Here is a 54,592-nt window from a genome sequence, read left to right on the forward strand (position 1 = left end):
TGGCGAGCACCAGTGCCGATTCCTGGAAGGTGAAGGATTCCGGGCTGATGAAACCCTGGCGCGTCGCGAAGAACGCACCGGCAAAACCGCCGAACATCGCGCCGGTCGCGAACGCCGTGAGCTTGGTGGTCGTGGTGTTGATGCCGAGCGCACGGCAGGCGACTTCGTCCTCACGCAGCGCCTCCCAGGCGCGGCCGATCGGCAGGCGGCGCAGGCGGATCGTGACCCAGTTGGTCAGCAGCGCCAGCGCCAGGATCAGATAGAACAGGAAGACGATGCGCTGCGTCGGGGAATATTCGATGCCGAGTTTTGCCGCGAGCCCGTCGTCGCTGTTGTCGAGCGGGATACCGAAGAAGGAGGGGCGCGGAATGCCCGAGACGCCGTTGGGTCCGCCGGTTAGATCCTGCCAGTTGATGATGACGAGGCGGATGATCTCGCCGAAGGCGAGCGTCACGATGGCGAGATAATCGCCGCGCAGGCGCAGCACGGGGAAGCCCAGCAGCACGCCCCAGAACGCGGCAAGGATGCCGGCCAGCGGCAGGCAGATCCAGAACGACCAGCCGAAATTGGTGGCGAGCAGCCCGTACGAATAGGCGCCGACCGCGTAGAAGGCGACGTAGCCGAGATCGAGCAGGCCGGCGAGGCCAACCACCACGTTGAGGCCCCAGCCCAGCATCACATAGGTGAGCACGAGGATCGCAAGGTCGAGGATGTAGCGCTGGTTATAGAAGATGACGGGCACCAGCAGCGTGAAGAGCAGGAGCGCCGGTGCTAGGTAGCGGCCGATGAACGACATGCCGCTCTGCACCGAAGCCGGCACCAGCTTTTCAGCGCCGGTCGAGCCGATCCATTGCCTGATCAGTTCGATCACGATCGAGCCGCCGAATACTGCGGCGACGAGCGAAGCGAGATCGCCGAAGCGCGTCCAGTAGGTGAGCTGGCCGTCGGACCCCGCCTCGGTGCGAATGCCGACCATCAGCGAGAACAGCACCAGCGCAATCAGCGCGTTGACGAAAGCGGTCTTGAGGAGGAAGGGGATGCCTGTCGCAGGCTTGGTTGTCATTGTCGGGGGAGCTGTCACGCGGCCGGTCCCTCAGACTTTTTCGACTTCGGGACGGCCGAGCAGGCCGGTCGGCATGAAGATCAATACGACGATCAGAATAGAGAAGGCGGCGACGTCCTTGTATTCCACCGAAAAATAGGCCGACCAGAACGTCTCGATCAGGCCGATCGCGAGACCTCCGAGCATGGCGCCCGGAAGCGAGCCGATGCCGCCGAGAACGGCGGCGGTGAACGCCTTGATGCCGGCGACGAAGCCCATGAAGAAATCGACCAAGCCATAATAGAGCAGGTACATCAGGCCGGCGACGGCAGCGAGCGCCGCACCGATGACGAAGGTCATGGAGATGGTGCGGTCGACGTTGACGCCGAGCAGCGCCGCCATAGTCTGGTCCTGCTCGCAGGCGCGCATGTCGCGTCCGAGCCTTGTGCGCGAGACCAGCCAGGTGAAGATCGCCAGCAGCACGATCGTGGTGACGACCACCATGATCTGGATGTTGGAGAGCTGGATGACGAATCCGTCGGGACTCTCGTGCAGCGTGTAGCCGCCGGTGATGAAGGGCGGGATCGGCTTGACGCGAGCGCCTTGCGCCACCTGCGAGTAATTGGTCAGCACGAAGGACATGCCGATAGCCGACAGCATCGGGGCGAGGCGGAAGGAATGGCGCAGCGGCCGGTAGGCGATGCGCTCGATGGTCCAGCCATAGAGCGCGGTGATCGCCATCGAGACCAGCAGCACCACGAGCAGAATCACCGGGATTGCCGTCAGGCCGAGCGAGATCAGGATCAGGAAGGTGATGAGGGCGATGAAGCCGCCGATCATGAAGATGTCGCCATGGGCGAAATTGATCATGCCGACGATGCCGTAGACCATCGTATAGCCGATCGCGATCAGACCGTAGATGGAACCGAGCACGAGGCCGTTGATGAGCTGCTGGGCGAAATAATCCATAGGCTGCCGTTACCCAAACCTGACGCGATTTGATGGGAGTCTTCGAGAGAGAGTGAGTGCTTGCGTTTCTTCTCGGGCCCCGGCAGCCCCTCAGCGTTCTTCGTTTTGTAACAGGAGGGAACTGGCGGCTGCAACTGGGCTGGCCTCGGCATAAAGGATTGTACAGAGGTCATTTTGTGACGGGTGTCATCTTCCGGTTCCGCGCCTGCGAGGAACAGGGTTCCGCAGGGCAACTAAATCCCCGGCCGTTTGTTCTTCTTCGACTGACGTCCAACAAGGGAGTTCCCCCCGATGACGAAGCAGCAGAACCAGAATCCGGGCCAGCAGAGTCAGAGCCCCGGTCAGCAGCGCCCAAGCCAGCAGCCGGGGCAGCAGCAGCAGGGCGGCGGCCAGAAACCCGGACAGCAGCAGCAGCATGATCCGATGCGCCAGGGCGACAAGCCCGGCCAGCAGCGGGGCGGTCAGCAGGACAACAGATTGGACTGAACGTCCAGGAAGTAGCGTGGAGGGCCCCGGCGGAAGGCGGGGCCCTTTTTTCCGTTGTGGAGAACGGTCGGCGGGCAGTTAAGGTAAACAAAGGGTTTAAATTGCCGCCACAGTCTGATGCGAGTTAGCTCCCGCGGAGCCTTCCATCGAAGGCGATGAGACGAAGCGGGAAGCGGCATGTTCAGGAATTGGCGGATCGGCTCGGTCAACGGCGCGCTGCTGGCGGCCTATTTCATTCCGGCCTGGACGCTGGTTGCCTTCAACATCTTCGTGGCGCCGGTGCACGGTCTTTATGAGCGGCCGAGCGTCGCCGTGGCACTCTTTCTCAGCGACCAGCTTCAGATGTCCGGAATGAGCACGGTGCGCGCGGCCTGGCTGCTCGCGCTCGGACGTCTGACGGTGGTGGCGTTCTTTGCAATATATCTGGCGATGCTGGCCATTCCGCGCACCCGCAAGAGCGGAGCGAGCGACGAGGCGCTCGGAATTGCGCTCGCGATCGGCAGCGTGATCTCGTTCGCGAGCATGGTGATGGCCTCGAAGGTCGGCGAGATGGCCGCGCTTCGGCTCCACGCCACCGAGCTGCTGCTGCTGCTCGGTGCCGCAATCGTGCTGGTGATCGAGCGGCCGGCGGCAGCGCCGAAGACCGTCGACGTCGAAGATACCGGGCCGCTAGCCTTTGATGAGGCCGAGCTCCTGCACAATCGCTGAGGCTTCCTTGACGGCGTGGTTCGCGGCCGGAACGCCGCAATAGATCGCCTGCTGCAGCAAGATCTCCTTGATGTCGTCGGGAGTGAAGCCGCCCTCGGCCAGCGCCGCGCGGACGTGCAGGCGGAATTCGTCCCATTGTCCGAGCGCGACCATCGTGCCGATCACCAGCACGCGCCGCGTGCGTTCGTCGAAATGCGGCCGCGTCCAGATCTCGCCCCAGGCGTAGCGGGTGATCATGTCCTGAAAGTCGGTGTTGAACGCGTTGCGATTCGCGATCGATTTGTCGACCCAGGCATTGCCCAGCACTTTTCGGCGCACGGTCATGCCGGCATCGCGGCGCTTCTGGTCGTCCATGCCTGTATCCTTCCGGTGTTTATGAGATCAGCGTTGCGTCAAGAATCCCACCACCGCATCGGTGAATGCGTGCGGCTGCTCGACATTGGAAATATGGGCGGCGTCGATGATGGTCATGCTGGCGCCGGGAATGTTCGAGCGGATCAACTCGCCGGCCGCGATCGGCGTCGCCACGTCGTGGCGGCCGGCAATCACCAGGGTCGGGCTCTTGATCTTGGGCAGCAGCGCCCGCTGATCGAGCGTCGACAGCGCCTCGCAGCAGGCGAGATAGCCCTCGACCGGGGTCGCGAGCAGCATCGATTTCATCTTCGCCGTGATCTCGGGTGCGCGCTCACGGAAATCCTGGGTCAGCCAGCCGGCGATCACGCCGTCGGCAACCGCTGCGATGCCGCCCTTCTTCACCGCGTCGATGCGCTCCAGCCATTTGGTCGGCTCGGCGTAGTAGCAGGAGGTGTTGGCGAGGATGAGCTTGCCGAACCGCTCAGGCGCATTGGCGCCCAGCCATTGACCGACCATGCCGCCCATCGACAGGCCGCACCAATGCACCTTCTCGATGTTCAGATCGTCGAGGATCGCCAGCACGTCGCGGCCGAAACGCTCCATCGTGTAGGGGCCGGGCGGGACGTTGGACTTGCCGTGGCCGCGGCGGTCGTAGCGGATGACGCGGAACACCTGCGTCAGCGCCTTCATCTGCGGCTCCCACATTTGCAAGGTGCAGCCGAGCGAATTGGAGAGCATCAAGGTCGGCCCGCCGTCGCGGCCCTCGACGGAGACGTTGAGCAGGCAACCGTCGGCATCGATCATGGGCATGCGGCGTCTCCGTTATTCTCGCTCAAGGCTGCTCTATTCGCGATCGAGGCTGTCGAGCAGCCGGTCGATCAAGGCTTGGGAAGCGCCTTGATAGGCCATCGGCTCGAACAATGCCGCAATTTTCTCGGGCGTCAGATGCGCGGTCACTAGTGAATCGACCGACAGCACCTCGCGCAGATGCTTCTTCTCCGCGACCGCGCGCTTGCTCGCGGCCTCGATGAGATGATGCGCATCGCTCTTGCCGATCCTGTCGGCGAGCGCAAAGGTGACCGCCTCCGCCATGATCAGCCCATGCGTCGCATCGAGATTGCTGCGCATGCGCGCGGCATCGACGTTCAGCCCTTCGGCGATGTCGACGATGGCGGCAAGCGCGCCTGACGTGACCAGCATCAGTTGCGGCAATGTCGGCCATTCCGCGTGCCACGGCCCGGCGCTGCGCTCATGGTCCTGCACTTGGGCCGCAAAAATCGTCGCCGCGAGCTGCGGGGCCATCGTCGCGCAGCCGAGCGCGCTTGCGGCGGCGACCGGGTTGCGCTTGTGCGGCATGGTCGAGGAGCCGCCGCGGCCTTCGCCGGCGGGTTCGAACGCCTCGCCGACATCGGTCTGCATCATCAGCGAGACGTCGCGCGCGATCTTGCCGCAGCTTCCGGCGAGAATCGCGAGGGCTGACGCAGCTTCCGCGATGCGGTCGCGATGGGTGTGCCAGGGTGCTTCCGGCAACGGCAAATTCAACTCCTGCGCCAGCCGTTCGGCTACGACGAGACCTTTGTCGCCGAGGGCTGCAAGTGTGCCGGCGGCACCGCCGAATTGCAGCGCGAGCCCTTCGCGGCGGAGCCGCCGCAGGCGGCAGCGCGCGCGGGCGAGGCTCGAGGCGTATTCCGCGGCCTTCAGGCCGAACGGCATCGGCAGCGCGTGCTGAAGCCACGTCCGCGCGACCATTGCGGTGTTGCGATGGGCGCGGGCCAGCGCGGCAAAGCCCTTGATGGCCCGGCCGAGATCGACGTCGAGCGCGTCGATCGCGGCGCGCAAGCCCAGCATGGTCGCGGTGTCGATGACGTCCTGGCTGGTCGCGCCCCAATGCACGTAGCGCGCGGCCTCGGCATCGGCCTTGGCCACATTCGCGGTCAGAGCTTTGACCAGGGGAATCGCGAGATTGCCCGATCGGGTCGCGGCCTCCGCCAGAGCAGCCATGTCGAAGATGTCGGCCTTGCAGGCCGCTTCGATCGGGCCCACCGCGGAGGTGGGAATCACGCCCGTCGCGGCTTCGGCCCTTGCCAGGGCTGCCTCGAAATCGAGCATGTTCTGGAGCATGGACCGGTCGTCGCAGACGGAGCGCATGGCTGCGCTCGACAGCATCGGCGCAAGCAGGGGGGAGAGGGCTGTGCTCATGTTGCGCGGGACCTAATCACCATGATCAGGCTCTGCCAATCCCCGACGGGGTCGCGCAAGACTTTTTGCAAGTGCGAATATGCATTGCACGTGACCCGAAGGTACCCTTTCCTTTGCGGCCTTCGTGCGTTACTTGAGCAATATTGTTCTGATGTGATCCCGGGAGGCGCCCCATGGCCATGACGATGAACGGCGAGGTCCAGCTCGCAGCGCCGCGCGAGGCCGTGTGGGAAAAGCTCAACGATCCCGCAGTGCTGAAGGCCTGTATCCCCGGCTGCGAGGAGCTGGAGAAGACCGACGACGGCGGCTTTCGCGCCACGGCCAAGATGAAGGTCGGCCCGGTCTCTGCGCGCTTCAAGGGCAAGGTGACACTGAGCGATCTCGACCCACCGAACGGCTACAAGATCTCGGGCGAGGGCGAGGGCGGCGTCGCCGGTTTTGCCAAGGGTGGCGCGGCCGTGAAGCTCGCCGAGAAGGACGGCGGCACGCTGCTCTCTTACGATGTGGAGGCCCAGATCGGCGGCAAGTTGGCGCAGCTGGGCCAGCGCCTCATCAACGGCGCCGCCAAGAAGCTGGCCGACGAGTTTTTCGCGAACTTCGCCAAGGCGGTACAGGGCTGAAACCTATCGTCTTTCGGCATAGCGGCTTGCGTCCGGGGTGATGTTGCCCCAGTGGACAATGGCCCATATGATGGGTTGGAATAATTATAAAAAAGAACCGCTTCGACGGGACCCGTCGGGGCGCTGACAGAGAGTGCTTATGGCAAAAATCTCCCTCATCGTGAACGGCAATCCTGTTACGGCCAATGTCGATCCGCGTACGCTTCTGGTGCAATTCCTGCGCGAGAATCTGCGCCTGACCGGCACCCATGTCGGCTGCGACACCTCGCAGTGCGGCGCTTGCGTCGTGCACCTCGACGGCAAGGCCGTGAAGTCCTGCACCACACTGGCGGTGATGGCCGACGGCCACGAGGTCAAGACCATCGAGGGCTTGGCGGCCGACGGCGCGCCGCTGCATCCGATGCAGGAAGCCTTTCGTGAGCACCATGGCCTGCAGTGCGGCTTCTGCACGCCCGGCATGATCATGACCGCGATCGACATCGTCCATCGCAAGGGCCACGAGCTCGACGACCATACGATCCGGGAAGAACTGGAAGGCAATCTCTGCCGCTGCACCGGCTACCAGAACATCGTTGCCTCGATCGCCGCCGGCGCCAAGGCGATGGCGAAATCGGATCTCGCGTAACCGCCGCCCTCCCGCGATCAGGACACCCTCATGTACGAATTCAAATACCACCGCCCCGGGACCGTCCGGCAGGCCGCCAATCTCCTGGTGAAGAACGAAGACGCCAAGCTGATCGCCGGCGGTCACACGCTGATTCCGGTCATGAAGCAGCGGCTGGCCAGCCCGCCGCATCTGGTCGACCTCTCCCATATCGAGGGGCTGAACACGATCGAGATGAAGGGCCGCTCGCTGGTGATCGGCGCCACCGCCAAACATGCCGAGGTCGCGACCTCGGCCATCGTCGGCGAGGCGATTCCCGCGCTGGCCGATCTTGCCGGCCAGATCGGCGATCCCGCCGTGCGCCACAAGGGCACGATCGGCGGTTCGCTCGCCAACAACGATCCCACCGCGGACTATCCTGCCGCCGTGCTGGCGCTGGGCGCGACCATCGTCACCAACAAGCGTCGCCTCAAGGCGGAAGAGTATTTCCAGGGCCTGTTCTCGACCGCGCTGGACGCCGACGAGATCATCACCAAGGTGATGTTCCCGCTGCCCAAGAAGGCCGCCTACATCAAGTTCCGCAACCAGGCCTCGCGCTACGCGCTGGTCGGCGTCTTCGTGGCGCGGCGTCCCTCGGACGTGCGCGTCGCCGTCACCGGAGCCGGTTCGAACGGCGTGTTCCGCGTCGAGGCCTTCGAGGAGGCGTTGAAGAAGCGGTTCTCATCCAAGGTGCTCGACGGCATCGAGGTGCCGGCGGAAGGGCTGAACAGCGACATCCATGGCAGCGCCGAGTACCGTGCCCATCTGATTGGCGTGCTGACGCGCCGCGCCCTCGATGCCGCCAACGCCAAGGAGTGAGTGAACCTCACGCCTCGGCCAAACTTGTCCCGTGAGGGCGTAAGCGAGACTGGCTTTCATGACTTCAGCGACCCTGCCGGCATCGGTCGATGCGATGCTCGAACTCTTGACCTCGCGCGGCTATCTCGCCGAGCGGTCGCTGGCGACGGTGACGTATCTCTCGTTGCGCATGGGCCGCCCGCTGTTCCTGGAAGGCGAGGCCGGCGTCGGCAAGACCGAGATTGCAAAGGTGCTCTCGGCAGCGCTCGGGCGGAAGCTGATCCGCCTGCAATGCTACGAAGGTCTCGACGTCTCCTCCGCCGTCTATGAGTGGAACAGCGCCGCGCAGATGATTGCGATCCGGATGGCGGAAGCCGCCGGCGACACCGATCGCGAACAGCTGTCGAGCGACATCTTCGCGGACCGATACATGATCAAGCGGCCGCTGCTCCAGGCGCTGGAGCCGGACGTTGCCGGCCCGCCGGTGCTGCTGATCGACGAACTCGACCGCGCCGACGAGGCCTTCGAAGCTTATCTTCTGGAGATCCTCAGCGACTTCCAGGTGACGATCCCGGAATTCGGGACCGTGAAAGCGCCGCATCCGCCGATCGTCATCATCACCTCCAACCGCACCCGCGAGATTCACGACGCGCTGAAGCGGCGCTGTCTCTATCACTGGGTCGATTATCCCGCCGCCGAGCGCGAGCTTGCGATCGTCAAGTCGCGCGTGCCCGGCATCTCCGCCAAGCTGTCGCAGCAGGTCGTCCGTTTCGTGCAGGCGCTACGCGATCAGGACTTTTACAAATCGCCAGGGGTCGCCGAGACCATCGACTGGGCCACAGCGCTCTCAGAGCTCGATGCCCGCTCGCTGACCCCGCAAGTGGTCGGCGACACGCTGGGCGCGCTGCTCAAGTACCAGGACGACATCACCCGCATGCAGGGCGACACCTTGCAGAAGGTGGTGAAGGAAGCGACGAGCGAGAATTGACGCGCGGGCGTCATAACGAACTCGTCATTCCGGTGCGCGCGTAGCGCGGGCCCGGAATCCATCGGGCCGCAGGGACAGTGGATGAATGGATTCTCAGATGCGCAATTGCGCATCATAGCTCGCGCCCAAGCGGGCGCGCCCCGGAATGACGGCTGAGAGTGTGGACGCATGGCCATCAACCATCTCGCGCCTGAAAAGACCGAGCAATTCGCCGACAACATCGTCGGCTTCGCCCGTGCGTTGCGCTCTGCGGGCATGCCGGTCGGGCCAGGTGCGGTGATCGATGCCATGAGCGCGCTGCAAGTGATCGACATCGGCAACCGCGCCGACGTCTTCACCACGCTGGAGGCGATCTTCGTCAAGCGCCACGAGCACGCACTGATCTTCAAGCAGGCCTTCAATCTGTTCTTCCGCGCCTCGCAGGAATGGAAGCACATGCTGGATTCGGTGCCACTGCCGGAGGAAGCCAGGAAGAAGCCGCAGGCCGGCGCCCGCCGCGTGCAGGAGGCGATGTCGCAGCCGCGGATGACGGAGACGCCGCAGCATCAGGAGCAGGATCTGCGCCTGTCGGTCTCCGACAAGGAAATCCTTCAGAAGAAGGATTTTGCGCAGATGAGCGCCGCCGAAATCACCGAAGCGCTCCGCGCTATCGAGATGATGCACCTGCCTCAGGCGGAGCTTCTCACCCGCCGGCATCAACCCGATCCGCGCGGCCTGCGGCTCGACCTCCGCCGCACCTTGCGTGCCTCCTTGCGCACCGGCGGCGACATCATCGACATTCATCGTCGCGGGCCGATCGAGAAGCCGGCCCCGATCGTGGCGCTGCTCGACATCTCCGGCTCGATGAGCGAGTACACCCGCCTGTTCCTGCATTTCCTGCACGCCATCGGCGACGCACGCAAGCGCGTCTCGGTATTCCTGTTCGGCACGCGCCTCACCAATGTGACACGCGCGCTGCGCCAGCGCGATCCGGACGAGGCGCTGGCGAGTTGCTCGGCCTCGGTCGAGGACTGGGCCGGGGGAACGCGGATCTCGGCCTCGCTGCACAACTTCAACAAATTGTGGGCGCGGCGCGTGCTGAGCCAGGGCGCCATCGTGCTCTTGATTTCGGACGGGCTGGAACGCGAGGCCGATTCCAAGCTGGCCTTCGAGATGGACCGGCTGCACCGCTCCTGCCGGCGGCTGATCTGGCTCAACCCGCTGCTCAGGTTTGGCGGCTTCGAGGCCAAGGCCCAGGGGATCAAAATGATGCTCCCGCACGTTGACGAATTCCGGCCCGTGCATAATTTGAGTTCGATCCAGGAGCTGATCGCCACGCTCTCCCGGCCGCTGCCGCCGCATCACCGCAGCCTGATCCGCTCCGCAGCTTGAGAGGTCCACCATGCTCGATCGCGACGAGGATATTCTGAAGGCGGCGGAAGACTGGCAGAAGGCCGGCCGGGGCGTCGCGCTGGCGACGGTCGTGGAAACCTGGGGCTCGGCGCCGCGCCCGGCGGGCTCGAGCCTCGTCATCAACGACGAGGGCACGTTTCTGGGCTCGGTCTCCGGCGGCTGCGTCGAGGGCGCCGTCGTCACCGAGGCCATGGATGTGATCGCGAGCGGCAAGCCCAGGATGCTGGAGTTCGGCGTCGCCGACGAGACCGCCTGGAATGTCGGCTTGTCCTGCGGCGGCACCATCCGCGTCTTCGTCGAGAAGGTCGGCTAGCCGTGAAGCTCGCAATCCTGCACGAACTGAATGCCGAGCGCGCCGCGCGCCGGCCGGTGATCTTGGTGACCGATACCGAGAGCGGCGAGCAGCGCCTGGTGAAGGCGGCCGATTTCGCCAAGGATCCGCTGCGCGCCGAGCTGGATAAGCAGCTTCGCATGGGCAAGAGCGCCAATGTCGAGGTCGGCGGCAAGAAGCTATTCCTCAACGTCTACGCGCCGACCGCAAAGCTCGTCATCGTCGGCGCGGTACATATCAGCCAGGCGCTGGCGCCGCTGGCGCGCTCGCTCGGCTACGACGTCACGGTGGTCGATCCGCGCACGGCCTTTGCGAGCCCCGAACGGTTCCCCGACATTCCGCTGGTCGCCGAATGGCCCGACACCGCGCTGCCGCCGCTGAACGTCGATGTCTACACCGCCTTCGTCGCGGTGACCCATGATCCGAAGATCGATGATCCCGCGCTGCTGCACGCCTTCGAGCGCAACTGCTTCTATATCGGCGCGCTCGGCTCGCGGAAAACGCATGCCAAACGCGGCGACCGGCTGCGGGCGCAGGGCGCGAAGGAAAGCGACATCGCGCGCATTCACGCGCCGATCGGCCTTGCGATCGGTGCGGTTTCGCCGGCCGAGATCGCGGTGGCGATCATGGCGGAGATCACGGCGGTGCTCCGGCTGCCTCCCAAGGAAAAAGAAGAAGCGGCATGAAGTTCGGACCGGCGAGCCCCAGGGATGCGATCGGCGGGGTGACCGTCCACACCCTGCGCCAGGGTCCGCTGGTGCTGAAGAAGGGCACGACGATCGGTCCCGCCGAGGTCGAGCAGCTCGAGCGTGCCGGCATCAAGGACATCGTCGTGGTGCGGATGGAGGCGGGCGACGTGTCCGAGGACGTCGCGGCCGCCAGCATCGCGCTTGCGATCGGCGGCGAGGGCATTCATGTCGAGCGCGCCTTCACCGGCCGCGCCAATCTGTTCGCCGCGCGTCCGGGCGTGCTGGTGATCGACCGCGCCGCGGTCGACCGCATCAACAATATCGACGAAGCCATCACCTTCGCCACGCTCTCGGCGTTCAAGCCGGTGGTCGAAGGCGAGATGGTCGGTACCGTCAAGATCATTCCGTTCGGCGTCGGAGGAGATTTGCGCGACGCGGCGGTGAAAGCTGCCGGCAAGGACGTGCTGACGGTCGCGCCCTACGTCATCAAGCGCGTCGGCGTGGTCTCGACGCTGCTGCCGGGCCTGTCGTCCAAGGTGATCGACAAGACGCTGCGCGTCACCGCCGAGCGGCTGGCGCCGGCCGGCGCCAGCATCATCGCGGAGCGGCGGGTCCAGCATGACGAGCATGCGCTGTCGGCTGCGATCAAGGAATTGCTCGGCCTTGGCGCCGAGCTGGTGATCGTGTTCGGCGCGTCGGCGATCGCCGACCGCCGCGACGTGATCCCCGCGGCCGTCACCGGTATCGGCGGCGAGATCGAGCATTTCGGCATGCCGGTCGATCCCGGCAATCTGCTGCTGATCGCGCGCGCCGGTGGCGTGCCGGTGCTGGGCGCGCCGGGCTGCGCGCGCTCGCCGGTCGAGAACGGCTTCGACTGGGTCCTGATGCGGCTGCTCGCCGGCATCAAGGTGACACGGTCCGAGCTGATGGGTATGGGTGTCGGCGGCCTGTTGATGGAAATCGTGACGCGCCCGCAGCCGCGCGCAAAACCCGAGCCCGAGGGCAACAGCCAGGTCGCCGCCATCGTGCTTGCAGCAGGCCGTTCGACCCGCATGGGCGGGCCGAACAAGCTGCTCGCCGAGTTCGACGGCAAGAAGCTGGTGCGGATCGCGACCGAGCAGGCGCTGGCTTCCAGGGCCTCGGAGGTGATCGTCGTCACCGGCCACCAGAGCGAGCTGGTCGAGCAGGCGCTGCAGGGCCTGAAGGTGCGCTTCGTCAGGAATCCGGATTTTGCTGGCGGCATCGCGAGCTCGGTCAAATCGGGCATCGCGGCCGTGTCCGAGGCTTGCGACGGCGCGGTGGTCTGCCTTGGCGATATGCCGCTGATCGATGCCGGCCTGATCGACCGCCTCATCGACAGTTTCGCGCCGGACCGAGGCAATCTGATCGTCGTGCCCGTCAGCGAAGGCCGCCGCGGCAATCCCGTGCTGTGGTCGCGCCGTTTCTTCAAGGAGCTCATGACGCTCGATGGCGACGTCGGCGCGCGACACCTGATCGCCAAGCACACCGAAGCGGTCGCCGAAGTGCCCGTGGATGGCGAAGGTGCCTTTCTCGACATCGACACGCCGCAGGCGCTGGAAGCGGCGCGACGCGGATGACGCTGCCGTAACTTCGTAGGGCGGGTTGGATCGCGGCTGCGCGAAGCGCAGTCCGCCGGCGTAACCACCACGTCTGTTTCCGCGGTGACACAGTTCGTGGATTACGCTTCGCTAATCCACCCTACGAATCCTCGTTTTCAACCACCCGTTCACCATCTGGAAACGACCGCCGCTTAGAATCCCGGCCACCTGCCTTGGGGGGAGGGTTTTCCATGACTTCGAACGTCGTCGCGCGCCGTTGCGCGATGTTTTTCTTTGCGCTGTCGGTTTGTGTTTCCGGGGCTCGTTACATCACCGAAGCCCATGCGGCCGGTGCATTCGCCGTCGGCAAGTGCGGCGCTTACGGCCAGGCCTATGATTACAACGCCGAGCACGAGGCGCGTGCCGCCGCGCAGAAGCAGTGCAAGGGCGAATGCACGACCGTGACGATGAAGCGCGCTTGCGCTGCGATGTCGGTCGACATGACCAATCCCTGCGGCGCCTATGGCTACGCCGTGAAGCCGAAGATCTCGGCCACGCTCAATGCGGCGACGCGCGAATGCTACAAATATGGTGGCAAGGAATGCGTCATCCGCGCCTGGGCCTGCGACGCCAAAGGTTGATCACCGGCTGATGCGCTCGATCAGGCTTCGGCTCCGACCGACCAGGGTACTTTCGTCTTGACGAATTCCGACCACGCCTTGTTCAGGCGCGGTTCGACGCCGATCATGGCGTGGGCCTGCCAGCCGGCAATTGCGGCCGCGGCGGTGCCGCTACCTGCCTCCGTCCCGATGTCCGCGAGCAGCGAAGCGGTCGTCGCCATGTCGTTGTAGATGCCGAGCTGCTGTTGCAGTTCGGCGAGCTTGCCGGAAAAGCGTTTGGCCGATTTTCGTTCGCCGTACAGCGGCAGCAGGAAATCGGCGACGTAGCGCAGTTTCTTCGCGGCAAGCCGGACCCGGTGCCGCTCTTCCGTGCTGCGTGACTTGAAGCGGCGGCCGCGCTTGAGCACCTTGGCATGCTGCGCCGACAGGATGCGCTGCGCGAAATTGGTGGCGGGCTCGGCGAGTTGCGCCAGATGCTCCGGCGCGATGTCGCTGCGCCAGCCGCGTGCCTCGATCCAGCCGCCAAGACCGATCAGGAAAAGCGACGTGCGGCGATCCGCCAGCACCTGGCGCACCGTGTCATAGCTGGCGGTCCGACGCTGCGCGACGGCGGCTTGAAGGGCGTCGAAGCCAGCGATCGAAGGGCAGCCATTCGCGACGACGCGCAAGGTGTCTTGCTGAAACACGTCCCAATCGCGCGCAGGCGAGAGATTCTGTGCCAGCCATTTCGCCTCCGACCGCAGCAGGTCGAGCTTGCTGAGCGACACCACCGATCGCATCAGGTCCAGCGCGGATCGCAGGCGACGCAGCGCGACGCGAAGCTGGTGAATGCCCTCGGGATCGCGTCCGTCCTCGGCGGCCGGGATCGACTGGAGCAGATGCAGCAGACAGGCGCGCAGGATCGCGGCGAATGTCTCGTCGAGCGACGAGGACGGGTCGAGCCGAAGCTTGCGCGGCTTCTTGACGACCGGCGAGGTGCCGGCCGCGAGCTCGAACCCGCGCGTCGACTTGCCGCGAATGGAGGGCCTGACCGGCCCATGCTCGGCGAGCCGCAGCGCAAGCTCCCAGATGGCGGACGGGCTGCCTGCCTTGAGCTCGAGCTCGATCTCGCTGACTTGAAGCGACCGATCGCCGGCGGTCAGATGGCCCTGGTCGAAGGCGACCTCGATCGTGCCCGACGGCAGGTCGATGACGCGTTGATGCCTGTGAATGTCGGTGCTGAAGATCGCTTCGAGCGGACGGCGCGCGAGATCCGCACACAGCTTCTCCGGAAGGAAAGGCAGCGCCAGCGCGAGATCGGGCTCAAAAGAAGGCACGCTCGCCTCCCATTCGCCGCGCCGCAGCGGATCGTTGCCGGATTCGGTCTTCACCGTTTGGGTGAAACGCGAACCGCTCTGACGGACCCGAAAGCTCAGTCCGTTCCGTTGAATCACACGCTTGGACGTATCGTAGTAGACGGCCCGGAGGTGCTTGCGTGAGCCCTTGTTGCGCGCGTTGGCGACGATGACAGGCGCGTTGCCGAAATCGGCGAGGCGACCGGCGTCGACAAGCAGCTTGAGCTCGATTTCGGTGGCGTGCGGCGTGGCATGGTGGGAAGGCGTGGTTTCCGGCGCAATCGTCTCCGCGCGAGCTTCGTCGGCGATCCGAGAAGATTCGTTGCGAGAAGATTCGTTGTCAGCGCGTGCGGAACCGGACGTCTCGGCGGGAACTGGAACGCCGAAGCCAGTGAATTTCTTCGTGTCGTCCGGGATCGAATGGCCGTTGGCCTTCGCAAGCCGCTGCAACGGATCGAGGGCTCGTTTGATCGCGCCAGTTTCGGACATCGAAGGTTTATGACAGTTCAGTGACAGAGTGCCGACATATACCCGACTTGGTCAGCGAGGAGAAGCGCGGCCGGTCAAATCACCATTGAAATTTCCGAGCTGTGATCGATAGGGCAACCCGGGTTACGTTCGCATCCGCCGTCGGCATGAGAGAAATCTTCGTTTCTTTCCCGGCGGTTGGAAGTGTTGGGAGAATTCATGCAGTTCGACACCAAGATTGCCGTTGTCATTCGCAACGATCTCGAAGCCTGGCAGAAGCTCAATGTCGCATCGTTCCTGACGAGCGGAATTGCCGCTGGCTTTCCGGAGTGCATCGGCGAGGCCTATGAGGATGCCTCGGCGACGAAATACCTTGCTCTGATCGGTCAACCGATCCTGATCTACGGCGCGGATGGTCCGGCTTTGTCGCGCGCGCTCGATCGTGCGCTCACGCGCAACGTCACGCCGGCGATCTATACCGAGGACATTTTCAAGACCACGCATGATGCCGCCAATCGCGAAGCGGTGAGGGCAGTTGCGCGCGCTGATCTCAATCTGGTCGGCATCGCCATGCGCGCCGAACGCAAGGTGATCGACAAGATCGTCGATGGCTTGAGGTTCCATAGTTGACGCCGCACACATCGCGGCGTCGTGATCGCGGTCGCTTGCGCAAACTTTGTGCGGTTTGACCCCAATCAAACGGGGGCTGTGTGGCTTCGCTAGTCTGCTCGCGCAATGCAAAGGAGCAGACAGATGCCGACCATGAAAGCCGCCGTCGTCAGACAATTCGGCAAGCCGCTCGTGATCGAGGACGTGCCGGTGCCGCAGCCCGGTCCGGGCGAGGTGCTGGTCAAGGTGAAGGCCTGCGGCGTCTGTCACACCGATCTGCACGCCGCCTCCGGCGACTGGCCGGTGAAGCCGGTTCCACCCTTCATTCCCGGGCATGAAGTCGCCGGCATCGTCGCCGCGCTCGGGCCCGGCGTGAAGAATCTGAAAGTCGGCGATGCCGTGGGCGTGGCCTGGCTGCACGATGCCTGCATGTCCTGCGAATATTGCGAGACCGGCTGGGAGACGTTGTGCGAGCACCAGCACAACACCGGCTACAGCGTGAACGGTGGCTTTGCCGAGTATGTCATCGCCTCCGCTGCGTTCGCGGCAAAGCTGCCGGCGACAGTCGATTTCGCCGCCATTGCGCCGATCCTGTGCGCTGGCGTCACCACCTACAAGGGATTGAAGGAGACGGAGGCAAGGCCCGGCGAGTGGGTCGTGATCTCGGGCGTCGGCGGGCTCGGCCACGTCGCGATCCAGTACGCCAAGGCGATGGGACTCAAGGTCGCAGCCATCGACATCGCCGAGGACAAGCTCGTGCTTGCGCGTGAGACCGGTGCCGATCTCGCGGTCAATGCGCTGGCAGACGGGGCCGTGGACAAGGTGCTGGCCGCGACCGGCGGCGGGGCGCACGGCGTGCTGGTGACGGCGGTATCGACTGCTGCCTTTGCCCAGGCGCTGAAGATGGTGCGCCGGAAGGGCACCGTCAGCCTCGTCGGCCTGCCGCCGGGCGAATTCCCGACGCCGATCTTCGACGTCGTACTGAAGCGCATCACCGTGCGCGGCTCCATTGTCGGCACCCGCCGGGATCTCGACGAAGCCATCGCGTTCGCTGCCGACGGCAAGGTCAAGGCGGAGGTGGCGAAGGTGCCGCTCGCTGGGATCAACGAGGTGTTCGACCGGATGAAGGCCGGCAAGATCGACGGCCGCATGGTACTCGACTTTGGCTAAAGCGTTATCGAGCGAAGTGGATACCGGTTCGCGTCAAGAAAACGCGTCAAAACAAGATTCCTTCGCCTCAGCCCGGCGGCATCGTCTCGAATTTCGTCAAGCCGGAATCGAGATGGTCCCAGTCATACCCGCGCACGGCGTAGGTGACCACCTGCGGCTTGTAGCGGGCGGGCTCGTCGAGGCTCGCGGCGCGGATGGTGAAGATGTCGGGCATGGCGGCGAAGGTCATGTAGACGGCCAGGCCGCACTCGGGGCAGAAGGCGCGCGTCTTCACATTACCGCTGTCGCCAATCATGTCCCATGTTTTGGCGTCGCCGGTCACGGTGACTCCGGCGCGGGCGAAGGTGGCATAGGAGCCGTGGCCGGTGCCGCTTTCACGCTGGCAGTCCCGGCACTGGCAGTGATTGCTGAACAGCGGTTCGCCGGCGATCGAATAGCGGATCGCGCCGCAGGCGCAGCCGCCGGTATAGGGCTTGTCCATCGTGCTCGCTCCTTAACCGTTTTCGCCGCTGATCTCGTCGAGCTGCCGGATGACCTTCTTCCAGCCGCCGCTCATGCCGGTGTAGGCGGTCTCGTTCCTCGGCAGCACGAAGCCGGCATGAACCAGCTGGACGCGCGTGCCGGCTTCGACGGGGGCGAGGGACCAGGTCACGACGGTGTCGAGCGGCGCGCCATATCCGGTATTGCGCGCATCGCCGCCTTTCCAGGCGTAAGCGAGTCGCCGGTTCGTCACGACCTCAAGAACGCGGCAATGAATGACGCCATCCCAGTTGCCACCCGGCGTGGTCTGGAACGTGAAGGCCTTGCCTTCCACGGCTTCGAAACCGGTCGGCTTCATCAGCCATCGTGCGATCAGCTGCGCGCTGGTCAGCACTTTCCAGACCGTCTCCGGCGCATGAGGGAGCACCTCGTCGATGACGATGTCCTTGGTCTCGGCTTTCAACGCAGCAGCACTCACGGATCGATCTCCTTCAAGAGGTCACGCAGATTCTGGAAGCGCTCCCGCCAGAACACGCCGTAATGGTCCATCCAGGTGACCAGCGGTTCGAGTCCCTGCGGGGCGGCGCGGTAATAGACGTTGCGGCCCTCGGCGCGCTCGGCGACGAGGCCTGCCTGTTTCAACGATTTCAGGTGCTGCGAGATCGCCCCCTGCGTCACCCCGCTGCCGCGCGTCAGCTCGGCGACACTGATTTCCTTGCTGTCGAACACGCGCTCGAACACGGCGCGGCGGGTCGGGTCGGCGAGGGCGCGCATCACGGAAGTGACGGGATGTGGAGCAGTTTCGATCATCGCCATCAATTAGCAAACACTAATGCATTAGTCAACGCTAATCTATCTGTCTTTTTTCCTTTCGAACCTGGAATTCTGATTTGACTATGACTGACTAGTCAGTCATAAATGAAACATGACAAAGAAGCGCATCACGGCAGCTGCGGCCAAGGCAGCGCATCAGAAGCCCGAGCTGGGTGGGGAAGCCGCCCCGGCGTCGAGCCGCGCCAAGCGCACGGCAGAGCGGCGTCAGGCCATCGTTGAGGCGGCGATGGAGGAATTCATCGCACGCGGCTTTGCGGCGACGCGGCTCGACGACATCGCCAAGCGCGCAGGAGTTGCGAAGGGCACGATCTACCTGCACTTCAAGGACAAGGAATCCATGTTCGAGGAGCTGGTGCGCATCGTGATCGTGCCGGTGGTGGCGCGGCTCGACGCGTTGCCGCCGTCGACGGGCTCCGTGCGCGATCTCATCGAAATGTTTGCGGGCAACTTCATCAACGAGGTGATCGGCACACGGCGCGGCGATCTTGTCCGCTTGATCGTGGCTGAGGGGCCGCGCTTTCCGGCGGTGGCCGACTTTTACTACCGCGAGGTCGTCTCACGCGGGATGGCCGGCATGGGCGCGCTGATCGAACTCGGCATTGCCCGCGGCGAGATCCAGCAGAAGAATCTCGCACGCTATCCGCAGATCCTGGTCGCGCCGGCGATCATCGCGGTGATCTGGCAGAGCCTGTTTGCGCGGCACGCGCCGCTCGACGCTAAAGACATGCTGCGCGTCCATCTTGATTTGATTTTTGGCGAACGGAGGACGACATGACGTCGTCGCAAAGGATAGTTGGAATCATCTTGGCCGCCGCGCTTGCTACCGGCCTTGCCGGTTGCAAGGAGAAGCGCGACCCCGGTTTTCAGGGCTGGGTCGAGGCCGACATGATCTTCGTCAGTCCGGACGAAGCCGGCCGGGTCACCAAGCTCAACGTCCGCGAGGGCGACGAAGTCAAGGTCGGCGAAGCGCTCTATTCCGTCGATGACGATCTCCAGCTCGCCGATCTCAACCAGAACAAGGCGACGCTGGCGAATGCACAACAGACCTATGATCGTGCGGCTTCGCTGAGCAAGACGGGCGCCGGCACCCAGGCCAATCTCGATTCCGCTGTCTCGGCCTTGCGTGTTGCCGAAGCGCGGGTGGCGACCTCGGAGACTCGGCTGGCGCGGCGCAAGGGCTTTGCGCCGGTCGCCGGCACCATCCAGCAGATCTATTTCCGCGAAGGCGAGATGGTCGCGGCGCAGCGGCCGGTGCTCTCGATCATGCCGCCCGGCAACATGAAGCTGCGCTTCTTCGTGCCGGAAACGGAGCTCCCGAAACTCTCGATCGGCGACGAGGTGCGGGTCGCCTGCGACAATTGCGCGGCCGATCTCACCGCAAAGATCTATTTCATCGCAACCTCGGCCGAATACACCCCGCCGGTCATCTACAGCCTCGAAGAGCGCAACAAGCTCGTCTATCTCATTCAGGCGCGGCCGTCGCGGCCCGATGCCTTGCGGGTGGGGCAGCCGATCGATGTCTATCTCAATCCAAAGACGCCGGTGGCGGACAAGCGATGAACGCCGGCAACGACATCGCCATCGACGTCAAGGGCCTGAGCAAATCGTTCGGCGGCCGCGAGGTCGTGCACGATCTGTCGATGCAGGTGAAACGCGGCTCGATCTACGGCTTCCTCGGGCCGAACGGCTCGGGCAAGACCACGACCATCCGCATCCTCTGCGGCCTGCTGACGCCCGATAGCGGCGAGGGCACCTGCCTCGGCTACGACATCCTGGGCGACGCCGAAAAGATCAAGCGCCAGGTCGGCTACATGACCCAGCGCTTCAGTCTCTATCAGGACCTGTCCGTGCGTGAGAATCTCGAATTCGTCGCGCGGCTCTATGGCCTCGCTGACGCACGCGGTGCCGCACGCGAGATGATCAAGCGGCTCGGGCTGTCGGGCCGTGAGGAGCAGCTCGCCGGCGAGCTCTCCGGCGGGTGGAAGCAGCGGCTGGCACTCGGGGCCTGCACGCTGCCCAATCCGAAACTGTTGCTGCTGGACGAGCCGACCGCCGGCGTCGACCCCAAGGCACGGCGCGATTTCTGGAACGAGATCCACGCGCTCGCCGCCGATGGGCTCACCGTGCTTGTCTCCACCCATTACATGGACGAAGCCGAGCGCTGCCACGAGATCGCTTACATCGCCTATGGCCATCTGCTGGCCCGCGGCACCGTCGACGAGGTGATCGCGAAGTCGGCGCTGACGACCTACACCGTCACTGGCGAACTGGGCGGTCTCGCGGCCGAGCTCGACCACAAGCCAGGCGTCGACATGGTCGCCCCGTTCGGCACCTCGCTGCACGTCTCCGGCCGCGACGCTGCGGCGCTCGAAGCCAGCATCGCGCCGTGGCGCGAGAAGAACGGCTTGCACTGGCAGAAGTCGCATCCGTCGCTGGAAGACGTCTTCATCGAATTGATGAACCGCTCGAAGGATAATTTCCAATGAGCACCATCCGCGCAACCGGTCCCGTATCGGAGATCCGCGACCGCTTCGGCTTCTTGCGCCGCTCCTATGCCATGATGGCGAAGGAATTCATTCAGCTCCGGCGGGACCGGGTCTCGTTCGCGATGATCATTGCGATCCCGGTGATGCAGCTGCTCTTGTTCGGGTATGCGATCAACACCACACCGCACCATCTGCCGAGCGCGGTGCTGCTGCAGGAGGACTCCGATCTCGCCCGCTCGGTCCTGAAGGCCCTGGAGAATACCGCCTATTTCCGCTTCGTCTATGAAGTGCACGACGTCGAGGAATTCGACAATCTGCTGAAGTCCGGCAAGGTGCTGTTCGGCGTCGAGATCCCGCGTGGCTTCGAACGGGCGGTGCGCCGCGGCGACAGACCGGCGCTGCTGGTCGCCGCGGATGCGTCCGATCCGGTCGCCGCCAACTCGGCGCTCGGCTCGCTCGGAATGATCGTGCAGACCGCGCTGCAGCACGATCTCTATATCGGCGAAGCGCCGGCCCCGCCGTTCGAGATCCGGGCGCATGCGCGCTATAATCCGGCGGCGGAATCGCGGCTCAACATCGTGCCGGGCCTGGTCGGCACCATTCTCACCATGACGATGTTGATCTTCACGGCGCTGTCGGTGACGCGCGAGATCGAGCGCGGCACCATGGAGAGCCTGTTGTCGATGCCAATCAAGCCGGTCGAGGTGATGCTCGGCAAGATCGTTCCCTACATCCTGGTCGGCTTCATCCAGGCTTTCCTGATCGTCAATATCGGCGTGTTCCTGTTCGGCGTGCCGGTGCTCGGCAATCTGCTCCTGCTGGCCGCTCTCTCGACCCTTTTCATCGCCGCAAACCTCGCGATCGGCTACACGTTCTCCACCATCGCCCAGAACCAACTGCAGGCGATACAGATGTCGTTCATGTTCTTCCTGCCGAGCCTGCTGTTGTCCGGCTTCATGTTCCCGTTCGCGGGCATGCCGGCCTGGGCGCAATATCTCGGCGAATGCCTGCCGTTGACGCACTATCTGCGCATCGTGCGTGCCATCATGCTGAAGGGCGCGTCCATGCCGAACCTGCGCTTCGATGCCGCTGCCCTTGCCATCCTGATGCTGGTCGCCATGACCGTCGCCGTGACACGCTTCCGCCGCACGCTGGATTGAGGCAGACTGCCCCTGAAACGAGGGGGAGAAATGGTCAGCTTTGCGGATGGGAAAGCCCGGCAGAAGGCCGTCTTGTCGGAGGAGTTCGAGCGCGAGCTGACGCGCGAAGTGCTGCGCACCGAGCTGCTGCGCGTGAAGGCGCTGATCGCCACCGGCCTGGTCATGATCGTCCTGCTCACCGCAACCTTCGTGGTCGATCCTGCCATCGTGAACCGGATCTGGCACGGGACGGAGGGCATGACCCGGGAATACGCCCTCGTGGCAGGTTTCCTGTTGTTCGAGGCGTGGGTTCACGGCCAGATCAAGCGAAACCTCGAGCTCGATCGCGACCTGCCGGTCGTCAGGCGCTATATCGGCGCAACTATCGAAACCTCGCTGCCGACGCTCATCCTGATCCTGCAGATCCGCAGCATGGGCGCGGGGCCCGCGCTCGGCTTCGTGTTGCCGCTGGTCTATTTCATCTTCGTCATTCTTTCGACGCTGCGGCTCGACTTCTGGCTGTCCACCTTCACGGGGTTCGTCGCCGGCGCCGAACTTCTGGCGGTTGCGCTGTACTACAATTCGGCCAGCGACACCGGCGAACACTTGATCTACTTCCACGCCGTGCGCAGCACCGTCATCCTGGTCTGCGGCGTGCTGGCGGGCTCGGTCGGCGCGCAACTGCGTCGGCAATTTGCCGCGAGCATCGCGGCGGCCACCGCGCGCGATCGGGTGACCAATTTGTTCGGTCAGCACGTCTCGCCGCAGGTGGTCGAGCGGCTGATGGCCGAGGGCACCACCGTTGCCGGCGATCTCCGCCGTGTCGCCGTGATGTTCGTCGATTTCCGCGGCTTCACGGCAGGCGCCCAGACGCGCACGCCGCAGGAGGTGGTCGATAGGCTCGACGGCGCCTTCGCGGTGCTGGTCGATATCCTCGACCGCCATGGCGGCATCGTGAACAAGTTTCTCGGCGACGGGTTCCTGGCGCTGTTCGGCGCGCCGCTCGAAGCCTCCGATGCCGCCCATCGCGCGGTCGCTGCCGGCCGCGACATGCTGACGGCGATGGATCACATCAACGCGCAGACGAGCTGGCCGCTGCGGATCGGTATCGGCATCCATTTCGGCGAGGTCGTCGCCGGCAATATCGGCTCGCCGCGACGCAAGGAGTACACGGTCATCGGCGACACCGTGAACTTCGCCTCGCGCCTGGAAGCGTTGAACAAGGAGTTCGGCTCCCAGCTCCTGATCTCCGCGTCCGTGCGCGAGGCGCTCGGCGATGACGTTGGGGATGCGGTCGCGCTCGGCGAGGTCACCGTGCGCGGTTACGAGCAGCCGGTTGCCGTGTTTCAACTGGGATGAGGGGACTGCTCGCGTTTCTTTGAAGGCGGGCGCTGAAATATCTCCGCGCGCTCTCCGCTCCTGCATTCAGGACGCCGAAACTCCTCGGCTTCCTGATGTCACGCGGAGAAAACCCATGACCCGATTGACTCTTGTTTCGGCCTTGATCGCCGCTTCCGTCTATCAAAGCCAGTCGGCTGCCGCTCGCGACGTTGCGCCTGCGCGCCGCGCTGCAGTTCATACGACGGTGGATTGCGTCAGGGCACCGGCAGAGGGCGCCTATGCCTCGGCGCCCTACAAGGAGCCGCCCTGCATGCCGAAGACCAGGAACTGACTCTTGCGACGAGGCGAGGCCGGGCTGGCGGAGACGCTCGGTCCGACCTCGCTTTCCATTCGTTGTAGGTATTATAGTAGCGCTTGACTCCTGATTCATCCAGTCATCTATATGACTATATGAATTCAGCCTCTCGCGACGACCGCCTGCCACGCTACCAGCGCCTGCGTGACGACCTCGCCGCGCGGATCAATCGCAATGAATGGCGCCCGGGCGAGCCGATCCCCTCGGAAGCCGAGCTCGGCGCCCATTACGGCGTCGCGATCGGCACCGTGCGCAAGGCGATCGACCAGCTCGTTGCCGACGCCGTGCTGGAGCGTCAGCAGGGCCGCGGCACTTTCGTGCGGCGGGCGCGCTTCAATTCCTCACTGTTCCGGTTCTTCCGCTTCCAGTCCGAGAGCGGCGAGCGGCGCGTGCCGAAGAGCCGTATCCTCAGGCGCAAGAGCGTCCCCGCGACGTCGGCCGTGGCATCGGCGCTGCGCATTCCGGTCGGCGAGCCCGTCATCAGCCTGTCGCGCCTGCGCTTGATCGACGATGTGCCGTTGCTGGCCGAAGAGATTTGGCTCCAGCAATCGCGCTTCGCAAAGATTCTCGAGATCGACACCGCCGAGTTCGGCGACTTGCTGTATCCGCTCTACGAGGAGCGCTGCGGCGAGGTGGTCGTCTCCGCCGAGGAAATCCTGACGGTGGAGACCGCGAACGAGATGCAGGCGCGGCTATTGCGGCTCGAGGCTCATGCACCGCTGATCGTGATCGAGCGCCTTGCGTTCGATCTGGAGCGACAGCCGATCGAATGGCGCCGCTCGCGCGGGCCGGCGGATCGCTTCCGCTATCACGCCGAGATCAGGTGAGCGCGACTTTCAACGACGTCAAACAATAACGCGTACAGGGGTAGGAAACATGTCGAACTGGTACAGTGAGAGCTCGCCGCTGGAGCGGCGGACGTTCTGGGCAAGCTTTGGCGGCTGGGCGCTGGATGCGCTCGACGTCCAGATGTTCGGTCTTGCCATCCCTGCGCTGATCGCGGCCTTCGGCATCAGCAAGGCCGACGCGGGCCTGCTCGGCTCGGTCACGCTGTTTTTCGGCGCGTTCGGCGGCTGGCTCGGTGGTGCGCTCGGCGACCGCTTTGGCCGCGTCAAGGCGCTCCAGATCACGGTGGCCACATTCGCACTCGCGACTTTCGCCTGCGCATTCGCGATGAGCTACACCCAGCTTCTGGTGCTCAAGGCCATCCAAGGCCTCGGTTTTGGCGCCGAATGGGCCTGCGGCGCGGTGCTGATGGCCGAGATCATCCGCCCCCAACATCGCGGCAAGGCGCTCGGCTCGGTGCAGAGCGCCTGGGCGGTCGGCTGGGGCGCCGCGGTGCTGCTGTCGGCGCTGGTGTTCACCTATGCGCCGGCGGATCTCGGCTGGCGGATCCTGTTTGCGATCGGGCTGCTGCCGGCGCTGCTCATCATTTTCATCCGCCGTGGCTTGAAGGAGCCGCCGCGCGCGATTGCTAGGGAAGCCGAGGCACCGTTCCTCGCTACGCTGTCCGGCATCTTCCACCGTGATGTGCTGCGCTCGACCTTGGTCGGCGGTCTCTTCGGCATCGGCGCGCATGGCGGTTATGCCGCGCTGACGACGTTCCTGCCGACCTTCTTGCGGGAGGTGCGGCATCTCTCGGTGCTCGGCTCCAGCTTCTATCTTGCCGTTATCATCGTCGCTTTCTTCTGCGGCTGCGTCGCGAGCGGTTTCATCAGCGACCGGGTCGGGCGCAGGGCCAATGTCGCGTTCTTTGCCGCCGCATGTATCGCCACCGTGCTGGTCTATATCTTCGTACCCCTAACCAATGGCCAGATGCTGGTACTCGGATTTCCGCTCGGCTTCTTCTCGGCCGGAATCCCCGCGAGCATGGCGGCGCTGTTCAGCGAGCTCTATCCGGCCGGCGTGCGCGGCACCGGTGTGGGCTTCTGCTACAATTTCGGCCGCGTCGTCTCCGCCGCATTTCCCTTCCTGGTCGGCTTTCTCAGCGACCGCATCGGCCTCGGGCCCGCGATCGGCATCGACGCGGCGTTTGCCTATTCGCTGGTGCTGATCGCGGTGCTGCTGCTGCCGGAAACCCGCGGCAAGGTGTTCGAGCAGACGGCGGCAACCCACGCCTGACTGTAAATGAGGAACAACGACCATGACACTGCCCCAGCGCGGCCTGACGCGCCGACAATTTGGTGCGGGTCTCGCATCGCTGGCAACTCTGGTCGCGACCACAGCCAGGAGTGAGGCGGCCTTGCCCGAGATCGACACCCATGCCCACGTCTTTCATCGCGGATTGAAACTCGCGCCGGGCCGGCGCTATGCGCCCGATTACGACGCGCCGCTGTCGCTCTATCTCGAGCAACTCGACCGCAACGGCATGACCAATGGCGTGCTGGTGCAGCCGAGCTTTCTCGGTACCGAGAATTCCTATCTCGTCGATTGTCTGAAACAGACGGGCGGGCGCCTGCGCGGCATTGCGGTCGTCGATCCCGCCGTCTCCGCAGACGAACTGCGTGGGCTCGATCGCGCCGGCGTGGTCGGCATTCGTCTTAATCTCGTCGGCCAGCCGTTGCCGGACCTTGCGGCGAGCGAATGGAAAGCATTGCTCGGGCACGTCAAGGCGATGAGCTGGCAAGTCGAGATCCAGCGCAACGCCGCTGATCTCGCTGTGCTCGTGCCGCAATTGCTCGATCGCGGCGTCCCGGTCGTGCTCGATCACTACGCGTTGCCGGATCCAAAGCTGGGCGTCACCGATCCCGGATTTCAGTCGGTGCTGAAATTCGGTGCGACGCGGAACGTATGGGTCAAGATCTCGGCGCCTTATCGCAACGGTCCGTCCGGCGAGAGCTTTGCCAGGGAAGCCTATCCGCTGCTGCGCAGTGCCTACGACCTCGATCGTCTGCTCTGGGGCAGCGACTGGCCGCACACGCAGTTCGAGGCGACGCAGACCTTCGCGAAGAACCGGCAATTTCTCGACACGCTCATCGCCGATGCGCGCGAGCGCGCGCAACTGCTGGCCTCGCCGCGGCCACTCTTCCGTTTCTGACGCGCTTTGATGATTGCTCCGATTGCACCGAATTTTGGGGCATGACGGGCGATGTTGCGCACCTGTAGAGTGCTGCGCGAAGCGGCCGATCGCGGCCGCCATTTGCGTGAGGAAATGCCATGCAGCGCCGCTATGTCACCGTCGACGTGTTCACCGACCGCGCCTTCGGCGGCAACCAGCTCGCCGTGGTGCTTGACGCTGACGGCCTCTCCACGCAGCAGATGCAGGCGATCGCGACCGAGTTCAACTATTCCGAGACGACCTTCGTGCTGCCGCCACGCGACAAGGCGAACGACGCAGAGGTGCGCATTTTCACGCCGGTGCTGGAGATCGCCTTTGCCGGCCATCCCAATGTCGGCACCGCCTTCGTGCTGGCCTCGATGATGAAGGAGCCGAAGCCGCGCCTCGTGTTCGAGGAGAAGGCGGGCCTCGTGCCTGTTGATATCGTGCGAGAGCAGGGAAGGGTGATCAGAACCGAGCTCACCGCACCGCAGCCGCTTGCGCGGTATGCTCCGCTGTCACCGGCTGAAGCCGCGAGCTGCATCTCGCTTGATGCAGACGACATCAAGACCGACAACCACGCGCCTCACGTCGTCACCGTCGGAAATGCGTTCCTGGTGATGGAGCTGCATTCGCGCGAGGCGCTGAAGCGTGCCCGGCCCGACGCTGCGGCCTACGGCAAGCTCTTGCCGCGCGACGGTGCCCGCTCCGTGTGGTTCTATACCCGCGACGTGCCGGCGGCGGAGGCGCCGTGCGATCGGCAGGCGCGCATGTTCATGCGCGGCGCCAGCGGCATCAACGAGGATCCCGCAACCGGCAGCGCCACGGTCGCAGCGGCCGCGCTGTTCGCCGATCTGGATCCGGTCAGCGACGGCGAATTGAAACTCACCGTCGGCCAGGGCTTCGACATGGGCCGGCCCAGCATCCTCCAGACCCGCGTCGTCAAGCAGGATGGCAAGATCGTCTCCGCGCATGTCGGCGGTGCCAGCGTGCAGATGATGGAGGGGACGTTCAGGCTGGCTGGGCAGGGGTAGATGCTCTTTCCCCGTCATCCTGAGGTGCGAGCCCTTGCGAGCCTCGAAGGATGCACGGCCGAAATGTCGCGGCGTCAGTGTCACGCCGTCGTGCTTCGAGGGCCGCTGAAGAAGCGGCCACCTCAGGACGACGGCTACGGATAAAGTCGTCGTCTCGTCTTCTCCCGCGACAACGGCAGCTAGACCTGCCGTCCCGCCAAATTCGTCACCGCCACGCCGTCGCGCTCCTCGATGATCTCCGCGATCATCTGCCGGTGGCAATGGGTGTGGTCGCGCTCGTAGCAGAGCAGGCAGACGGGGCCGGCTTTCTTCACCAGTGCCGAGAGCTCGTCCATCTGTTCGCGCGCTTCAGGCGTCTTCAAATGCTTTGAGAAGACCTTCTCCAGCACGTCGTATTGGCCGCTGCGGGCCGCGAGCCGACCTTCCTTGGGAGTGCCGAGGCCAGCGAGATGAACTTAGGCGATGCCGCGCTCATCGAGCCCTGCAGCGAGTTGCTTCTTGGAAAAGCCCGGCCGTCGCGAGGACGTCACCGCCCGCACGTCGACAACGAGCTTGACGCCGGCCTGCTCCAGTTCGTCCAGCACGGCCTTGGGCGGCGTCTGCTCATAGCCGATGGTGAAGAGCTTCTTCGCCTTGGCCATCGACTTCCTCAGCTCACCCGCGCGATCAGTTCCATGGCGCCGTGCGGCGCGCGCACCTTGCCCTCGTGAATGACATAGGCGAACACGTCGCGCGGTTCTTTCTTCGGCTTGCTCTTGTCAACTTTCGGCAGGTCGTCGGGTTCGCCGCCCGCGGCCCAGGCCTTGAAGCGCTCGGCCCAGGCATCCAGCTGCTTCGGTGGATAGCAGGTCTTGATCTCGTCATTGCCCTTCTGCAAGCGCGCATAGACAAAATCGCCGGCGACATCGGCGATGGCAGGATATTTGCCGTGCTCGGCGAACACCACGGGCGTTTCGAACTCGCGGATCAACGCGACGAAATCAGGCGTGCAGAAGCTGTCGTGCCGCACTTCCACGACATGGCGCAACGCGCGGCCCTCGAGTTTGCGCGGCAGCAGCTCGAGGAACTTGCCGAAATCGGCGCCGTCGAATTTCTTAGTCGGTGCGAACTGCCACAGTACGGGCCCGAGATGATCGCCGAGTTCCAGCACGCCGGAATCATAGAACCGCTTGATGGAATCGCCGGCCTCGGCGAGCACGCGGCGGTTGGTGGCAAAGCGCGGTCCCTTCACCGAGAACACAAAACCATCAGGCACTTCGCTTGCCCATTTGCGAAAACTCTCCGGCTTCTGCGAGCCGTAATAGGTGCCGTTGATCTCGATCGAGGTCAGCTTTGAGGCCGCGTAGGACAGTTCTTTCGCCTGCGTCAGCTTCTCCGGGTAGAACACGCCGCGCCAGGGCTCGAAGGTCCAGCCGCCGATGCCGATGAAGATGTTGCCGGATTTTTTGGACACGGTTTTTGTTTTGGCCACGGGAGGATCTCGCATCGACGGGAAGGGGAGGGCGGCATCCTAGTCAAACCGGATGTGATTGGCCAGTTGCGACGACCCTGAACCATCAATAGCACGCCGACATCAAGCCGAGCTTCGGATAGAGACGGTCAATCGCGGCGATCTCGTTTTTCATCTGCGCGATGATCCAGTCGCGGATCTCGGCGGCGACGGGGCGCATCGGCCGGTTGCGCGGCGGCAGGAACTCGCAGATGCGGCGCGTCGTGGCGAGTGTGTCGGAGGCGGGCACCAGCGCCCCGGTCAGGAGCCAATGAGAGGCCACGGTCAGCCAGCCGAGCGCAATGCCCTGGCCGAGCAGCGCGGCCTGCACCACGACGGCATAATCGGTGAAGCTCAGCGCCTTGGCCGCGCCGCGGCGCCCGGTAAGGAGCGAGGCGTAATCCGCGGCCCAGTCGCCCGGCGTCTCGGCGAGACGAATGATGGTGTTGCCTTCCATGGCCTCGGTCTCGCCGAGATAAGTAGGACTGCACATCGGCAGCATCACTTCCTTCATGACCAGTGTGCCGCCCGAGGACGGCTCGTCGCGGTCGCGGAAGCGCATGCCGAGATCGACGTTCTCTACCGCTCCGCGTAGTGCGCCGGAGATGAGCTGGAAGCGCAAATCGACCTGCGGAAATTGCTTCTGCAGCTTGTCGATGCGCGGCATCAGCCAATGCGTGGTGAATGCCGAGGAGACCGACAGCGTCACGGTCTCCGTGCCCCTGCGACGGCGCTCAATCTCGGTAAGGCCGGTCTCGATGCTGCGAAAGCCCTCGAGCACGCGTCGATAGAGCAGTTCGCCTTCTTCGGTGAGCACCGCGCGTCCCGCCTTGCGGTCGAACAGGCGCACGCCGAGATGCTCCTCGAATTGCCCGAGCATGCGGCTCACTGCCGGCTGCGTGACATTCAGTTCGGCGGCGGCGGCCGTGAAGCTGCCATTGCGCGCCGCTGCGTCGAAGACGAACAGGGCGTTACTTGAGGGCAGCATCCGGCGCAGCTCGGGCATAACGCCATGTTATGAGCGCAGTGAGAATTTGGCAATTGCCGGATTTTGCCAAGTCTGGTGTCATTGCCATTGCAGCCTGAAGACAGGGCTTGCGAGAGAGAAGATGGTGCAGTGCACGCTTCGACCGCGAGTGTGTCAGCTCCTCTGTCTATAAAGCAGGCTTATGGCGCGCAGTGAGGCACGCCGTCGAGGGACATGGCGAGGGCGATCGTTGGACAAACGAGCGGAAAGCGTCGAGATCAGGTCCGCGAGCAAGGCCTATGGCGCCGTCCGCGCTCTCGACCACGTGTCCCTCAACGTTGCCGCCGGCGAGTTCGTTTCGCTGCTCGGTCCGTCCGGTTCCGGCAAGACCACCCTGCTCGGCATTCTGGGCGGCTTCATCCTGCCGACGTCAGGCACGATCCTGTTCGGTGGCCGCGATGTCACGTACATGCCGCCGCACAAGCGCGACATCGGCGTCGTGTTCCAGAACTACGCGCTGTTTCCGCATATGAGCGTCGGCGAGAATGTGGCCTTTCCCTTGCACGCGCGGCGTTTGCCGAAAGCGAGCTGGCCCGACAAGGTGCGCGCGGCGCTGTCGATGGTCGGCCTTGCCGGCTACGAAGAGCGCGGCATCGCCCAGCTCTCCGGCGGCCAGCGCCAGCGCGTGGCGCTGGCGCGCGCCATGATCTTCGAGCCGCGGCTGATCCTGATGGACGAGCCGCTTTCCGCGCTCGACAAGCAGCTGCGCGAATCCATGCAGATCGAGCTGCGCGCACTGCACAAGCGCATCCAGGCCACCATCATATACGTCACCCATGACCAGCGCGAGGCGCTGACCATGAGCGACCGCGTCGCGGTGATGAAGGACGGCCGGCTGATCCAGATCGACGAGCCCGAACGACTGCACGATCACCCCGCCGATTCCTTCGTCGCCAGCTTCATCGGGGAAGCGACAATGCTGCCGGTCCGCCGCGTCGATGCGTCCAGCGTCGCGCTCGGCAATGCCTTGCTGCGCAGCGCGCGCGCCATTCCTGACGGTGACGCCCTGATGCTCGCCGTGCACAGCGAGAAGCTGCTGATCGATGATGGCGCGCAGGATGCCGCCTGCAACCGCCTGACCGGCACGGTCACCGACATCGTCTACCAGGGCGAGAGCCTGCGCATCTTCCTGGCGCTGGCCGACGGCATCGCGCTCAGCCTGCGCCAGCCCAGCTATCACCAAGCCTATAGCCGGATTCCGCCTCTCGGCGGCAGTCTCACCGTCACCCTTCACCCCGAGGACACTATCGTCGTGCCCCGCGTGGACTGAAGCCTTGTTGCAACCTGAGAGAAGAAGCCCATGTCGACCCAAGCCGCGTTCAGCAATTTCAAGGTTCTCACCTTCGACGTCGTCGGCACCTTGATCGATTTCGAAACCGGCGTGCTCGAAGCCGTGCGCAAGATCGGGGGCAAGAAGGCGGCCGAGTTCAGCGACGAGCAGATCTTCGAGCCCTACAAGCGCGGCCGCGACAGGCATTACGAGCGCTCCAGCGAAGCGATGTTCCACGTCTATCGCCATCTCGCCACCGAGCTCGGACTGCCGGCTGACGATGCGTCCTGCGACGTGTTCCAGCTCTCGGTGCTGCGCTGGGGACCGTTCTCCGACTCGGTCGAGGCGCTGAAGCGTCTGCGGACGAAATTCCGTCTCGTGGCGATGACCAACGCAGACCGCGTCGCCCTGTCCTGCTACGCGCATGCGCTCGGCAATCCGTTCGACGACACCGTTTGCGCCGACGAGACTGGCGTGGCGAAGCCCAACCCGGAATTCTTCGCCTACAACAAGGGCCGGCAATCCGCGTTCGGCTACAAGCAGTCCGACATCCTGCACGTGGCGCAGAGCCAGTATCATGACATCGGGATCGCGCGAAAACTTGGCTACAAGGTGTGCTGGATCGAGCGCCGCCAGGGCATTGCCGGCTTCGGCGGCACTCCCGCCGTGGAGACCCTGACCAAGCCGGACTTCCATTATCCGACGCTGAAGGCGCTTGCCGACGCCGCCATCGGCCCTGCGTCATAAGCTCCGTGAGCGCGGGCATGACACGGGACTGGAACGCGCTGCCATCGGCCAATTCGCTGTGGGAAGCCACGGCGGAGCCGGCCCGCGGATTCCCTGTTCTGTCGGGCGAGTTGCAGGCGGATGTGGTGATCATCGGAGCCGGCTACACGGCGCTCTCCGCGGCACACCACATCGCCAGGAGCGGCCTGTTGCCTGTCGTGCTGGAGGCCAATCGCCCGGGCTGGGGCGCGAGCGGGCGCAATGGCGGCGTGATCACCGCAAAATTCCGCCTGTCGTTTCGCGAGATCGACGCCATGCACGGCCGCGCCATGGCAAAGCGCATGTACGAGATCGCGCATGAATCGACCGATATGGTCGAGGAGCTCGTCTCCGAATTCGGCATTGCCAGCGCAAACCTCACCCGCACCGGCCAGGTCAAGGCTGCCCACAACCAGACGACGCTGAAGGCCGCGATCGACGAGGCCAACTGGATGACGCGCGAGATGGGCTCTGCCGAGGTCCGCATCCTCGACAAGCACGGAGTGCGCGAAGAAACCGGCTCTGACGTCTTTGTCGGCGGCGTGCTCAATCCCGGCTCGGGCGGCATCCATCCGCTGAACTATCTGCGGGGGCTTGCCGATGGCGTGGCGCGCCGCGGCGTGCCGATCTTCCAGGAGTCGCCGGTCGTCAAGCTCCGGTGCGAGAAGGAGGGTATCGTCGCCGAGACGCCACGAGGAGCGGTGCGCGCCAAGCAGGCGATTATCGCCACCAACAGCTATTCGGATCTGACGGGCGCCATCGCACATCTGCAACGCACCCTGATCCCGTTCCGCAGCGCCATGGTCGCCACGGAGAAGCTTCCGCGCAATCTCGCCGGAAAGCTGATGCCGACCGGGCGAACCTATACCGAGACCAAGCGCATGATGCGCTGGTTCCGCATGGTCGACAACCGCGTGATCTTCGGCGGCCGCGGCGCCTTCGGCAAGCAGGACTCGCAATCCGCTTTCGATGCCTTGCGCAGGGCGATGGTCGGCATCTTCCCTGACCTCGCCGATATCCCGCTCGAATACAAATGGTCGGGCCTCGTTGCCATGACGCTGGACTCGGTGCCGCATATCGGCCGGCTCGACGAGCGCATGCTGTTCTCGGTGGGTTACAACGGCGCCGGCGTCGCGATGTCGAGCCTGATGGGCCGCTATCTCGCCGCTTTCGTGCGCGGCGAGACGCCCAATGTCGGCCTGCTCGACGCGCGGCGCATGAAGGCAATTCCGTTCTATCCGCTGCGTGAGCCCGCCGTGCGCATGGTCGCCGGCTGGTATCAGTTTCTCGATGCGATCGGTCGGTAAAGATATCTTTGGAGGAGGCGAGGATGAATATGAGGCGGACTGTTGGACTGGGTTGTGGGCTGGTCGGCGCAATCGGATGGATCGGCGCGGCTGATGCCGCCGAGCAGATCACTTTCGTCTCTCAAGGCGGCGCCTATCAGCAGGCGCAGACGGTGGCGATTCTCGATCCCTCCGCCAAGAAGCTCGGCATCACCATCAACCAGGATTCCATTCCGGACGCCTGGCCGGCGATCAAGACCCAGGTCGGCAGCGGCAAGCCGATCTGGGACGTGGTCGACACGCCCACCGGCTATTGCCTGCGCGGCGGAGAGCAGGGGCTGATCGAGAAGCTCGACTTCTCCAAGATCCCGAACGCCGCGGCGATGCCGGAGGCCTATCGTAGTCCCTATTCTGTCTCCTACGAATTCTATTCCAGCGTTCTGGCGTACAGCCAGAAGACCTTCCCGAAGGACGCGCCGAACAGCTGGGCCGATTTCTGGGACGTCAAGAAATTCCCCGGCCGCCGCGCGCTTCGCAATCACCCCATCGCCACGCTCGAGGCTGCGCTGATGGCCGACGGCGTCGCGCCTGACAAGCTCTACCCGCTCGATGTCGATCGCGCCTTCAAGAAGCTCGAGGAGATCAAGCCGAACATCACGGTGTGGTGGACCTCGGGCGCGCAATCGGCGCAGCTCCTCAACGACGGTGAGGTCGACATGGAGATGGCCTGGAACGGCCGCGTCAGCGCCGTCGCGAAGGAGGGCGCGAAGGTCACCTTCACCTACAACCAGGGCATCTTGCAGAGCACTTCGCTCTGCATCCTCAAGGGCGCGCCGAACCTGGAGACGGCCGTGAAGTTCATCAACGAAGCCGTCGATCCCGTGCACCAAGCCAATCTGCCGCTCAACATCGATTACGGCCCGGGCAACCCCAAGGCGTTCGAGACCAGCGTCATCAAGCCCGAGCGGGCCGCGCAATTGCCAAGCGAGCCGGCGAATGCGGCCAAGCAGGCGCTGATGTCCTACGCCTGGTGGTCCTCGCCATCAGGTGAGGCCGCCGAGAAGCGTTGGGCAGCCTTCATGCAGAAATGAGGGAGGTCGCGTTGACGATGTCCGCGCCGGATCCATCGCAAAAGCATCAGCGCCGCGAGCACGGCCTGATGCTGGCACTGGTGTCGCCGGCGCTGCTGGTGATCCTGGCGCTGATCGTGCTGCCGGTCGGCTGGCTCACCTGGCAGTCGATCTACCATGACGGTTTCACGCTGGAAAATTATCGCCGCGTCTTCACCGAGGACATCTACTGGCGCAGCTTTGCGCTGACGTTCGAGATCAGCCTCGCGGTCACCGTCATCGCACTGCTGCTCGGCTATCCCGTCGCCTACCTCGCCAATTCGGTGCCGAAGGGATGGAGCATTCTCATCCTGTCGCTGGTCGTTCTGCCGTTCTGGACATCCGTGCTGGTGCGCGCCTATGCGTGGCTGGCGCTGCTCCAGCGCACTGGTGTCATCAACCAGTTCCTGCGCTATCTCGATGTGATCTCCGAGCCGCTCGCGCTGGTTCACAACACTCTCGGCACGGTGGTGGCGACCGTGCACATCCTGTTGCCGTTCATGGTGCTGCCGCTCTATGCCACCATGCAGAAGATCCCGCGCGATCTGATGCAGGCTGGCGCCAGCCTGGGCGCGAGCCCATCGCTGACTTTCTTTCGCGTATTCCTGCCGCTGTCGCTGCCAGGCGTGCTCGCCGGCTGCACCATGGTCTTCGTGCTCTGCCTTGGTTTCTACATCACGCCGGAGCTGCTCGGGGGCGGGCGCACCGTGATGGTGTCGATGCTGGTGAGCCGCAATGTCGAGCTCTACAACCAGTTCGGCGGCGCCAGCGCGGTCGCCGTGGTGCTGCTCGCCAGCGTGCTGGTGATCTTCTTCATCGTCAGCCGTTTCATTTCGCTCGATCGTGTGCTGGGGCAGAAATGATGCGTGTCTCGCCCGCCCGGATTGCCCTTTACGTGATCAGCGCGCTTGTGCTGGTCTATTTGATCCTGCCGGTGCTGATCATCGCGCCGATCTCGTTTTCCGGCGCGCGCTTCCTGACCTTCCCGCCGCCCTCGCTGTCGCTGCGCTGGTATCAGGCCTATTTCTCCAATTCGGCCTGGATGCAGGCAACGCGCGTGACGTTGACGGTTGCGTTCCTGACCGTGGTGATCGCGACCCCATGCGGCGTGGCTGCGGCTTATGCCATCAGCCAATCGAAACTGCGGATCATGCGGATCATCCACATGGCGCTGCTGTTGCCACTGGTGGTGCCGATCATCATCACCGCGGTCGGCATCTTCTTCGTATATGCCAGGGTCGGCCTGGTCGCGACCATGCCGGGCCTCGTGCTGGCGAACGTGATGCTGGGGCTGCCCTATGTCGTGATCTCGGTGCTGGCGGGCTTGCAAAGCTTCGACGCCGCGCAGGAGATGGTCGCGCGCAGCCTCGGCATGAACCGCCTGCGCAGCTTTTTCGCGGTGACCCTGCCGCAGATCAAATCCAGTGTGGTTGCGGGCGGCATCTTCGCGTTCATCTCGGCGATGGACGAGACCATCGTCGCGCTGTTCATCTCCGGCGGTCAGTATCAGCCCCTGACCAAGCGCATGTTCACGGCGCTCCGCGATGAGATCGACCCCACGATCGCCGCGATCTCAACGCTGATGACGGCGGCTTCCTTCATGCTGGTCCTGCTGGCGAGCGCCCGGCAGCGGAGGAACTCGTGACGCGCCTGACTTGGGTCATACCAGGATCGCGCAGATCGTGCCCTGACGTTTTTCTGTACTCATAAGCAGTGCTATTGTCGTTCGAGGAGACTGTCGGCAGCAAAAGAAAAGAAGGAGAACAAGATGCGGATGCTGATGCTCGGAGCGGCGCTCGTCATGATGACATCTGCTGCCATGACGCATTCTGCCCTGGCGGAAAATGACGACACCAAGGGTGCGCAGAAGCTCGCCATGCAGGGCCGCGACGACTATTGGCATTGCCTGGCGCGGGAATTTGCGCGCGACAGCAATCAGGGCCTGTCGGAACAGGATTTCAGCCGCTCGGTTGCCGGAGCCTGCCCCTCTGAGCGACAATATTACCGGGTGGCGCTGCTCGACTATCTCACCTCACAATATCCGAACATCGATTCCGGGGCCCATCTCGCCACCGCGAACAGGGCGGTGGAGTCGGCGCAGAAGGACATCGTGACGGCCTACGTTAAGCACAGGCCGCCACAGCAATAGGGCTCCACACCGCTGGAGGCCGGCAGCCCTTCCGGCCGTGCAGTCTTCCGTGGTATGATTGGTCTTATCAGGAACGGGGACGGGCTGGCATGGCGTCTGAGTCGGTGGGGGGCATTTTTGGCGCGATCGTCGCGGCGATCGTGCTTGCGGTCGCCGTCGTCTTTGGGCCGATCGGCCAGTACGGCAAGCCCCCCAAGCCGGTCAAGGCCGAGCCGGCGCCCGCCGCCGCGGTGCCTGCAGCCCCTGTGGCACCTGCGCCGAGAGGCCCGGTGATCCGGGAAGTCCCGAACCAGTAACGGCCGGAAAAGGCGGTTTTGGCCCCTTGCAAACCGGCTTGCTCGTTCCCATCTAGCTTCTAACGGCGGCGTTGAGCCAAAAGCTCCGGCGCCGGGACGACCTTGGAATAGCTTGGGCCTGCGCCGGATGTACGCGCGGTCCGCCGTTCCGGGGTCGTTGGCATTTTAGGCCCGCTTCTGGGCCGTTCCCCTGGAAAACCCGGCTCGGCAGCGCAAGAACTTGGCAGCGCAGGACGCGGCGGATATACGCTGCCGTCATGAATGAAGCCATCAGACCGCGCGTCGACAACCAGGCTCAAGAGGGGCCGGAGTTGTCGGTCATCGTCCCGACCTTCAACGAGCGCGACAACGTCACCGTGCTGTACCGGCGGCTGGAGGCGACGCTCGTCAACGTTGCCTGGGAGGTCGTGTTCGTCGACGACAATTCGCCCGACGGCACCTGGGACGTGGTGCGCGCGCTGGCGCTGAAGGACAGCCGCGTGCGGTGCATCCGCCGCATCGGCCGCCGCGGCCTGTCGGGCGCCTGCATCGAGGGCATCCTGGCCTCGAGCGCGCCTTACGCCGCCGTGATCGATGCCGACCTCCAGCATGACGAAACCCAGCTGCCGAAGATGCTGCTCCTGCTCGCAAGCGATCAGGCCGACCTCGTCGTCGGCAGCCGCTACATCGAGGGCTACAAGAGCGAAGGCTTCAACAAGCAGCGCGCCGGGGCCAGTGCGCTGGCGACCGAGGTCGCCAGGAAGATGCTGCGGGTCGAGATCGCCGACCCCATGAGCGGCTTCTTCATGGTTCGCCGCGACCGCTTCGAGCAGCTGGCGCCAAAGCTTTCGGTGCACGGCTTCAAGATCCTGCTCGATCTCGTTGCGACGGCGCATGGCAGTTTGCGCGCCGTCGAAATTCCCTACACGTTCGGCGCCCGCCAGCACGGCGAAAGCAAGCTCGATTCCATGGTGGCGCTGGACTTCCTCGGCCTCGTGCTGGCCAAGCTCACCAACGACATCGTCTCGCTGCGCTTCATCCTGTTCGCGATGGTGGGCGGCATCGGCCTCGTGGTGCATCTCACCACGTTGTTCGTCGCGCTCGAACTGATCAAGGTGCCGTTCGCCGAGGCACAGGCTGCCGGCGCCATCGTCGCCATGACCAGCAACTTCATCATGAACAACTTCCTCACCTATCGCGATCAGCGGCTGAAAGGCTTTGCGATCCTGCGCGGCCTGATCATGTTCTACATCGTGTGCAGCGTCGGGCTGCTCGCCAATGTCGGCGTCGCCTTCTCGGTCTACGACCAGGAGCCGATCTGGTGGCTGGCCGGCATGGCCGGTGCGCTGATGGGCGTGGTGTGGAATTACGCGATGTCCGGACTGTTCGTCTGGCGCAAGAAATAGCGCGCCGAGGATTCGGGTATGGGCGGGGCTGACGCGCGGATCATCCGCAATACGGCGCTTGTGATCCTAGCGCTGGTCGCCTTGCGGCTGGTCGCGGCCGCCTTCACGCCGATCACCTTCGACGAAGCCTATTACTGGATGTGGTCGAAGAACCTCGCGGGCGGCTATTACGACCACCCGCCGATGGTGGCCTACGTCATTCGCGCCGCCACCGTGATCGCCGGCGACACCGAGCTCGGCGTCCGCCTGGTCTCGATCCTGCTCGCGCTGCCGATGAGCTATGCGATCTATCGCACGGCCGCGATCCTGTTCGGCGGCGCCCGCGTGGCCGCGACCAGCGCCATCCTGCTCAATGTCACCATGATGGCCTCGGTCGGCACGCTCATCGTCACGCCGGATGCGCCGCTGCTGGTGGCCTCCAGCTTCGTGCTGTTCTTCCTCGCCAAGGTGCTGGAGACCGGCCGCGGAGTCTGGTGGCTCGCGGTCGGCGCCGCCGTCGGCGCGGCGCTGCTGTCGAAATACACCGCGATGTTCTTTGGCGCCGCGATCCTGATCTGGCTCGCTTGCGTGCCGAAGCTGCGGCGCTGGTTCCTCTCGCCCTGGCCCTATCTCGGCGGCCTCGTTGCGCTGGCGCTGTTCTCGCCGGTGATCCTCTGGAATGCCGATCATCATTGGGTGTCGTTCGTCAAGCAGCTCGGCCGCGCGAAGATCGAAGACTTCCGCCCGGTCTACATCGCCGAGCTGATCCCGACGCAGATCGCATTCGCAACGCCGCTGGTGTTCATCCTCGGCGCGATGGGGCTGCATGCGCTGACCTGGCGCAGGGCCGGTGCGCTCGCCTCGCGCGTGCTGATCGAGACGATGTTCTGGACCATCGTCGCCTATTTCGTCTGGCATTCGCTGCACGCCCGCGTCGAGGCCAACTGGTTCGCGCCGGTCTATCCGCCCTTCATCGTCGCCGCTGCGGCCGCGGCCAACCTTGCGCAGTGGAAGCCGCGCGCACGACGCCTGGTGGACTTTTGCCTGCGCTGGGCGGCCCCGACAGGCATCGTGATGTTTGCCGCGCTGATCCTGCAGGCCAATACGGGTTGGCTGTCCGGCTATCGCCGCGACGCGACCGTGCGCAGTGTGGGGGTAGGCTGGCGCGAGCTTGCCGCCGGCATCGAAGCGGAACGCGCGCGCTATGGCGCGAGCTGCGTGCTCACGCCTGATTACGGCACCACCGGCTGGCTCGCCTTCTATCTGCCCCGCGGCAGCTGCGTGGTGCAGCAGAACCAGCGCATCCGCTGGGTCAACATGCCCGAGCCCGATCCGAAGCTGCTTGCAGGCAAGCTGCTCTACATCGACGAGATCAGGCCCGACGGCCATCCGTTCCTGAACGAGCTGTTCGCGAAAGTGACGCGCGTCGGCGAGTTGCAGCGTAAGCGCGGACCACTCGTGGTCGAGACCTACGGCATCGACCTGCTCGAAGGCGCCAAGGGCGACGTGCTGGACCGCTCGCCGCCGCCCGAGCTGGCGCCATAAGCCGCGCCGCTGCGGAGGGCCGGACGCACCAGCCTCGCGCAACGTTTCACCGGTATCATCCGGGGTATTGAAGACCACGAAAATGACTTGGTTGGTGCGTTTAGAGATGCGGTCGGAGAGGTGCGCCAGGCGTGCTGAACCGGCCGGGAATGATGGTTAACAACGTCGCCTGAGTCCGTAGTTCTGCGGACGTTTTTCTCGAAATGGCACAGCGTTAACGACTTGCCCTACAAGTGCCCGAACTTAATCCGCATTTAACTAAAAGTCGCCTTAATGACGCTCCGACCCTCTGCGAGATGCTGTTCCCGGATCGTGACGAGCGGCACTTCGAGGGGGGACTTAGTGACACCGTTCTGGACGCAAGGCGAATGAGTACGAGTATCGCTGCGCAGAGTTACGCGGCCCGGCAGCCCAAGAATCCTTCGAAGAATCCTTCGAAGCATTCCTATCGGAAGTCTTCCCGGAAAATGACCACCCAAAACGTGCTCGGCGCTGCCGTGATCGGCTGCGTCGCGCTGGCCGGCTGGACCGTCTACACCAACATCTTCGCCGCCAGCGTTTATCCGACCGTCGGCAGCTCCGGCTACGACGAGCCCGTGGTCAAGCGCGCGCCCAAGGTCGCGCTGCGCGAGGCCGGCGAGGCCATCCGGGAAACCTTTGCGCTGCTGCCCGACCGGCTGCAGGTGGCCGCACCGATCTCCCGCGAGATGTTCAACGAGCGCTTTGCCGCGGCAGCGACCCAGGGCGTGGAGTCCAATGCGGCCAGCGCGGCGCCTGCGACCAAGGTTGCCGAAGCCCCTGCGAAGCAGACCGTCGTCGCGAAGGTCGCCGAAGTGCTGAAGCCGCTCAATCCGGCCAAGGTGGCCGAGAGGGTCGCCGACAAGGTCGCCGATGTCGCGAAGGGCAAGCACGGCGCCGACGCGCGCGTCCAGCTCGCATCGGCCGATCCGGCCCAGATCGTGCCGGCGCCGGACGCGAAGCCGAAATCCTTTGCCGACCGCGCCAAGGCCGCGGTGATGTCGATCACCGGTCCGCGCCAGTCGATGGTGGAGAAGCTCTGGGGCAAGCGCGAGGCATCGGGCGGTTTGCTGGCCTATGCCTCGGCCGATGCCAGCGTGACCTCGGCGATCGCGCCGAAGGAGCAGAACCCGATGTTCGGAGGCGCGCCGCCCTATGAGCGCGACACCGCGGTCTACGACATCACCGCCAAGACGGTTTACCTGCCTGATGGCACCAAGCTCGAGGCACATTCCGGCCTCGGCTCCAATCTCGACGATCCGCGCTCCTCGAAAGTCCGCATGCGTGGCGTGACTCCGCCGCACATCTACAATCTGAAGCCGCGCGAGGCGCTGTTCCACGGCGTGCCGGCCCTGCGCCTCACTCCGATCGGCGGCGAGAGCGCGATCTACGGCCGCGACGGCTTGCTGGCGCACACCTTCATGCTCGGTCCGAACGGCGATTCCAACGGCTGCGTGTCGTTCAAGGACTATTACGCCTTCCTCGACGCCTATCGCAACAAGGGCATCCGCAAGCTCGCCGTGCTCGCGCGCGTCGAGTAAGCCGCGCGTCAAGCCGCCATCGTCTTGCGGAGCGCCATTTCGGTCGCGATCGCGTCCCGCACGGCGGGACGCGCCTGCATGCGTTCGAGATAGGCCACCAGCGGCGGCCATTGTGCGATGTCGACGCCGGCCGGTCGCAGCAGCAGCAAAGCCCAGGCGAGATGCGCGTCCGCAACGGTGAAGCGTTCACCCACGAGGAATTCGCGCGTCGCCAGATGCGCTGACGGCACCGACAAGGTCTGCGCGATCCGGGCGCGCGGCTTGGCTAGCGAGCCGTCGTCCTGGTACCAGAAGGTCGGAAACAGGAAGGCCTTGTGGATCTCGGCGCCGACGAAGCTCAGCCATTCCTGCAAGCGATAGCGATCAACATCGCCCGGCTGCGGCGCCAGGCCGCGCTCGGGCTTCAGGTCGGCAATGTATTGCAGCACCGCCGCGCTTTCCGTCAGCCGCTCGCCGTTCTCCAGCACCAGCACGGGCACCGCGCCCTTCGGTGAAACGCCGCGAAAATCCGCTTCGTCCTCCCCGACCTTTTTGGTCCGGAGATGCACCAGGTGATAGCGCGCCTCGAGGCCTGCTTCCATCAATGCGATCCGGCTCGAAAGCGAGCAGGCCATCGGCGAGAAATAGAGTTGCAGCATCGCATTGCTCCGTCAGGTCAGCACATCGCCGCGCGCGATGATCGCGAAGCGGTCGGAGAGTTCGGCGAGTGCAACCTCGTGGATGGTGCGGGCGTCCAGCGTGCCGCCGCGCCCGTCGGGAAGATCGCGCGTCGCGCAGGATTCTGCATCGATGGTCGTGCGAAAGCCGAGATCGAGCGCTGCGCGCGCGGTGGAGCTGACGCACATATGCGTCATGAAGCCGGCCAGCACGATGTTCTTGCGGTCGGTCGCGGCAAGGCGGGCCCTCAAATCGGTGCCGGCAAAGGAATTCGGCAACTCCTTTTCGATCACCGGTTCGCCGGCATGCGGCGTCAGTTCGGCGACAATCGCGCCGCGCTCGGCGCTGCGATCGAACAGGCTGCCCGCCTTGCCGCGATGGGCGATATGGATGATCGGCGCGTTTGCCGCTCGCGCCTTTGCCAGCAGCCTAGCTGCTCGCGCGATCGCGGGCCTGGCGTCGGGCAGAGCCAGGGGCCCCGCGAGATATTCGTTCTGGATGTCGATCAGCACCAGCGCGGCGTCGGCAAGTCGCGGCGGGCTGAGGTCGGCGCCGGCGAGCTGCAGCAGGGTCTTGGCAGTCGTCATGGGTTTGCGAAATCTCCGTCGAGGTCCAGCAAACATAGCGCCGCCGCCACCTGCCGATATGCAGGGATAATGCAGCGGATGGCTGCGATGTTGCAGGCGCCTCGCGGACGATGTAGCCTCATCCCATGAACTGGGACGATCTGCGCATCATCGCCGCCGTCAGGGACGAGGGCACCTATGCCGGCGCCAGCGCACGGCTGCGCATCGACGAGACCACGGTCGGACGCAGGTTGTCGCGCATCGAGCGCGCGCTCGGCCTGCGTCTGTTCGAGGCCGCCGACGGCGTCCGCAGGCCGACGCGGCAATGCGAGGCGGTGCTGGCGCATGTCGAGGCGATGGCGGCGCATGCCGCCGAGATCGGTCGCCTCAGCGAGAGCGTGGAGGGTCCGGTGGGACGCCTGCGCATCGCCTCCACCAACACGGTCGCGGAAGAAGTGCTGTCGCCGCGCGCGAGCGATTTCCTGCGCGCTCACCCTGGTTTGACGCTGCAATTCCTCACCGCGAGCGGGAACGTCAAGTTCTCGCGCTGGGAAGCCGATCTCGCCGTTCGCCTGCGCAAGCCCGACAAGGGCGACTTCGCGATCTCGAGGCTTGGCGACATCAAGCTCTATTACTTCGAGCCTGTTGCGACCGAGAGCGAGCCGATGCTCTGTGTCTATCCGGACGAGCTCGGTGTCATCCCCGAGATGCAGTTTCTGCGGACCAAAACAGCCCGCGCCCGCTGCATCACCGACAACGTTCGCGTCATCCGCAATCTGATCCGCGCGCATCACGCTGCCGGGGTGTTGCCGGAATATGTTTGCGCGGATCTTCTCGCAGATCGCCGCCTGCGCGCCACGCTGCTGCCGAAGCGGCGCGATGCCTGGCTGCTCGTGCAAAATCACCTCAAGCGCGACGCCGCAGCGCGCGTGACGATCGAGTGGGTGAGGGCGTGTTTCCAGGAGATGGCGCGGGCGTGATGCTTCTTTGCCGGCAGCCATCAACTCCCCGTCAAAATCGCATCCTGCACTGAACGCGTGTCCGCCTCGGCGCGACCAAGTCATCGTATCGGGATTGTGTGAACCGTCGCTTGCGCTAATCTCCGCATACAACCTTGTTGGGCAGGGCAGGCGCATGACAGTTGTTCAGGACACCATCAGGCCGAAGGCCCGATCGCGGGACTGGAAGGCGATCGTCGTCCTGATCCTGCTCGTCCCGGTGCTGTGGTCGCCGGTGATCCTGTTTCGCTTCGTGCTGTTTCAGCCGTTCAACATTCCGTCCAACTCGATGGCCCCGACGCTGATGGTCGGCGACTACGTTTTCGCCGCCAAATATGCCTACGGCTACGGCCGCTACTCGTTTCCGTTCGCGCCGTCGTTTATCTCGGGGCGCTTCCGCGCCGCTGATCCTGGTTATGGCGACGTCGTCGTATTCCGGGCGCCGAAGGACAGTTCGACCGATTATGTGAAACGCGTCGTCGGGCTGCCCGGCGATCGCATCCAGATGCGGCAGGGGCAGCTCTTTCTCAACGAGATCCCGGTAACGCGCATCGCCCTGAAGGAGGTTCCCGCCGGCTCGACTTGCGGCAGCGAGTTCGGTGGAAGGGTCAGGCGCTGGCGCGAGACGATGCCGAACGGGGCGAGCTACGTCACCTACGACTGCACCGACAACGGCTTTCTCGACAACACCAGCGTCTACACCGTGCCGCCGGGCCACTTCTTCGCGCTCGGCGACAACAGAGACAACTCGACCGACAGCCGTATGGCAACGATGGGCTTCATTCCCATGGACAATCTCGTCGGCAAGGTGACGCGGATCTTCTGGTCGCTGGATTCCGGAGGCGGGCTTCGTCCGGGCCGGATGGGGAAGGTGGGGTGAGCGGCCGGTCTCCCCCCTCTCGTCGTTCCGGGGCGCGCGAAGCGCGAGCCCGGAATCCATAGGTCTGCAAACTCAGCTCGCAATCTGCGGATACAGGTCGGCCCACTGAGGATTTTTCTCTTCAATGAGTCTGATCTTCCATTCCCTCCACCACCCTTCAATTCCTTCTCGCGTTCGATTGCAGTTACGGGATCGCCGTAGATCTCAAACCAGACCAGCTTGTTAACGGAGTATCGCTTGCTGAATCCAGCGACGACCTTGCTCTTATGCTCGTACGTGCGCCTGACAATATTGTTCGTCACGCCGAGATAGAGCGTGCCGTATTTCTTGCTGGCGAGCAGGTAGACGTAATAGGCCATGAGCAAGCCGTGGAATGGATTCCGGGCTCGGCGCTTTGCGCCGCCCCGGAATGACGGAACATACGATCGTGCCACCTTTGCGTGTATCCATGAACAAACAAAAAACCCCGGCATCGCTGCCGGGGTTTCGTATTTTGTTGAGCGTGATCCCGGATCCGCGGTGCACCGCCTTGCGCTGCACCGCGTCCGGGACGACTTCGTCGCCTTAGAAGTCCATGCCGCCCATGCCGCCGCCCGGGGGCATTGCGGGACCGGCGCCGCCCTTCTTGGGCAGCTCGGCGACCATGGCTTCCGTGGTGATCAGGAGCGCGGCAACCGAGGCTGCGTTCTGGATCGCGGTACGGACCACCTTGGTCGGGTCGATGATGCCCTTCTTGACGAGGTCGGCATATTCGCCGGTCTGGGAGTCGAAGCCGTAATTGTAGGTCTTGTTCTCCAGGATCTTGCCGACGATCACCGAGCCGTCTTCACCGGCATTGATCGCGATCTGGCGAGCGGGAGCCGACAGCGCCTTGCGCACGATCTCGACGCCGGTCTTCTGGTCGTCGTTCTTGGTGCGCAGGCCCTTGAGCTGCTCGGAGGCACGAAGCAGGGCGACGCCGCCGCCCGGGACGATGCCTTCCTCGACAGCCGCGCGGGTCGCATGCATCGCGTCATCAACGCGATCCTTGCGCTCCTTCACCTCGACCTCGGTCGCGCCGCCGACGCGGATCACCGCGACGCCGCCTGCGAGCTTGGCGAGACGCTCCTGGAGCTTCTCACGGTCGTAGTCCGAGGTGGTTTCCTCGATCTGCGCCTTGATCTGGGCCACGCGCGCCTCGATGTCGGCCTTCTTGCCGGCGCCGTTGACGATCGTGGTGTTCTCCTTGTCGATCATCACCTTCTTGGCGCGACCGAGCATGTTGAGCGTGACGTTCTCGAGCTTGATGCCGAGGTCTTCCGAGATCGCCTGGCCGCCGGTCAGGATCGCGATGTCCTGCAGCATGGCCTTGCGGCGATCGCCGAAGCCCGGAGCCTTGACGGCCGCGACCTTCAGGCCGCCGCGCAGACGGTTCACGACCAGGGTCGCGAGCGCTTCGCCTTCGACGTCTTCAGCAACGATCACGAGGGGCTTGCCGGTCTGCACCACGGCCTCGAGCAGCGGCAGCAGCTCGTTCAGCGAGGAGAGCTTCTTCTCGTTGATGAGGATGTAGGCGTCGTCCATTTCAACGCGCATCTTGTCGGCGTTGGTGACGAAGTAGGGCGAGATGTAGCCGCGGTCGAACTGCATGCCCTCGACGACGTCGAGCTCGGTCTCGAGCGACTTGGCTTCCTCGACGGTGATGACGCCCTCGTTGCCGACCTTCTTCATGGCGTCCGAGAGGAACTTGCCGATCTCCTGGTCGCCGTTCGCCGAGATGGTGCCGACCTGGGCGATCTCGTCGTTCGAGGTGACCTTCTTGGAGTTCTTCTGCAGATCCGCAACCACGGCCTCGACCGCGAGGTCGATACCGCGCTTGAGGTCCATCGGGTTCATGCCGGCGGCAACCGACTTGGCGCCTTCCTTCACGATCGCCTGGGCGAGCACGGTGGCGGTGGTGGTGCCGTCGCCGGCCGCGTCAGCGGACTTGGAGGCGACTTCGCGCACCATCTGGGCGCCCATGTTCTCGAACTTGTCGTCGAGCTCGATCTCCTTGGCGACGGTGACGCCGTCCTTGGTGATGCGGGGAGCGCCGAACGACTTGTCGAGCACGACGTTGCGGCCCTTCGGACCGAGCGTGACCTTCACCGCATTGGCGAGAACGTCGACGCCGCGCAGCATCTTGTCGCGCGCTTCAACCGAGAATTTGACTTCTTTGGCTGCCATCTGAGATTTTCCTTGGATGTTTGACTGGAGGGAGGAGAGGGGCTCTTAAGCCGCCTTCTTCTTGGACTCGCTGACTTCGAGAACGCCCATCACGTCGCTCTCCTTCATGATCAGCAGATCCTGGCCGTCGATCTTGACCTCGGTGCCGGACCACTTGCCGAACAGCACGCGGTCACCAACCTTCAGGTCGATCGGGACCAGCTTGCCGGCCTCGTCGCGGCCACCCGGGCCGACGGCGACGACTTCGCCCTGGGAGGGCTTTTCCTTGGCAGTGTCGGGAATGATGATGCCGCCAGCGGTCTTCTCTTCTGCGTCGATGCGCTTGACCACGACGCGGTCGTGAAGCGGACGGAATTTCATGCAGTCCTCCTAAGCATTTGCACGGATTGAGGATTTCAACATTGTTAGCAATCTACGCTTGCGAGTGCCAGCGCAGGCGAAGGTGAAATAGGACAGGATTTTTGCGGGAGCAAGGGTTTGTAGCAAAAAAATCAGCACTCGGAAGTGCTGTCTGCCAAATTCGCTCTGGGATCGTTAACCGGGCCGGGAGGGCCTCCCCGGGGCCCCTTGGGGCCGTATTAGCACGGAGTGTTGTCTGCTGCTAAGGCATTGAATTTCAACAGCTTGTTAAACTTTTGGGCTTGAGATGAATTGTCAGTTTGCGTCACATTTCTTGTCTTATGTGAGCGCATCGTTTCCGGGTGGCTCCCGGGGCACGGACCAAGCCACCCCCCGTATGCGCTCCTGCAAAGGAGGTTTGGCATGGGACTGCGCGTTGGGGGCGTTTCCGAGGATTTCCGGAAACAGATGCTGGGCTACGGGCTGACGACGGCCCAAATTCTCTACCGGATGCCGGATCACCCGTCGCTGCTCCAGACCTACGTCTGGCAGAACTACGACATGTTTCCGAAATTTCCGGCGCTGACCGATTTCCTCGCCTTCTGGCAGCAGAAGCTCGACGGTCCGCTGCATTCGGTGACGGTGGCGCATTCCAAGCTGATCAAGCCCGCCGAACTCCGCGCCGTGGACGGCGTGTTCCGGCTGCATTGACGGCACCGCTCGCGTAGTGGGCAAAGGCGCGAAAGCGCCGTGCCCACGATCTCTCTCCGTGATTGCATCCGGCAACGGTGGGCACGCTTCGCTTTGCCCACCCTACGATATCTGTTTCCGTGCTAGCCTCTTCCCATAACAACAACGGGAGGCGGCCCATGGCCAAGACAACAAGCAAGAAAACCAAGTCGCGCAGCGCAGCCCAGACGGCCGTGAAGAAGCGGAGCGGCGCCAGGCCCGCCGCGCGATCCTCGGCCCGCAAGGCGGTGAAGGCGAAGGCGCGCACCACGCCGGCAAAGTCATCAGCGAAGACACCCGCGCGCCCCAGGCAGCGCATCGCCATCAGCCATCACCGCGAGCAAGACTTTAAGGCCGACGGCCTGCGCGCCTACGCAAAGTACCGCGATCTCGGCATTGCCGATGCGACCCACGGCCTCGCGCAAGCGCACGTGATCCGCCTGCAGGGGCCCTGCAATCCGGCCGAGGTCTCGAAGCTGCACTATCACGACGTCGAATTCCAGATGGTCTACGTGCTCAAGGGCTGGGTGAAGACCTACATGGACGGGCAAGGCGAGACGATGATGAGAGAAGGCAGCGCCTGGACCCAGCCGCCGAAGATCAAGCACATGATCCTGGATTATTCTGACGACGTAGAATTGCTGGAGGTGATCCTGCCGGCGGAGTTCAAGACGGTGGAGCTGAAGGCGTAGGTCTCGCAATGACGGGTGGAGAGACCTACGTCAGCACCCCGACCACCGCTCCCATCAAGCACGTCGTCAGCGTCCCCGATACGATCGACTTCAGCCCCAGCGCGTTGATCTCCTCGCGCCGCTCCGGCGCCATCACGCCGAGGCCGCCGATCATGATGCCGAGGCTGGCGAAATTGGCAAAGCCGCACATCGCATAAAGCATGATCAGCCGCGAGCGCGCGTCGAGCGCATCGGGCGGCAGCTTCGAGAAGTCGACATAGGCGACGAGCTCGTTGAGCACGGTCTTGGTACCCATCAGGCTGCCCGCGGTGATCGCCTGGTCCCATGGCAGGCCCATCAGCCAGCACACCGGCGCCATGATCAATCCAAGCAGCCGCTGCAGCGAGATCGCCGCGCCGCCGATGTTCGGCAGCAGGCTCAAGATGGCGTTGACGAGATAGACCAGCGCCACCAGCACCAGGAGCATCGCGACGATGTTGAGCAGCAGCTCAAGCCCCGCGCTCGTGCCTTTCACGATCGCATCCATGGCGCCGGAGACGTGCATCTCCGGGTCTTCCAGCGCGCCGCCGGTGCGCTTGTCCGAGGTCTCGGGCACCATGGTCAGGCTGACGAGGATCGCGGCCGGTGCGCCCAGCACTGAGGCGATGACGAAATGCGCGGCCGCGTCGGGAATCAGGGGCGCAAGCAGCGTCGCATAGAGCACCAGCACGGTACCGGCGATACCGGCCATGCCGCCGGTCATCACCAGAAACAATTCGCTGCGCGACATCTGTGAGAGATAAGGTCGCACGAACAGCGGCGCCTCCACCATGCCGAGGAAAATGTTCGCTGCGGTCGAGAGCCCGACCGCGCCGCCGACGCCAAGCGTCCGCTCGAGCAGCCAGGCCATGCCGCGCACGACCGGCGGCAGCACGCGCCAATAGAACAAGAGTGTCGTCAGCACGCTCATGACCAGCACGATCGGCAGCGCCTGGAACGCCAGGATGAAATCGGCGCCCGGCACTTTCAGCTCGAAGGGCAGGGCGCCGCCGCCGACATAGCCGAACACGAAGGACGAGCCGGCGCGCGAGGCCGCCGAGATGGCGCCGACCGCGTCGTTGATGGCGCCGAAGCCATGCGCGACCAGGGGCACCTTCAGCAGCACGATCGCGGTGACGAAGGTGACGACAAGGCCGATCAGCGCCTGCCGAAGCGAGACCGCGCGGCGATTCTCCGCGAGTGCGAAGGCGATCAGCAGCAATGCGAAAACGCCGAGTGTCGATTGCAGCCGCAGCATGATGGTCCCAAACCCCCAATGATTATGGCCGGACGCGCACTGCAAAGGCAATGCCGGAGGCGCCTCGGCGGCGCGCGCTGTTGACATCGAGGCCCGGCTCGGCCACGCGGGGCGCGTCGATATCAGGGGCCGACCAAAAGAGCGTGACCGAAGCGGCGATGCCAGAACAGCCAATGTCCGTCAGTCCGCCGGTCAGCGCCGGTGAGCTCCTCCGCCATCGCGCCTTCCTGTTCTTCCTGCTCTCGCGCAGCCTGTCGCGCTTTTCCAGCCAGATCGCGGCGGTGGCGATCGGCTGGCAGATCTACGACCTCACCGGCTCGGCTTTCGATCTCGGCATGGTCGGCCTCGTGCAATTCGCACCGACCGCACTGCTCGTCTTCGTCGCCGGCCACGCCGCCGACCGCTTCGAGCGCAAGCGCGTGGTGCAGCTCTGCCAGCTGGTGGAAGCAGCGACGGCGCTTTACCTCGCCGCGATCACCTGGTTCGGTGCGGTTGGCGAGGTGCATATCTTCGTCGCAACCTTCGTGCTCGGCATTGCCGGCGCCTTTGAGAGCCCGACCACCGCGGCCCTGCTGCCGCTGATCGCGCCGCAGGGTTCGCTCCAGCGTGCCACCGCCGTGTCAAGCGGCGCGGCGCAGGTCGCGACCATCACGGGTCCAGCCCTCGGCGGCTTTGCCTATGCGATCGCGCCGCATCTTGCCTACGCCGTGATGCTGCTGTTCTGGATTCTCGGGATGGTCCTGACCGGCTTCATCCAGCCGCGCCCGCAGGCGGTCGCCAAGGAGGGGACCGACGAGGACAACATCTTCGCCGGCGTCCGCTTCATCCGCCAAAATCCGGCGATCCTCGGCACCATCTCGCTCGACCTGTTCGCCGTGCTGTTCGGCGGCGTTACCGCGCTACTGCCGATCTACGCGCGCGACATCCTCCAGGCCGGCCCGGTCGGGCTCGGCGTGCTCCGCGCCGCGCCCGCGGTCGGCGCGCTCTTGATGACCATGGTGCTGGCGCGCCACGCCATCTCCAGGCATGTGGGCCTGCGCATGTTCCAGGCCGTGATCGTGTTCGGGATCGCCACGATCGTGTTTGCGTTGTCGCATTGGATGTGGCTGTCGGTGCTGTCGCTGGCCGCGCTCGGCGCGGCCGACACGATCAGCGTCGTGATCCGCTTCTCGCTGGTGCAGCTCGCGACGCCCGACGAGATGCGCGGCCGCGTCGGCGCGGTCAATTTCCTCTTCATCAACGCCTCGAACCAACTCGGCCAGTTCGAGAGCGGCCTGACGGCGGCCCTGTTCGGTGCCATGCCCGCGGCCGTGCTCGGCGGCGTCTGCACGGTCGCGGTGGCGCTGTTGTGGATGAAGCTGTTTCCCAGCCTGCGGCGGGTGGAGAGCCTGGAGTAGGCGTCGCTTGACGCCTACTGTGCATGGGGTTGTTTTCGCCTTTTTGCTTCAGCCCCGCCCGACAAACGGCATCTTCGTCGCCATGACCGTCATCGTCAGCACGTTGGCATCGAGCGGCAGGCCGGCCATGTAGGCGACGGCATCGCCGACCGCTTTCGCGTCCATGCGCGGCTCGTGCTTGGTGGTGCCGTCGGGCTGCAGCACGCCGGGGCCGTTGACCATGCGATCGGTCATCGGCGTCGCGGCGTTGCCGATATCGACCTGGCCGACCGCGATGTCGTACATGCGGCCGTCGAGGTTGCTCGCCTTGGTGAGGCCGGTGATGGCGTGCTTGGTCGAGGTATAGGCCGCCGAGAACGGCCGCGGCGCATGCGCCGAGATCGAGCCGTTGTTGATGATGCGGCCGCCGCGCGGGCTCTGGTCCTTCATGATGCGGAAGGCGTGCTGGGTGCACAGGAACGGGCCGGTGAGGTTGGTATTCACCACCGCCTGCCACTGCTCGAGGCTGAGGTCCTCGAAGTTGACCGCGGGCGCGCCCATGCCGGCGTTGTTGAAGAGCACGTCGAGGCGGCCGTAGGTGTCTTTCACTTTCGCGAACAGCGCGGCGATGGATTCCGGCTTGGTCATGTCGGCGGTCACGCACAGGCTCTTGCCGGCGGGGCCGAGCTTGGCCGTCTCCTCCAGCATCTCCATGCGGCGCCCTGCGAGCACCACGGTGAAACCGGTGTTCATCAGCGCCAGCGCGGCGGCGCGTCCGACGCCGGTGCCGGCGCCCGTCACCAGCGCGATCTTTTTCGCTTCACTCATCGTTTCCTGCCTTTTCTTCAGCTGTCAGGTTTTGGGTTCTTTTTCGTTCTTGTAGGGCGGCCGCGGAATGTTCTGATGCGCGGCGCGCAACGCCGCCGACCAGCGCGAGCGCAGGTCGTGGAAATAAGGCTCGCCCGCCTCGATGCGGTGGTTGAGGTCGGCTTCGCAGGCGTCCGCGCGCACCACCAGCACGTCGATCGGCAGGCCGACGCCGAGATTGGAACGCATGGTCGAATCCATCGAGATCAACCCGGTCTTCAACGCCTCGTAGAGCTCGACGTCGTAATGCATGGCGCGATCGAGCACCGGCTTGCCGTATTTGTGCTCGCCGATCTGCAGGTAAGGCGTGTCGGTGGTGCACTCGATGAAATTGCCGGCGGTGTAGATCATGAACAGGCGCATGCGCGCGCCCTTGATCTGGCCGCCGAACAGGAACGAGACGTCGAAGGACACGTCCTCGGATTTCAGCGCCGGTCCCTCGGTGGCGTGCACCGCCCGGATCGCTCGACCGATGCGCTGCGCGGCCTGGAACATGGTCGGCGCGTTCATCAGCGTCTCGACCTCGCCCGTGTTGGGATCTTCCAGACCCTCGGTCAAGGTGGAGAGCACCGACTGGCTGATGGCGAGGTTGCCGGCGCTGGCGATCGCCATGATGCGCTCGCCGGGATTCGAGAAGATATGGAGCTTGCGAAAGGTCGAGACGTTGTCGAGACCGGCATTGGTGCGGGTGTCGGCGATCATCACCAGACCGTCCCGAACCAGGATTCCGCAGCAATAGGTCATTTCCAGTCCCCGAACGCGTTTGCGCGGAAGTACTAGCCAATTTCGGGGGGCGGTCCAACCCCCGATTGTCGGGGGGAGGCGCTAGCTCTGCCGCTGCGACTGCGACTGGCCGCCGCGGCCGGCCTGCTCGACCTTGACCGTAACCGTCAGCGTCTCCGCGCCGCCGCCATAGCGGGTGCCGCGCACCGGCGCCGCGCCGAGATAGTCGAGTCCAATCGCGACGCGCACATGGGCGTCGGTGGTACAGATGCTGTTGGCGGGATCGAAACCGACCCAGCCGAGATCGGGAACGTATGCCTCGGCCCAGGCGTGCCCCGCGTCCTGATGCACGGTGCCGTCGGAGCGCAGGAAGTGGCCGGAGACGAAGCGCGCCGGCACGCCGCCGGAGCGGGCGCAGGCGATGAAGATGTGCGCGTAGTCCTGGCAGACGCCTCGCTTGAGCGTGAATGCTTCGGCCGCCGAGGTGCCGCTGTTGGTCGGATCCTCGTCGAAGGTCATGTGATCGCTGATCCCGCTCATCAGCGTGTGCAGGAAGCCGAGCGTGTCGCTCTCCGCCTCGCTGCGCAGTTGGCGCGCGACCGCCATCATCGCCGGATTGACAGTCGTGAGGTCGGTCGGACGCAGGAACATGCCGGCCGGGAAACGCTCGTCCGTGCCGCGCAGCACACCGCCGGTATCGTGAGTCTCGATCAGCCCTTCGGCGGTGATCTCGATGTCGCTGACGGGCCCGCAGGACAGCACATGGGTGACGTTGCCGAACGCGTCTTCGTGCATGTCGAGCTTGGTGTCGGTCGAGACGTCGATCTGCCACTCCGCCACATATTGCCCGTCATGGCTGCCCGGCGTCATCCGCAGGATCTGGATCACGCTCGTTGCCGCCGGCTGGTAGCGATAGGTCGTGGTGTGCAGGATTCGCAGGCGCATCGTGTTTTGCTTCCGTCAGTCCGGGCCGGTCCGTCGGGCGTCCCGGAATGACCGCGTGTATCAGATCAAATACTGCTTCGTGATGATTTCGCCCAGCCTGGAATTGTCGGCGATGAATTCCTGAATGAATTCATGCACGCCATGCTGGAAAATGTCGTTCATGTTGCTGTGTTCCAGCCGGTTGCGGATGCCGCGGGCGTGGCGCTGGGCCGGTCCCTGGCGGCCATAGGCGACGCCGATCTGGTCGAGGTTGCGCACGAGATTGTCGTAGCAGCTCGCCAGCGAGCGCGGCAGCGTGCCGTTGAGGATCAAGAGATCCGCGACCAGCCACGGCTTCAGCGTCTCGCGATAGACCCAGTGATAGGCCGTCAGCGCCGAGACCGAGCGCAGGATCGAACTCCACTGATAGAAGTCGAGCGGGCCGCCGACGTGTTCTTCTTCGGGCAGCAGCACGTGATATTTGACGTCGAGAATGCGCGCAGTGTTGTCGGCACGCTCCAGATGCAGGCCGAGCCGTGAGAACCAGTAGGCGTCGTTGCGCAGCATGGTCCGGTAGGCGGAGCCGTCGAAGCGCAGCGAGGTCTCCTGCACGAAGCGCAGGAATCTCGCCAGCTCCTCGCGCGTCGAGGTACCCTTGCTCCAGACCTCCTGCAACTCGATCCAGGCCGAGTTGATGGTGTCCCACATCTCGCTGGTCAGCGCGGTGCGCACCGAGCGCGAGTTCAGCCGCGCCGCCTCGATGCAGTTCCGGATCGAGGACGGGTTATCGGCCGAGAACGAGAGGTAGTCGACGAC

At 64.5% G+C, this 54,592-nt stretch carries 59 protein-coding genes and 2 pseudogenes (2 of these 61 running past the window's edge); 39 read left to right on the forward strand and 22 right to left on the reverse strand.

Annotation, left to right across the window (positions count from 1 at the left end):
- Positions 1-1,063 carry the 5' portion of a high-affinity branched-chain amino acid ABC transporter permease LivM gene (livM, locus tag IF809_RS19860; RefSeq protein WP_462838264.1) on the reverse strand. The gene continues 239 nt to the left of window position 1, outside the view, so the window shows 1,063 of its 1,302 coding nt (coding positions 1-1,063); it begins with the start codon at positions 1,061-1,063; the stop codon falls past the left edge of the window.
- A gap of 30 nt (positions 1,064-1,093) precedes the next feature.
- Positions 1,094-2,011 (reverse strand): ABC transporter permease subunit, encoded by a 918-nt coding sequence (locus tag IF809_RS19865; protein WP_063679322.1) that lies wholly within the window; start codon positions 2,009-2,011, stop codon positions 1,094-1,096.
- A 291-nt stretch (positions 2,012-2,302) separates the two neighbouring features.
- Here IF809_RS19865 and IF809_RS19870 point away from each other — a divergent pair, with 291 nt between their 5' ends.
- On the forward strand, positions 2,303-2,497 hold the full coding sequence (locus IF809_RS19870; protein WP_164938600.1) for a hypothetical protein: 195 nt from the start codon (positions 2,303-2,305) through the stop codon (positions 2,495-2,497).
- Positions 2,498-2,674: 177 nt separating this feature from the next.
- On the forward strand, positions 2,675-3,205 hold the full coding sequence (locus tag IF809_RS19875; protein WP_462838265.1) for a hypothetical protein: 531 nt from the start codon (positions 2,675-2,677) through the stop codon (positions 3,203-3,205).
- On the opposite strand, the gene IF809_RS19880 is transcribed toward IF809_RS19875, so the two are convergent.
- From IF809_RS19880 to IF809_RS19890, 3 genes are read right to left on the reverse strand one after another with little or no spacing between them, the layout of a single operon-like run.
- A complete protein-coding gene (locus IF809_RS19880; protein WP_057748880.1) occupies positions 3,167-3,559 on the reverse strand; it encodes a carboxymuconolactone decarboxylase family protein in 393 nt (130 codons plus the stop codon). The genes IF809_RS19875 and IF809_RS19880 overlap by 39 nt on opposite strands.
- A gap of 27 nt (positions 3,560-3,586) precedes the next feature.
- Complete coding sequence (gene pcaD, locus IF809_RS19885) at positions 3,587-4,369, reverse strand: 3-oxoadipate enol-lactonase (protein WP_453983165.1); 783 nt, start codon at positions 4,367-4,369, stop codon at positions 3,587-3,589.
- A gap of 33 nt (positions 4,370-4,402) precedes the next feature.
- On the reverse strand, positions 4,403-5,758 hold the full coding sequence (locus tag IF809_RS19890) for a 3-carboxy-cis,cis-muconate cycloisomerase (RefSeq protein ID WP_462838266.1): 1,356 nt from the start codon (positions 5,756-5,758) through the stop codon (positions 4,403-4,405).
- Positions 5,759-5,931: 173 nt separating this feature from the next.
- On the opposite strand from IF809_RS19890, the gene IF809_RS19895 reads away from it, so the two are divergent.
- The 9 genes from IF809_RS19895 to IF809_RS19935 all read left to right on the forward strand — a co-directional run bounded on the left by IF809_RS19895 (position 5,932) and on the right by IF809_RS19935 (position 13,419).
- Positions 5,932-6,378: an SRPBCC family protein gene (locus IF809_RS19895; RefSeq protein WP_128965552.1), complete on the forward strand. Its 447-nt coding sequence runs from the start codon at positions 5,932-5,934 to the stop codon at positions 6,376-6,378.
- Between the two features lie 139 nt (positions 6,379-6,517).
- Complete coding sequence (locus IF809_RS19900) at positions 6,518-7,003, forward strand: (2Fe-2S)-binding protein (RefSeq protein ID WP_063703155.1); 486 nt, start codon at positions 6,518-6,520, stop codon at positions 7,001-7,003.
- 30 nt (positions 7,004-7,033) lie between these two features.
- Positions 7,034-7,840 (forward strand): FAD binding domain-containing protein, encoded by an 807-nt coding sequence (locus IF809_RS19905; RefSeq protein WP_462838267.1) that lies wholly within the window; start codon positions 7,034-7,036, stop codon positions 7,838-7,840.
- A 58-nt stretch (positions 7,841-7,898) separates the two neighbouring features.
- Entirely contained in the window at positions 7,899-8,807 is a 909-nt protein-coding gene (locus IF809_RS19910) for an AAA family ATPase (protein ID WP_462838268.1), read from the forward strand.
- Between the two features lie 168 nt (positions 8,808-8,975).
- Complete coding sequence (locus IF809_RS19915) at positions 8,976-10,178, forward strand: vWA domain-containing protein (protein ID WP_462838269.1); 1,203 nt, start codon at positions 8,976-8,978, stop codon at positions 10,176-10,178.
- Positions 10,179-10,188: 10 nt separating this feature from the next.
- The gene (locus IF809_RS19920) at positions 10,189-10,512 is read left to right on the forward strand and encodes an XdhC family protein (protein WP_128965556.1); all 324 of its coding nucleotides are present in this window, start codon (positions 10,189-10,191) and stop codon (positions 10,510-10,512) included.
- A 2-nt stretch (positions 10,513-10,514) separates the two neighbouring features.
- On the forward strand, positions 10,515-11,216 hold the full coding sequence (locus IF809_RS19925; RefSeq protein WP_462838270.1) for an XdhC family protein: 702 nt from the start codon (positions 10,515-10,517) through the stop codon (positions 11,214-11,216).
- Positions 11,213-12,817: an NTP transferase domain-containing protein gene (locus tag IF809_RS19930; protein ID WP_462838271.1), complete on the forward strand. Its 1,605-nt coding sequence runs from the start codon at positions 11,213-11,215 to the stop codon at positions 12,815-12,817. Before IF809_RS19925 ends, IF809_RS19930 begins: the two co-directional genes overlap by 4 nt.
- Before the next feature lie 212 nt (positions 12,818-13,029).
- On the forward strand, positions 13,030-13,419 hold the full coding sequence (locus tag IF809_RS19935; RefSeq protein ID WP_092293833.1) for a DUF4189 domain-containing protein: 390 nt from the start codon (positions 13,030-13,032) through the stop codon (positions 13,417-13,419).
- A 20-nt stretch (positions 13,420-13,439) separates the two neighbouring features.
- Here IF809_RS19935 and IF809_RS19940 read toward each other — a convergent pair whose 3' ends face one another.
- Positions 13,440-15,221, reverse strand: a complete 1,782-nt coding sequence (locus tag IF809_RS19940) for a CYTH and CHAD domain-containing protein (RefSeq protein WP_462838272.1) — start codon at positions 15,219-15,221, stop codon at positions 13,440-13,442.
- Positions 15,222-15,419: 198 nt separating this feature from the next.
- On the opposite strand from IF809_RS19940, the gene IF809_RS19945 reads away from it, so the two are divergent.
- Both IF809_RS19945 and adhP read left to right on the forward strand, forming a co-directional pair.
- Positions 15,420-15,830, forward strand: a complete 411-nt coding sequence (locus IF809_RS19945; protein ID WP_462838273.1) for a DUF2000 family protein — start codon at positions 15,420-15,422, stop codon at positions 15,828-15,830.
- Between the two features lie 123 nt (positions 15,831-15,953).
- Positions 15,954-16,979, forward strand: a complete 1,026-nt coding sequence (adhP, locus tag IF809_RS19950) for an alcohol dehydrogenase AdhP (protein WP_462838274.1) — start codon at positions 15,954-15,956, stop codon at positions 16,977-16,979.
- A 67-nt stretch (positions 16,980-17,046) separates the two neighbouring features.
- Here the strand turns inward: adhP and IF809_RS19955 are convergent, their stop codons facing one another.
- Genes IF809_RS19955 through IF809_RS19965 form a run of 3 tightly spaced genes read right to left on the reverse strand, consistent with a single transcriptional unit; the run spans position 17,047 to position 18,269 of the window.
- Complete coding sequence (locus IF809_RS19955) at positions 17,047-17,460, reverse strand: GFA family protein (protein WP_462838275.1); 414 nt, start codon at positions 17,458-17,460, stop codon at positions 17,047-17,049.
- Between the two features lie 12 nt (positions 17,461-17,472).
- The gene (locus IF809_RS19960) at positions 17,473-17,937 is read right to left on the reverse strand and encodes an SRPBCC family protein (protein ID WP_128965563.1); all 465 of its coding nucleotides are present in this window, start codon (positions 17,935-17,937) and stop codon (positions 17,473-17,475) included.
- Complete coding sequence (locus IF809_RS19965; protein ID WP_128965564.1) at positions 17,934-18,269, reverse strand: ArsR/SmtB family transcription factor; 336 nt, start codon at positions 18,267-18,269, stop codon at positions 17,934-17,936. The genes IF809_RS19960 and IF809_RS19965 overlap by 4 nt, the downstream gene beginning before the upstream one ends.
- A 115-nt stretch (positions 18,270-18,384) precedes the next feature.
- On the opposite strand from IF809_RS19965, the gene IF809_RS19970 reads away from it, so the two are divergent.
- From IF809_RS19970 to IF809_RS20015, 10 genes are all read left to right on the forward strand, one after another.
- Positions 18,385-19,068, forward strand: a complete 684-nt coding sequence (locus tag IF809_RS19970; protein WP_462838276.1) for a TetR/AcrR family transcriptional regulator — start codon at positions 18,385-18,387, stop codon at positions 19,066-19,068.
- Positions 19,065-19,853 carry an HlyD family secretion protein gene (locus IF809_RS19975; protein ID WP_128965566.1) on the forward strand — a complete coding sequence of 263 codons (789 nt, stop codon included), beginning with the start codon at positions 19,065-19,067 and terminating at the stop codon, positions 19,851-19,853. The genes IF809_RS19970 and IF809_RS19975 overlap by 4 nt, the downstream gene beginning before the upstream one ends.
- Positions 19,850-20,779: an ABC transporter ATP-binding protein gene (locus tag IF809_RS19980; RefSeq protein ID WP_462838277.1), complete on the forward strand. Its 930-nt coding sequence runs from the start codon at positions 19,850-19,852 to the stop codon at positions 20,777-20,779. The genes IF809_RS19975 and IF809_RS19980 overlap by 4 nt, the downstream gene beginning before the upstream one ends.
- Positions 20,776-21,939, forward strand: coding sequence for an ABC transporter permease (locus tag IF809_RS19985; protein WP_128965568.1), 1,164 nt, complete (start codon positions 20,776-20,778; stop codon positions 21,937-21,939). Before IF809_RS19980 ends, IF809_RS19985 begins: the two co-directional genes overlap by 4 nt.
- Positions 21,940-21,969: 30 nt before the next feature.
- Entirely contained in the window at positions 21,970-23,277 is a 1,308-nt protein-coding gene (locus IF809_RS19990) for an adenylate/guanylate cyclase domain-containing protein (protein ID WP_462838278.1), read from the forward strand.
- Between the two features lie 115 nt (positions 23,278-23,392).
- The gene (locus tag IF809_RS19995; RefSeq protein WP_462838279.1) at positions 23,393-23,590 is read left to right on the forward strand and encodes a hypothetical protein; all 198 of its coding nucleotides are present in this window, start codon (positions 23,393-23,395) and stop codon (positions 23,588-23,590) included.
- Positions 23,591-23,709: 119 nt separating this feature from the next.
- Positions 23,710-24,441 (forward strand): GntR family transcriptional regulator, encoded by a 732-nt coding sequence (locus IF809_RS20000; RefSeq protein WP_462838280.1) that lies wholly within the window; start codon positions 23,710-23,712, stop codon positions 24,439-24,441.
- A gap of 49 nt (positions 24,442-24,490) precedes the next feature.
- A complete protein-coding gene (locus IF809_RS20005; protein WP_462838281.1) occupies positions 24,491-25,735 on the forward strand; it encodes an MFS transporter in 1,245 nt (414 codons plus the stop codon).
- 22 nt (positions 25,736-25,757) lie between these two features.
- Entirely contained in the window at positions 25,758-26,651 is an 894-nt protein-coding gene (locus IF809_RS20010) for an amidohydrolase family protein (RefSeq protein ID WP_462838282.1), read from the forward strand.
- A gap of 119 nt (positions 26,652-26,770) precedes the next feature.
- Entirely contained in the window at positions 26,771-27,685 is a 915-nt protein-coding gene (locus IF809_RS20015; protein WP_462838283.1) for a PhzF family phenazine biosynthesis protein, read from the forward strand.
- A 179-nt stretch (positions 27,686-27,864) separates the two neighbouring features.
- On the opposite strand, the pseudogene IF809_RS20020 reads toward IF809_RS20015, so the two are convergent.
- From IF809_RS20020 to IF809_RS20030, 3 genes and pseudogenes are all read right to left on the reverse strand, one after another.
- Positions 27,865-28,326: pseudogene (locus tag IF809_RS20020) on the reverse strand (DUF488 domain-containing protein).
- A gap of 8 nt (positions 28,327-28,334) precedes the next feature.
- On the reverse strand, positions 28,335-29,171 hold the full coding sequence (locus IF809_RS20025) for a DUF72 domain-containing protein (protein WP_462838284.1): 837 nt from the start codon (positions 29,169-29,171) through the stop codon (positions 28,335-28,337).
- Between the two features lie 70 nt (positions 29,172-29,241).
- The gene (locus IF809_RS20030; RefSeq protein ID WP_462838285.1) at positions 29,242-30,180 is read right to left on the reverse strand and encodes a LysR family transcriptional regulator; all 939 of its coding nucleotides are present in this window, start codon (positions 30,178-30,180) and stop codon (positions 29,242-29,244) included.
- 211 nt (positions 30,181-30,391) lie between these two features.
- Between IF809_RS20030 and IF809_RS20035 the strand changes: the two genes are divergently transcribed.
- The 11 genes from IF809_RS20035 to IF809_RS20085 all read left to right on the forward strand — a co-directional run bounded on the left by IF809_RS20035 (position 30,392) and on the right by IF809_RS20085 (position 41,544).
- A complete protein-coding gene (locus IF809_RS20035; protein ID WP_462838286.1) occupies positions 30,392-31,471 on the forward strand; it encodes an ABC transporter ATP-binding protein in 1,080 nt (359 codons plus the stop codon).
- Between the two features lie 30 nt (positions 31,472-31,501).
- Positions 31,502-32,218 carry an HAD family hydrolase gene (locus tag IF809_RS20040; protein WP_462838287.1) on the forward strand — a complete coding sequence of 239 codons (717 nt, stop codon included), beginning with the start codon at positions 31,502-31,504 and terminating at the stop codon, positions 32,216-32,218.
- A gap of 17 nt (positions 32,219-32,235) precedes the next feature.
- The gene (locus IF809_RS20045) at positions 32,236-33,543 is read left to right on the forward strand and encodes an NAD(P)/FAD-dependent oxidoreductase (protein WP_462838288.1); all 1,308 of its coding nucleotides are present in this window, start codon (positions 32,236-32,238) and stop codon (positions 33,541-33,543) included.
- Between the two features lie 23 nt (positions 33,544-33,566).
- A complete protein-coding gene (locus IF809_RS20050) occupies positions 33,567-34,613 on the forward strand; it encodes an ABC transporter substrate-binding protein (RefSeq protein WP_453983186.1) in 1,047 nt (348 codons plus the stop codon).
- Between the two features lie 68 nt (positions 34,614-34,681).
- Complete coding sequence (locus tag IF809_RS20055) at positions 34,682-35,494, forward strand: ABC transporter permease (protein WP_462838302.1); 813 nt, start codon at positions 34,682-34,684, stop codon at positions 35,492-35,494.
- Positions 35,491-36,276, forward strand: a complete 786-nt coding sequence (locus IF809_RS20060) for an ABC transporter permease (protein ID WP_462838289.1) — start codon at positions 35,491-35,493, stop codon at positions 36,274-36,276. The genes IF809_RS20055 and IF809_RS20060 overlap by 4 nt, the downstream gene beginning before the upstream one ends.
- A gap of 123 nt (positions 36,277-36,399) precedes the next feature.
- The gene (locus IF809_RS20065) at positions 36,400-36,780 is read left to right on the forward strand and encodes a hypothetical protein (RefSeq protein ID WP_462838290.1); all 381 of its coding nucleotides are present in this window, start codon (positions 36,400-36,402) and stop codon (positions 36,778-36,780) included.
- Between the two features lie 89 nt (positions 36,781-36,869).
- The gene (locus tag IF809_RS20070) at positions 36,870-37,076 is read left to right on the forward strand and encodes a hypothetical protein (protein ID WP_128965584.1); all 207 of its coding nucleotides are present in this window, start codon (positions 36,870-36,872) and stop codon (positions 37,074-37,076) included.
- 257 nt (positions 37,077-37,333) lie between these two features.
- Positions 37,334-38,461 carry a glycosyltransferase gene (locus tag IF809_RS20075; RefSeq protein ID WP_462838291.1) on the forward strand — a complete coding sequence of 376 codons (1,128 nt, stop codon included), beginning with the start codon at positions 37,334-37,336 and terminating at the stop codon, positions 38,459-38,461.
- An 18-nt stretch (positions 38,462-38,479) separates the two neighbouring features.
- Entirely contained in the window at positions 38,480-39,985 is a 1,506-nt protein-coding gene (locus tag IF809_RS20080) for a glycosyltransferase family 39 protein (RefSeq protein ID WP_462838292.1), read from the forward strand.
- A gap of 467 nt (positions 39,986-40,452) precedes the next feature.
- Positions 40,453-41,544, forward strand: coding sequence for a tlde1 domain-containing protein (locus IF809_RS20085; protein WP_164938606.1), 1,092 nt, complete (start codon positions 40,453-40,455; stop codon positions 41,542-41,544).
- A gap of 8 nt (positions 41,545-41,552) precedes the next feature.
- Here the strand turns inward: IF809_RS20085 and IF809_RS20090 are convergent, their stop codons facing one another.
- Together IF809_RS20090 and IF809_RS20095 are read right to left on the reverse strand one after the other, a co-directional pair.
- Positions 41,553-42,182: a glutathione binding-like protein gene (locus tag IF809_RS20090; protein ID WP_462838293.1), complete on the reverse strand. Its 630-nt coding sequence runs from the start codon at positions 42,180-42,182 to the stop codon at positions 41,553-41,555.
- Positions 42,183-42,194: 12 nt separating this feature from the next.
- Complete coding sequence (locus IF809_RS20095) at positions 42,195-42,788, reverse strand: cysteine hydrolase family protein (protein ID WP_462838294.1); 594 nt, start codon at positions 42,786-42,788, stop codon at positions 42,195-42,197.
- A gap of 125 nt (positions 42,789-42,913) precedes the next feature.
- On the opposite strand from IF809_RS20095, the gene IF809_RS20100 reads away from it, so the two are divergent.
- Both IF809_RS20100 and lepB read left to right on the forward strand, forming a co-directional pair.
- A complete protein-coding gene (locus tag IF809_RS20100; RefSeq protein WP_462838295.1) occupies positions 42,914-43,747 on the forward strand; it encodes a LysR family transcriptional regulator in 834 nt (277 codons plus the stop codon).
- Positions 43,748-43,901: 154 nt separating this feature from the next.
- Positions 43,902-44,645: a signal peptidase I gene (lepB, locus tag IF809_RS20105; protein WP_462838296.1), complete on the forward strand. Its 744-nt coding sequence runs from the start codon at positions 43,902-43,904 to the stop codon at positions 44,643-44,645.
- Positions 44,646-44,717: 72 nt separating this feature from the next.
- Here the strand turns inward: lepB and IF809_RS20110 are convergent.
- The 3 genes and pseudogenes from IF809_RS20110 to IF809_RS20120 form a co-directional block, all read right to left on the reverse strand.
- Positions 44,718-45,004 (reverse strand): annotated as a pseudogene (locus IF809_RS20110) (GIY-YIG nuclease family protein).
- A gap of 205 nt (positions 45,005-45,209) precedes the next feature.
- Entirely contained in the window at positions 45,210-46,850 is a 1,641-nt protein-coding gene (gene groL / locus IF809_RS20115; protein ID WP_128965592.1) for a chaperonin GroEL, read from the reverse strand.
- Positions 46,851-46,895: 45 nt separating this feature from the next.
- On the reverse strand, positions 46,896-47,210 hold the full coding sequence (locus IF809_RS20120) for a co-chaperone GroES (RefSeq protein ID WP_092293891.1): 315 nt from the start codon (positions 47,208-47,210) through the stop codon (positions 46,896-46,898).
- Between the two features lie 402 nt (positions 47,211-47,612).
- Here IF809_RS20120 and IF809_RS20125 point away from each other — a divergent pair, with 402 nt between their 5' ends.
- Together IF809_RS20125 and IF809_RS20130 are read left to right on the forward strand one after the other, a co-directional pair.
- Positions 47,613-47,900, forward strand: a complete 288-nt coding sequence (locus tag IF809_RS20125) for an usg protein (RefSeq protein WP_128965593.1) — start codon at positions 47,613-47,615, stop codon at positions 47,898-47,900.
- Between the two features lie 158 nt (positions 47,901-48,058).
- Positions 48,059-48,610 carry a cupin domain-containing protein gene (locus tag IF809_RS20130; RefSeq protein WP_453983197.1) on the forward strand — a complete coding sequence of 184 codons (552 nt, stop codon included), beginning with the start codon at positions 48,059-48,061 and terminating at the stop codon, positions 48,608-48,610.
- Between the two features lie 25 nt (positions 48,611-48,635).
- Here the strand turns inward: IF809_RS20130 and IF809_RS20135 are convergent, their stop codons facing one another.
- Positions 48,636-49,886 (reverse strand): NupC/NupG family nucleoside CNT transporter, encoded by a 1,251-nt coding sequence (locus IF809_RS20135; protein WP_462838297.1) that lies wholly within the window; start codon positions 49,884-49,886, stop codon positions 48,636-48,638.
- Positions 49,887-50,059: 173 nt separating this feature from the next.
- On the opposite strand from IF809_RS20135, the gene IF809_RS20140 reads away from it, so the two are divergent.
- Positions 50,060-51,283, forward strand: a complete 1,224-nt coding sequence (locus tag IF809_RS20140; protein ID WP_164938607.1) for an MFS transporter — start codon at positions 50,060-50,062, stop codon at positions 51,281-51,283.
- 48 nt (positions 51,284-51,331) lie between these two features.
- Here the strand turns inward: IF809_RS20140 and IF809_RS20145 are convergent, their stop codons facing one another.
- The 4 genes from IF809_RS20145 to IF809_RS20160 all read right to left on the reverse strand — a co-directional run.
- Complete coding sequence (locus IF809_RS20145; RefSeq protein WP_453983199.1) at positions 51,332-52,090, reverse strand: SDR family oxidoreductase; 759 nt, start codon at positions 52,088-52,090, stop codon at positions 51,332-51,334.
- 24 nt (positions 52,091-52,114) lie between these two features.
- Positions 52,115-52,873 (reverse strand): proteasome-type protease, encoded by a 759-nt coding sequence (locus IF809_RS20150; RefSeq protein ID WP_128965598.1) that lies wholly within the window; start codon positions 52,871-52,873, stop codon positions 52,115-52,117.
- An 81-nt stretch (positions 52,874-52,954) separates the two neighbouring features.
- A complete protein-coding gene (locus IF809_RS20155) occupies positions 52,955-53,797 on the reverse strand; it encodes a transglutaminase family protein (protein WP_453983200.1) in 843 nt (280 codons plus the stop codon).
- A gap of 60 nt (positions 53,798-53,857) precedes the next feature.
- On the reverse strand, positions 53,858-54,592 hold the 3' portion of the coding sequence (locus IF809_RS20160; protein ID WP_462838298.1) for an alpha-E domain-containing protein. 210 nt of this gene lie beyond the right edge of the window; 735 of the gene's 945 nt are visible here — the last part of the coding sequence; its start codon lies off the right edge, out of view; the stop codon is at positions 53,858-53,860.

It is taken from the genome of Bradyrhizobium sp. UFLA06-24 (genome assembly GCF_054967145.1).

What these genes read in the sequence shown, in the direction of transcription:
- IF809_RS20045 (WP_462838288.1), top strand. Translation starts at nt 32,236, where the DNA reads ATGACACGGGACTGGAACGCGCTGCCATCGGCCAATTCGCTGTGGGAA.
- IF809_RS20085 (WP_164938606.1), top strand. Translation starts at nt 40,453, where the DNA reads ATGACCACCCAAAACGTGCTCGGCGCTGCCGTGATCGGCTGCGTCGCG.
- IF809_RS20055 (WP_462838302.1), top strand. Translation starts at nt 34,682, where the DNA reads ATGCTGGCACTGGTGTCGCCGGCGCTGCTGGTGATCCTGGCGCTGATC.
- IF809_RS20125 (WP_128965593.1), top strand. Translation starts at nt 47,613, where the DNA reads ATGGGACTGCGCGTTGGGGGCGTTTCCGAGGATTTCCGGAAACAGATG.
- IF809_RS20010 (WP_462838282.1), top strand. Translation starts at nt 25,758, where the DNA reads ATGACACTGCCCCAGCGCGGCCTGACGCGCCGACAATTTGGTGCGGGT.
- IF809_RS19905 (WP_462838267.1), top strand. Translation starts at nt 7,034, where the DNA reads ATGTACGAATTCAAATACCACCGCCCCGGGACCGTCCGGCAGGCCGCC.
- IF809_RS20040 (WP_462838287.1), top strand. Translation starts at nt 31,502, where the DNA reads ATGTCGACCCAAGCCGCGTTCAGCAATTTCAAGGTTCTCACCTTCGAC.
- IF809_RS19965 (WP_128965564.1), bottom strand. Translation starts at nt 18,269, where the DNA reads ATGATCGAAACTGCTCCACATCCCGTCACTTCCGTGATGCGCGCCCTC.
- IF809_RS20015 (WP_462838283.1), top strand. Translation starts at nt 26,771, where the DNA reads ATGCAGCGCCGCTATGTCACCGTCGACGTGTTCACCGACCGCGCCTTC.
- IF809_RS19910 (WP_462838268.1), top strand. Translation starts at nt 7,899, where the DNA reads ATGACTTCAGCGACCCTGCCGGCATCGGTCGATGCGATGCTCGAACTC.
- IF809_RS19890 (WP_462838266.1), bottom strand. Translation starts at nt 5,758, where the DNA reads ATGAGCACAGCCCTCTCCCCCCTGCTTGCGCCGATGCTGTCGAGCGCA.
- IF809_RS19935 (WP_092293833.1), top strand. Translation starts at nt 13,030, where the DNA reads ATGACTTCGAACGTCGTCGCGCGCCGTTGCGCGATGTTTTTCTTTGCG.
- IF809_RS20075 (WP_462838291.1), top strand. Translation starts at nt 37,334, where the DNA reads ATGAATGAAGCCATCAGACCGCGCGTCGACAACCAGGCTCAAGAGGGG.
- IF809_RS20000 (WP_462838280.1), top strand. Translation starts at nt 23,710, where the DNA reads ATGAATTCAGCCTCTCGCGACGACCGCCTGCCACGCTACCAGCGCCTG.
- IF809_RS20060 (WP_462838289.1), top strand. Translation starts at nt 35,491, where the DNA reads ATGATGCGTGTCTCGCCCGCCCGGATTGCCCTTTACGTGATCAGCGCG.
- IF809_RS19865 (WP_063679322.1), bottom strand. Translation starts at nt 2,011, where the DNA reads ATGGATTATTTCGCCCAGCAGCTCATCAACGGCCTCGTGCTCGGTTCC.
- IF809_RS19940 (WP_462838272.1), bottom strand. Translation starts at nt 15,221, where the DNA reads ATGTCCGAAACTGGCGCGATCAAACGAGCCCTCGATCCGTTGCAGCGG.
- lepB (WP_462838296.1), top strand. Translation starts at nt 43,902, where the DNA reads ATGACAGTTGTTCAGGACACCATCAGGCCGAAGGCCCGATCGCGGGAC.
- IF809_RS20120 (WP_092293891.1), bottom strand. Translation starts at nt 47,210, where the DNA reads ATGAAATTCCGTCCGCTTCACGACCGCGTCGTGGTCAAGCGCATCGAC.
- IF809_RS20095 (WP_462838294.1), bottom strand. Translation starts at nt 42,788, where the DNA reads ATGACGACTGCCAAGACCCTGCTGCAGCTCGCCGGCGCCGACCTCAGC.
- IF809_RS19955 (WP_462838275.1), bottom strand. Translation starts at nt 17,460, where the DNA reads ATGGACAAGCCCTATACCGGCGGCTGCGCCTGCGGCGCGATCCGCTAT.
- IF809_RS20130 (WP_453983197.1), top strand. Translation starts at nt 48,059, where the DNA reads ATGGCCAAGACAACAAGCAAGAAAACCAAGTCGCGCAGCGCAGCCCAG.
- IF809_RS19895 (WP_128965552.1), top strand. Translation starts at nt 5,932, where the DNA reads ATGGCCATGACGATGAACGGCGAGGTCCAGCTCGCAGCGCCGCGCGAG.
- IF809_RS20050 (WP_453983186.1), top strand. Translation starts at nt 33,567, where the DNA reads ATGAATATGAGGCGGACTGTTGGACTGGGTTGTGGGCTGGTCGGCGCA.
- IF809_RS20150 (WP_128965598.1), bottom strand. Translation starts at nt 52,873, where the DNA reads ATGACCTATTGCTGCGGAATCCTGGTTCGGGACGGTCTGGTGATGATC.
- IF809_RS19870 (WP_164938600.1), top strand. Translation starts at nt 2,303, where the DNA reads ATGACGAAGCAGCAGAACCAGAATCCGGGCCAGCAGAGTCAGAGCCCC.
- IF809_RS19975 (WP_128965566.1), top strand. Translation starts at nt 19,065, where the DNA reads ATGACGTCGTCGCAAAGGATAGTTGGAATCATCTTGGCCGCCGCGCTT.
- IF809_RS19915 (WP_462838269.1), top strand. Translation starts at nt 8,976, where the DNA reads ATGGCCATCAACCATCTCGCGCCTGAAAAGACCGAGCAATTCGCCGAC.
- IF809_RS19995 (WP_462838279.1), top strand. Translation starts at nt 23,393, where the DNA reads ATGACCCGATTGACTCTTGTTTCGGCCTTGATCGCCGCTTCCGTCTAT.
- IF809_RS19990 (WP_462838278.1), top strand. Translation starts at nt 21,970, where the DNA reads ATGGTCAGCTTTGCGGATGGGAAAGCCCGGCAGAAGGCCGTCTTGTCG.
- groL (WP_128965592.1), bottom strand. Translation starts at nt 46,850, where the DNA reads ATGGCAGCCAAAGAAGTCAAATTCTCGGTTGAAGCGCGCGACAAGATG.
- pcaD (WP_453983165.1), bottom strand. Translation starts at nt 4,369, where the DNA reads ATGCCCATGATCGATGCCGACGGTTGCCTGCTCAACGTCTCCGTCGAG.
- IF809_RS20025 (WP_462838284.1), bottom strand. Translation starts at nt 29,171, where the DNA reads ATGCGAGATCCTCCCGTGGCCAAAACAAAAACCGTGTCCAAAAAATCC.
- IF809_RS19945 (WP_462838273.1), top strand. Translation starts at nt 15,420, where the DNA reads ATGCAGTTCGACACCAAGATTGCCGTTGTCATTCGCAACGATCTCGAA.
- IF809_RS20140 (WP_164938607.1), top strand. Translation starts at nt 50,060, where the DNA reads ATGTCCGTCAGTCCGCCGGTCAGCGCCGGTGAGCTCCTCCGCCATCGC.
- IF809_RS19875 (WP_462838265.1), top strand. Translation starts at nt 2,675, where the DNA reads ATGTTCAGGAATTGGCGGATCGGCTCGGTCAACGGCGCGCTGCTGGCG.
- IF809_RS20090 (WP_462838293.1), bottom strand. Translation starts at nt 42,182, where the DNA reads ATGCTGCAACTCTATTTCTCGCCGATGGCCTGCTCGCTTTCGAGCCGG.
- IF809_RS19970 (WP_462838276.1), top strand. Translation starts at nt 18,385, where the DNA reads ATGACAAAGAAGCGCATCACGGCAGCTGCGGCCAAGGCAGCGCATCAG.
- IF809_RS20005 (WP_462838281.1), top strand. Translation starts at nt 24,491, where the DNA reads ATGTCGAACTGGTACAGTGAGAGCTCGCCGCTGGAGCGGCGGACGTTC.
- IF809_RS20065 (WP_462838290.1), top strand. Translation starts at nt 36,400, where the DNA reads ATGCGGATGCTGATGCTCGGAGCGGCGCTCGTCATGATGACATCTGCT.
- IF809_RS19985 (WP_128965568.1), top strand. Translation starts at nt 20,776, where the DNA reads ATGAGCACCATCCGCGCAACCGGTCCCGTATCGGAGATCCGCGACCGC.
- IF809_RS19880 (WP_057748880.1), bottom strand. Translation starts at nt 3,559, where the DNA reads ATGGACGACCAGAAGCGCCGCGATGCCGGCATGACCGTGCGCCGAAAA.
- IF809_RS20145 (WP_453983199.1), bottom strand. Translation starts at nt 52,090, where the DNA reads ATGAGTGAAGCGAAAAAGATCGCGCTGGTGACGGGCGCCGGCACCGGC.
- IF809_RS19920 (WP_128965556.1), top strand. Translation starts at nt 10,189, where the DNA reads ATGCTCGATCGCGACGAGGATATTCTGAAGGCGGCGGAAGACTGGCAG.
- IF809_RS19900 (WP_063703155.1), top strand. Translation starts at nt 6,518, where the DNA reads ATGGCAAAAATCTCCCTCATCGTGAACGGCAATCCTGTTACGGCCAAT.
- IF809_RS19980 (WP_462838277.1), top strand. Translation starts at nt 19,850, where the DNA reads ATGAACGCCGGCAACGACATCGCCATCGACGTCAAGGGCCTGAGCAAA.
- IF809_RS20030 (WP_462838285.1), bottom strand. Translation starts at nt 30,180, where the DNA reads ATGCCCGAGCTGCGCCGGATGCTGCCCTCAAGTAACGCCCTGTTCGTC.
- adhP (WP_462838274.1), top strand. Translation starts at nt 15,954, where the DNA reads ATGCCGACCATGAAAGCCGCCGTCGTCAGACAATTCGGCAAGCCGCTC.
- IF809_RS20070 (WP_128965584.1), top strand. Translation starts at nt 36,870, where the DNA reads ATGGCGTCTGAGTCGGTGGGGGGCATTTTTGGCGCGATCGTCGCGGCG.
- IF809_RS19930 (WP_462838271.1), top strand. Translation starts at nt 11,213, where the DNA reads ATGAAGTTCGGACCGGCGAGCCCCAGGGATGCGATCGGCGGGGTGACC.
- IF809_RS20155 (WP_453983200.1), bottom strand. Translation starts at nt 53,797, where the DNA reads ATGCGCCTGCGAATCCTGCACACCACGACCTATCGCTACCAGCCGGCG.
- IF809_RS20080 (WP_462838292.1), top strand. Translation starts at nt 38,480, where the DNA reads ATGGGCGGGGCTGACGCGCGGATCATCCGCAATACGGCGCTTGTGATC.
- IF809_RS20135 (WP_462838297.1), bottom strand. Translation starts at nt 49,886, where the DNA reads ATGCTGCGGCTGCAATCGACACTCGGCGTTTTCGCATTGCTGCTGATC.
- IF809_RS20100 (WP_462838295.1), top strand. Translation starts at nt 42,914, where the DNA reads ATGAACTGGGACGATCTGCGCATCATCGCCGCCGTCAGGGACGAGGGC.